The organism is Mesorhizobium sp. P2_C5_2 (assembly GCF_056404535.1).
In genome coordinates this window covers 172387-230057 of record NZ_JBFUDV010000006.1, presented here as the reverse complement: position 1 = coordinate 230057, position 57671 = coordinate 172387, and the positions used below count along the sequence as shown (strand labels likewise).

Annotated in this window: 47 protein-coding genes and 1 tRNA gene (2 of these 48 only partly in view); 28 read left to right on the top strand and 20 right to left on the bottom strand. The window is 62.8% G+C overall.

Annotated elements, in window-relative coordinates:
- The 8 genes from terL to AC1D1B_RS24695 all read left to right on the top strand — a co-directional run.
- Positions 1-1223, top strand: the 3' portion of a protein-coding gene (gene terL, locus AC1D1B_RS24730; RefSeq protein WP_477335231.1) for a phage terminase large subunit. Its footprint begins 679 nt before the window's first position; the window shows 1223 of its 1902 coding nt (coding positions 680-1902); its start codon lies off the left edge, out of view; it ends in the stop codon at positions 1221-1223.
- A 933-nt stretch (positions 1224-2156) separates the two neighbouring features.
- Positions 2157-2438 carry a hypothetical protein gene (locus tag AC1D1B_RS24725; RefSeq protein ID WP_477335229.1) on the top strand — a complete coding sequence of 94 codons (282 nt, stop codon included), beginning with the start codon at positions 2157-2159 and terminating at the stop codon, positions 2436-2438.
- Between the two features lie 435 nt (positions 2439-2873).
- Positions 2874-3257: a hypothetical protein gene (locus AC1D1B_RS24720; protein ID WP_477335227.1), complete on the top strand. Its 384-nt coding sequence runs from the start codon at positions 2874-2876 to the stop codon at positions 3255-3257.
- A 5-nt stretch (positions 3258-3262) separates the two neighbouring features.
- Positions 3263-3646 (top strand): hypothetical protein, encoded by a 384-nt coding sequence (locus tag AC1D1B_RS24715; RefSeq protein WP_477335225.1) that lies wholly within the window; start codon positions 3263-3265, stop codon positions 3644-3646.
- Positions 3647-3764: 118 nt separating this feature from the next.
- Entirely contained in the window at positions 3765-3974 is a 210-nt protein-coding gene (locus tag AC1D1B_RS24710) for a hypothetical protein (RefSeq protein WP_477335224.1), read from the top strand.
- A gap of 753 nt (positions 3975-4727) precedes the next feature.
- Complete coding sequence (locus AC1D1B_RS24705; protein ID WP_477335222.1) at positions 4728-5900, top strand: glycosyltransferase; 1173 nt, start codon at positions 4728-4730, stop codon at positions 5898-5900.
- Positions 5897-6691, top strand: coding sequence for a WecB/TagA/CpsF family glycosyltransferase (locus AC1D1B_RS24700; protein WP_477335220.1), 795 nt, complete (start codon positions 5897-5899; stop codon positions 6689-6691). Before AC1D1B_RS24705 ends, AC1D1B_RS24700 begins: the two co-directional genes overlap by 4 nt.
- Positions 6688-7611 carry a DUF6492 family protein gene (locus tag AC1D1B_RS24695; RefSeq protein ID WP_477335218.1) on the top strand — a complete coding sequence of 308 codons (924 nt, stop codon included), beginning with the start codon at positions 6688-6690 and terminating at the stop codon, positions 7609-7611. Before AC1D1B_RS24700 ends, AC1D1B_RS24695 begins: the two co-directional genes overlap by 4 nt.
- Here AC1D1B_RS24695 and AC1D1B_RS24690 read toward each other — a convergent pair.
- Positions 7608-8903, bottom strand: coding sequence for a lipopolysaccharide biosynthesis protein (locus AC1D1B_RS24690; protein WP_477335416.1), 1296 nt, complete (start codon positions 8901-8903; stop codon positions 7608-7610). The genes AC1D1B_RS24695 and AC1D1B_RS24690 overlap by 4 nt on opposite strands.
- A gap of 200 nt (positions 8904-9103) precedes the next feature.
- Between AC1D1B_RS24690 and AC1D1B_RS24685 the strand changes: the two genes are divergently transcribed.
- The 4 genes from AC1D1B_RS24685 to AC1D1B_RS24670 all read left to right on the top strand — a co-directional run bounded on the left by AC1D1B_RS24685 (position 9104) and on the right by AC1D1B_RS24670 (position 15358).
- Positions 9104-11407, top strand: coding sequence for a GumC family protein (locus AC1D1B_RS24685; protein ID WP_477335216.1), 2304 nt, complete (start codon positions 9104-9106; stop codon positions 11405-11407).
- 227 nt (positions 11408-11634) lie between these two features.
- Entirely contained in the window at positions 11635-12534 is a 900-nt protein-coding gene (folD, locus tag AC1D1B_RS24680) for a bifunctional methylenetetrahydrofolate dehydrogenase/methenyltetrahydrofolate cyclohydrolase FolD (RefSeq protein WP_477335214.1), read from the top strand.
- A gap of 53 nt (positions 12535-12587) precedes the next feature.
- Complete coding sequence (locus tag AC1D1B_RS24675) at positions 12588-13550, top strand: GlxA family transcriptional regulator (protein WP_181058559.1); 963 nt, start codon at positions 12588-12590, stop codon at positions 13548-13550.
- A gap of 143 nt (positions 13551-13693) precedes the next feature.
- Positions 13694-15358 (top strand): vWA domain-containing protein, encoded by a 1665-nt coding sequence (locus tag AC1D1B_RS24670; RefSeq protein WP_477335212.1) that lies wholly within the window; start codon positions 13694-13696, stop codon positions 15356-15358.
- Positions 15359-15424: 66 nt separating this feature from the next.
- Here AC1D1B_RS24670 and edd read toward each other — a convergent pair whose 3' ends face one another.
- The 3 genes from edd to zwf form a co-directional block, all read right to left on the bottom strand.
- On the bottom strand, positions 15425-17248 hold the full coding sequence (edd, locus tag AC1D1B_RS24665; RefSeq protein ID WP_477335210.1) for a phosphogluconate dehydratase: 1824 nt from the start codon (positions 17246-17248) through the stop codon (positions 15425-15427).
- 62 nt (positions 17249-17310) lie between these two features.
- Positions 17311-18027, bottom strand: coding sequence for a 6-phosphogluconolactonase (pgl, locus tag AC1D1B_RS24660; protein ID WP_477335208.1), 717 nt, complete (start codon positions 18025-18027; stop codon positions 17311-17313).
- Positions 18009-19478, bottom strand: a complete 1470-nt coding sequence (zwf, locus tag AC1D1B_RS24655) for a glucose-6-phosphate dehydrogenase (protein WP_477335207.1) — start codon at positions 19476-19478, stop codon at positions 18009-18011. Before zwf ends, pgl begins: the two co-directional genes overlap by 19 nt.
- Positions 19479-19745: 267 nt before the next feature.
- Between zwf and AC1D1B_RS24650 the strand changes: the two genes are divergently transcribed.
- From AC1D1B_RS24650 to AC1D1B_RS24640, 3 genes are all read left to right on the top strand, one after another.
- Complete coding sequence (locus tag AC1D1B_RS24650; RefSeq protein WP_477335414.1) at positions 19746-20492, top strand: SDR family oxidoreductase; 747 nt, start codon at positions 19746-19748, stop codon at positions 20490-20492.
- Positions 20493-20672: 180 nt separating this feature from the next.
- Entirely contained in the window at positions 20673-21968 is a 1296-nt protein-coding gene (locus tag AC1D1B_RS24645) for a Mur ligase family protein (protein ID WP_477335205.1), read from the top strand.
- A gap of 87 nt (positions 21969-22055) precedes the next feature.
- On the top strand, positions 22056-23351 hold the full coding sequence (locus AC1D1B_RS24640; protein ID WP_477335203.1) for a Mur ligase family protein: 1296 nt from the start codon (positions 22056-22058) through the stop codon (positions 23349-23351).
- Positions 23352-23399: 48 nt separating this feature from the next.
- Here the strand turns inward: AC1D1B_RS24640 and AC1D1B_RS24635 are convergent, their stop codons facing one another.
- From AC1D1B_RS24635 to AC1D1B_RS24615, 5 genes are all read right to left on the bottom strand, one after another.
- Positions 23400-24281 (bottom strand): SH3 domain-containing protein, encoded by an 882-nt coding sequence (locus AC1D1B_RS24635; RefSeq protein WP_477335201.1) that lies wholly within the window; start codon positions 24279-24281, stop codon positions 23400-23402.
- Between the two features lie 273 nt (positions 24282-24554).
- Entirely contained in the window at positions 24555-25841 is a 1287-nt protein-coding gene (locus AC1D1B_RS24630; RefSeq protein ID WP_477335199.1) for an NAD(P)/FAD-dependent oxidoreductase, read from the bottom strand.
- Positions 25842-25969: 128 nt separating this feature from the next.
- A complete protein-coding gene (locus AC1D1B_RS24625; protein ID WP_181058551.1) occupies positions 25970-27406 on the bottom strand; it encodes a glutamine synthetase family protein in 1437 nt (478 codons plus the stop codon).
- 102 nt (positions 27407-27508) lie between these two features.
- Complete coding sequence (locus AC1D1B_RS24620) at positions 27509-28327, bottom strand: ATP-grasp fold amidoligase family protein (RefSeq protein ID WP_477335197.1); 819 nt, start codon at positions 28325-28327, stop codon at positions 27509-27511.
- Between the two features lie 152 nt (positions 28328-28479).
- Positions 28480-29304, bottom strand: a complete 825-nt coding sequence (locus AC1D1B_RS24615; protein ID WP_477335195.1) for a hypothetical protein — start codon at positions 29302-29304, stop codon at positions 28480-28482.
- 86 nt (positions 29305-29390) lie between these two features.
- Between AC1D1B_RS24615 and AC1D1B_RS24610 the strand changes: the two genes are divergently transcribed.
- Positions 29391-30104, top strand: coding sequence for an HAD family hydrolase (locus AC1D1B_RS24610; protein ID WP_477335193.1), 714 nt, complete (start codon positions 29391-29393; stop codon positions 30102-30104).
- Between the two features lie 41 nt (positions 30105-30145).
- Here AC1D1B_RS24610 and AC1D1B_RS24605 read toward each other — a convergent pair whose 3' ends face one another.
- The 3 genes from AC1D1B_RS24605 to aceA form a co-directional block, all read right to left on the bottom strand.
- The gene (locus tag AC1D1B_RS24605; protein ID WP_477335191.1) at positions 30146-30607 is read right to left on the bottom strand and encodes a response regulator; all 462 of its coding nucleotides are present in this window, start codon (positions 30605-30607) and stop codon (positions 30146-30148) included.
- A gap of 276 nt (positions 30608-30883) precedes the next feature.
- Positions 30884-31126: an SMc00767 family acetate metabolism repressor gene (locus tag AC1D1B_RS24600; RefSeq protein WP_006202762.1), complete on the bottom strand. Its 243-nt coding sequence runs from the start codon at positions 31124-31126 to the stop codon at positions 30884-30886.
- A gap of 54 nt (positions 31127-31180) precedes the next feature.
- On the bottom strand, positions 31181-32470 hold the full coding sequence (gene aceA, locus AC1D1B_RS24595; protein ID WP_352656048.1) for an isocitrate lyase: 1290 nt from the start codon (positions 32468-32470) through the stop codon (positions 31181-31183).
- A 247-nt stretch (positions 32471-32717) separates the two neighbouring features.
- Here aceA and AC1D1B_RS24590 point away from each other — a divergent pair, with 247 nt between their 5' ends.
- From AC1D1B_RS24590 to AC1D1B_RS24560, 7 genes are all read left to right on the top strand, one after another.
- Positions 32718-34145 (top strand): helix-turn-helix domain-containing protein, encoded by a 1428-nt coding sequence (locus AC1D1B_RS24590; RefSeq protein WP_477335189.1) that lies wholly within the window; start codon positions 32718-32720, stop codon positions 34143-34145.
- Between the two features lie 153 nt (positions 34146-34298).
- Positions 34299-35198, top strand: a complete 900-nt coding sequence (locus tag AC1D1B_RS24585) for a DUF2167 domain-containing protein (protein WP_477335187.1) — start codon at positions 34299-34301, stop codon at positions 35196-35198.
- A gap of 161 nt (positions 35199-35359) precedes the next feature.
- The gene (locus tag AC1D1B_RS24580) at positions 35360-36313 is read left to right on the top strand and encodes a DMT family transporter (RefSeq protein WP_477335185.1); all 954 of its coding nucleotides are present in this window, start codon (positions 35360-35362) and stop codon (positions 36311-36313) included.
- Positions 36314-36691: 378 nt separating this feature from the next.
- Positions 36692-37789: a polyamine ABC transporter substrate-binding protein gene (locus tag AC1D1B_RS24575; RefSeq protein ID WP_181058544.1), complete on the top strand. Its 1098-nt coding sequence runs from the start codon at positions 36692-36694 to the stop codon at positions 37787-37789.
- Between the two features lie 81 nt (positions 37790-37870).
- Positions 37871-39010, top strand: coding sequence for an ABC transporter ATP-binding protein (locus AC1D1B_RS24570; protein WP_477335183.1), 1140 nt, complete (start codon positions 37871-37873; stop codon positions 39008-39010).
- A 9-nt stretch (positions 39011-39019) separates the two neighbouring features.
- Positions 39020-39985 carry an ABC transporter permease subunit gene (locus AC1D1B_RS24565; RefSeq protein ID WP_477335181.1) on the top strand — a complete coding sequence of 322 codons (966 nt, stop codon included), beginning with the start codon at positions 39020-39022 and terminating at the stop codon, positions 39983-39985.
- Entirely contained in the window at positions 39982-40800 is an 819-nt protein-coding gene (locus tag AC1D1B_RS24560; protein ID WP_477335179.1) for an ABC transporter permease, read from the top strand. Before AC1D1B_RS24565 ends, AC1D1B_RS24560 begins: the two co-directional genes overlap by 4 nt.
- A gap of 54 nt (positions 40801-40854) precedes the next feature.
- Here AC1D1B_RS24560 and AC1D1B_RS24555 read toward each other — a convergent pair whose 3' ends face one another.
- On the bottom strand, positions 40855-42708 hold the full coding sequence (locus AC1D1B_RS24555; RefSeq protein WP_477335177.1) for an AsmA family protein: 1854 nt from the start codon (positions 42706-42708) through the stop codon (positions 40855-40857).
- 327 nt (positions 42709-43035) lie between these two features.
- Here AC1D1B_RS24555 and AC1D1B_RS24550 point away from each other — a divergent pair, with 327 nt between their 5' ends.
- Positions 43036-44994 carry an acetoacetate--CoA ligase gene (locus AC1D1B_RS24550; RefSeq protein WP_477335175.1) on the top strand — a complete coding sequence of 653 codons (1959 nt, stop codon included), beginning with the start codon at positions 43036-43038 and terminating at the stop codon, positions 44992-44994.
- Between the two features lie 271 nt (positions 44995-45265).
- On the opposite strand, the gene AC1D1B_RS24545 is transcribed toward AC1D1B_RS24550, so the two are convergent.
- Positions 45266-49255, bottom strand: a complete 3990-nt coding sequence (locus AC1D1B_RS24545) for a PAS domain S-box protein (protein ID WP_477335173.1) — start codon at positions 49253-49255, stop codon at positions 45266-45268.
- A gap of 297 nt (positions 49256-49552) precedes the next feature.
- Between AC1D1B_RS24545 and AC1D1B_RS24540 the strand changes: the two genes are divergently transcribed.
- The 3 genes from AC1D1B_RS24540 (at position 49553) to AC1D1B_RS24530 (ending at position 50864) form a co-directional block, all read left to right on the top strand.
- On the top strand, positions 49553-50011 hold the full coding sequence (locus tag AC1D1B_RS24540) for a phasin (protein WP_477335171.1): 459 nt from the start codon (positions 49553-49555) through the stop codon (positions 50009-50011).
- A 345-nt stretch (positions 50012-50356) separates the two neighbouring features.
- Positions 50357-50433 (top strand) — tRNA-His (locus tag AC1D1B_RS24535).
- Positions 50434-50609: 176 nt separating this feature from the next.
- On the top strand, positions 50610-50864 hold the full coding sequence (locus AC1D1B_RS24530; RefSeq protein ID WP_477335169.1) for a hypothetical protein: 255 nt from the start codon (positions 50610-50612) through the stop codon (positions 50862-50864).
- A 114-nt stretch (positions 50865-50978) separates the two neighbouring features.
- Here the strand turns inward: AC1D1B_RS24530 and AC1D1B_RS24525 are convergent, their stop codons facing one another.
- From AC1D1B_RS24525 to AC1D1B_RS24515, 3 genes are all read right to left on the bottom strand, one after another.
- The gene (locus AC1D1B_RS24525) at positions 50979-52097 is read right to left on the bottom strand and encodes a DmpA family aminopeptidase (protein ID WP_477335167.1); all 1119 of its coding nucleotides are present in this window, start codon (positions 52095-52097) and stop codon (positions 50979-50981) included.
- 8 nt (positions 52098-52105) lie between these two features.
- A complete protein-coding gene (gene xseA / locus AC1D1B_RS24520; protein WP_477335166.1) occupies positions 52106-53716 on the bottom strand; it encodes an exodeoxyribonuclease VII large subunit in 1611 nt (536 codons plus the stop codon).
- A gap of 604 nt (positions 53717-54320) precedes the next feature.
- Complete coding sequence (locus AC1D1B_RS24515) at positions 54321-55277, bottom strand: LysR substrate-binding domain-containing protein (RefSeq protein ID WP_477335164.1); 957 nt, start codon at positions 55275-55277, stop codon at positions 54321-54323.
- Between the two features lie 178 nt (positions 55278-55455).
- Here AC1D1B_RS24515 and AC1D1B_RS24510 point away from each other — a divergent pair, with 178 nt between their 5' ends.
- Entirely contained in the window at positions 55456-55746 is a 291-nt protein-coding gene (locus AC1D1B_RS24510) for a DUF1127 domain-containing protein (RefSeq protein ID WP_477335162.1), read from the top strand.
- A gap of 150 nt (positions 55747-55896) precedes the next feature.
- Here AC1D1B_RS24510 and AC1D1B_RS24505 read toward each other — a convergent pair whose 3' ends face one another.
- The 3 genes from AC1D1B_RS24505 to AC1D1B_RS24495 all read right to left on the bottom strand — a co-directional run.
- Positions 55897-56121, bottom strand: a complete 225-nt coding sequence (locus tag AC1D1B_RS24505; RefSeq protein ID WP_477335160.1) for a type II toxin-antitoxin system HicB family antitoxin — start codon at positions 56119-56121, stop codon at positions 55897-55899.
- A gap of 261 nt (positions 56122-56382) precedes the next feature.
- Complete coding sequence (locus tag AC1D1B_RS24500; RefSeq protein ID WP_477335158.1) at positions 56383-57408, bottom strand: DUF937 domain-containing protein; 1026 nt, start codon at positions 57406-57408, stop codon at positions 56383-56385.
- Positions 57409-57498: 90 nt separating this feature from the next.
- A protein-coding gene (locus tag AC1D1B_RS24495) for a glutamate--cysteine ligase (RefSeq protein WP_477335156.1) crosses the window boundary here: on the bottom strand, positions 57499-57671 show its end. 1201 nt of this gene lie beyond the right edge of the window; only the last 173 of its 1374 coding nucleotides appear in the window; its start codon lies off the right edge, out of view — the gene reads right to left on this strand; its stop codon occupies positions 57499-57501.

Below are 57671 nucleotides of genomic sequence, written 5' to 3'. Positions count from 1 at the left end.
AGTACCTGGGCACCCCGCATGACGGCGACAGCCTGTACCTCTACCTGCTGGGCCTTAGGGACGCCAATGGGTTCCCGGTCTATCAGGCACGCATATGGCCCTGCTACTATCCCAACGAGACGGAGACCAAGGGGTATCGGGGATGGCTGGCTCCCTACGTAGGGGCCCAGATACGCAAGAACGGCCCGGGGATCATCGGGCACAGCACCATGCCCAACCGCTTCACGGACGAGGACCTTGCGTCCCGTAATGCGGCCATGGGCAACAGTGAGTTCCGCTTGCAGTTCATGTTGGACCTCACGGGCACCCTGTTGGACAAGTTCCCGCTCAGGCTCAAGGACCTCATCGTGATGGACCTTGACGACAAGATGGGGCCGGATACCGTCATATGGGGAACCTCACAGCCCCTCCGCGATCTTACCCCGATGGGGCATGACGGCGACTTCTACCACGGCCCGCTGGACGTTGAGCAGCGCACGATGGTCCGCTATCAGGAAGTCATCGGGTTCATCGACGGGTCCGGGCGAGGGAGTGATGAGACCAGCTTCACCATCGTGGCCTACATCAACGGCTGGCTGTTCCTTCTCTTCCAGTTCTCCACCACGGACGGCTACGGGCCGGAGACGCTCAAGGCCATCGCAAAGGCGTGCGTGCGGTTCCGGGTCTCCACGCTTCGGCTGGAGAAGAACTTCGGTGACGGCATGTTCACGTCGCTCTTGCAGCCAGTCGTCATGGCGGAGTGGCGAGCGTTCAACGAGAAGGTGCCAGATAGCCAGCACGGCGGCACCGTCTTGGAGGAGATGCAGTCCAGCAATAAGGCGCAGAAGGAACTACGGGTCCTGAGCGTGCTGGAGCCCGTCACACAGCAGCACCGGCTCGTGGTGAACCGCAAGGTCATCGAGGACGACCGTGCCTCTGTAGCAGCCCCGGAAGGCGACGAGACGGGCAAGCATCGGTATGCCCTGTTCTTTCAGTACACGCGGCTAACCCGGGAGCGTGACAGCCTGGCCCACGACGACCGCGTGGAGAGCCTTGCCGGCGCTTGTGGCTACTTCGCGCCAAAGCTTGGCGTGGACCCGCTAGGAATGGCTGTACGGGCCCGTGAAGACCATTACACCGACGAGCTGGAGCGCCTGCTTGCGGAAGACGACGAGGCCGTGGGGCGGGCCGGATGGCAGCGACCGGACAATCGCGTCAAGGCGGCCCAGATCGCCCAGCGCTAGGAAATGAACAGGCAGGTGCATTAGGTTGCATCTGTCTGTTTTTCCACAACCGGGAGTTACCTAATACCACCCACTATAGAGGGGGCATACAGCCAGCCGTATAGTATTCCATAGAGGGGACCTTACGGCTCCTACCTTATAGAGATAGCCCCCATCTCCTACTCATGAACCTCAAGGAGGAACCTCATGCCCACCCTCATGCTCCTCCTACAAGCTCTCCACTCTGCCGACCATCGTGTCTTCCCTTATGTCTTTACCATTGTGCTCAAAGTGACCCATATGGCCTACCTAGAGCACCCCCACACAGCACGCCACCGTCATGCCCACAACTGGACCCCCACTAGGTCCCCACTTAAGGCCCTTGAGAGAGGGGTGGGGAGGACACCTCGGCTAGGTTAGTACCTCAAGGCCCTCCTCCCCGGATACATAGATGGTCCCTGAGGTACACAAGGGGTCACGTACCCGACATGCCATATACGGGAGGGCGGCAGCGAGGTTTCCCCCCGGTGCCCCGACGAGCCCGGCAATCCGGCACATGTTGCACCCAGGTGTTACACCTCATGCCATCCACCATGCCCAACACCATGCCACGCAAGGGTTCAGCCTTAAGGTCACGTTATGCCTCTGGCCATCACCCGCCCCGAACACCATGGCTACACCATGCTATGCACCACGCACTCCCTTGTGTGATGACATCATTGCCTTGCGTAATGGGTCACTTTGAGCACAGACCCTAGTGAAGGGGGCTTGATGGCATGCGGCATGGTAGCTTGATGCTAGGCCCAATGGGATGGCATGCGGTCCCTAGCCTACTGGGTCACCTTATGCACATAGTGGTGGGAGGGGGCTGGACATAGGCATTATGTGGGTGTAACAGTGTGGCCATGGTGATGCCATCGGGGCACACCACTTGCATCTAGAGGAGCAAGCACCATGCATACCCATCACGCCATGACCGCACTGTTTGGCCCAAGGTCACAGGCAGCACCGCACAACACGCATTACATACAGGCCATGACATTCATCCAATCGCACGGCCACTTTGCGGCTATCACCAAGGATGGCCTGCTGTGCATGTCCCTTGAGTGGGTGGACGAGATGCCTTTCGCCATGCCCGACGCCACGGATTACAAGGTGGAAGTGCCTATGGTGTTTGAGGTGGACGAGGAGGGCTTTGTGTCCAGCCGTGAAGTCCGCTTGTGGCTTGGCTATTGAGGGGAGGGGTAGGACAATGGCTAAGACAGCACGTTTCACCATCATGTATGGCCTTGAGGGCTGCTACATGCCAGACAGTGACTTTGGACACTACGCTGTGACCACGCGCCGTGACTTGGTACAGGCAATGCGTGATGCTCTGGCATTCTATGACTTCCCCAAGGCAGCTATCCATCAAGTCAAATGGCTTAGGGTCTGGGATCATGCCAAGCGCCCATGGCACTTCAAGCCTTCATTTCAGCATCACCCACAAAGGCAACGCCGTCATGTTCTCTGGCCTCACAGAGGAGGAGTATGACGAGCGAGAAGCAGCCGCAGAGGCCTAGCCTTCCCTTGATGGCTGCCATGCGCGTGGTGGCCATCTCGGCAAGCTTAGAGCTTGAGCCTAGCACGGGGGCATACCGTGAGACGTTTAGAGCTAGAGGACTAAACGACATGACACACGTTACAAAGCAGGCCTTGCGGTCTGAGTATTATCGATTGCTTGATGCGCTGGACGTTGGCAGCCCCGGATGGGATACCGTCAACACCAGCCTTCACACCTTCCGCAATGCTGCCATGCGGCTTAGCTCCATTGGCGAGCGTGAGTGCAACGGCGTCATGGGGCCGGATGGTTTTGCCAAGTGGGATGAGGCAGACCAAGCGAAGGCAGACCGCGACAGTGAGGCAGCACAGCGCCGCGCCATTGCGGCCCTTGAGGCCTTGTTCGATGCCGAGACGTTCAAGCGGCTGGCCATTGAGTTTCAAGGTGACCCGCGCGGCCCTAGCATCACGGTAAGCGTGGTGGGTGGCTCACAGCGCATTCTGACAGCGTGGTGAGCGCTATGGCCACCTGCCCGCAAGCTTTCTTCACTGCTTACGTAGAGGCTGCCTTGTGGTCCTCTACGGGCCCGGATGATGCGCCCCTAGATCAAGACCATGATGCCAGCGACATTGCTCCCGAAACGCTGGACCGCATGCTTGCCGATTGCAACGCATTCTGGGCCGCTATGTCTGGCCACATTGCCGACTGTGAGGCCATGCAAGCGAACCTCACGAGCCCGGAGGAACAAGCGGGCCATGACTTTTGGCTGACACGCTGTGGCCATGGCGCTGGCTTTTGGGATGGCGACTGGCCAGAGCCCCACGCCACCACGCTGGACAATGCCGCCAAGGCCTTCGGCAATGTGGACCTCTACGTTGGCGATGATGGCTTGATCTACGCTTGATGCCGAAACCTAGCGGGGGCTCTGTGCCTCCGCGATGGTCCAGCGCATAGGCCACGTATGGCGTTGCTGAAAAGGCACCGTGGCGCACCCGTCCCGACAGCTAGAGGAGTTAGGACACATGGCAACATGGCATCAAATGCGGGCGCATGGCCCGGCAATGGCAACCCTGTATGACCCGCCCGCAAAGGGGCACACGGTGGTGGTGAACCATCCGAATGCCCTTGCGTACAGCCAGCATTACAGCCGCAAGCGGGAGGCCTTGCGCTTCGCTAAGCGGACAGGCGGCACGCTCATTTCGGCCAAGCGGGAGGCAGTCACCAATGGTTGACCTCAAGCGCCTAGCCCCTGAGTTCCGCGCGAAGCATCGCCCGCTAACGTTCATTGACGGCACCAAGCCAGCCCCGCGCGGCCTAGGTGTGGACCGACGCCACATCATCGTGTTAGACGGTCGGGACTTCACCCGCCACCACAAGACGGCAGCCAGAGTGGAGGCAAAGCGCATAGCCTGGGAGACCCTATGCGTTCTAGGGGAGCTGCTAGGCGTGGCTTGCATCGTGGCCAGCATCGTGTTGCTTGCCGCTGGCCTCGCGCCCGGCTGACACCCAAAGCCAGGCATTTAGGGCGGTAGCGAGGCATCACCTCCAGCCGACTATTAGCAAAGATAAATGTGTGCACTGCGATAAGGGGGCTGGCCTAGTGCTGGCCCCTGTGCTATTGGCCCCTAGCTTAACCCTCTAGGTTATCTGGGCCTTCCTCCTCTAGGGGCAGCCACAAGAAACATAGGGGCACAGCAGGGGGTCAGTCCGCAAGGGCTGGCCCCTTCGTCTTTGGGATTAGGCCACAGAGCGGTTCTCGGGGCGGTTGCGAGGTGTAACCGTAGGGTGTAACACGCCGCTAAGACCAAACGCGCAACGCCTTGTAAACCAAGGGGTCCGGGCGGTGCCGATACACCCACCTGTTTACGTTTCGTTAATCACCTTTCGCAGCGGGCCTGCTGATCGGTGCCTTTCATCCGTTGCGCTGCGTGACTTAATCAAGGGTTCACCCAGCTTTGATAGTGGCTGACGCCTGGATAGGTGAGATGCATCTGCTGTTCGCCACATCGATCGTGCCCGACGGCGCACTCGCTTCGGGCTATGAGATCGCCAATGCTGCGATCATCGCCGCCTTGCGGCGCGCCGGCGTGCGCGTAACTGTCATCGGCTTCATCTGGCCGGGCAAGGCGCCAAGCGACCCCGAAAACACCATCGTGCTCGGCGCCGTCGACGTGCGCACGGAAAGCGCCTCGGCGACGCGGAAGCTCGCCTGGCTCGGCAAGGCGGTGCTGTCAGGGCTCACCTTCGCTTCCGTGAAGCTGCGCGCGGTTTCCGACAGCGATGTCGGCGCCGCGATCGAGCGCGCCGGTACCTTCGACGGCTATGTCCTGAATTCCGTGCAGTTCGCCAGCGCCTTCGAAAAACTGTTCGCCGGCCGTCCCTCGATCTTTGTCGCCCATAATGTCGAACATGCTTCGGCAAGGGAGAACGCGGCCGCGGCAAGCAGTCGCTTCCAGCGCCTGCTGTTCGCCCGCGAGGCCAGGCTGCTCAAAATCATGGAGGAGCGGCTCTGCCGCCGGGCCCGCTTTGTCTTCACGCTGGCCGAGGAAGACCGCGCGGCACTCGGCGTTGCCTCCGACGACCGCTCGGCGGTGCTGCCGCTGGTGACCACCGCCATGGCGCCCAAGCCGGTAAAGCCGCGCCGCATCGATTACGACGCGGCGCTGATCGGCACCTGGACCTGGCAGCCGAACCGCATCGGCCTCGACTGGTTCCTGGAAAAGGTCGTGCCGCATCTTCGCCGGAATTTTCGCATCAGGATCGCCGGCAACATGCCGTCCGATATCACCTCTGCGCATCCCGGTGTCGAATTCGTCGGCCGCGTGCCCGACGCCCAGGCATTCGTGCGCGGTGCCGCTGTCATTCCGCTGATCAGCACCGCCGGCAGCGGCGTGCAGCTCAAGACCATCGAAACCTTCGAACTCGGCCTGCCGTCGGTGGCCACCAGCCGGTCGCTGCGCGGCATCGACCATCGCCCGACCAATTGCGTGGTGTCGGACGATCCGGCCGCCTTCGCCGGCGCGCTGGAAGCGGCGGCGGCCGATGTCAGGGATGTCGACGGCAGCGCCTTCCATCGCCGGCAGATCAAGGAACTGGACGCCGCCATCAGGCTCGGTCTGGAAAGGCTCGGGCCGGTCGGGCAGGAGGTGTTTGCATGAACATGCACACCGCCCGCGCCGCCCTAGGACTCGATACGCTGAAGACGATCCTTGGCATTTCGGTCCTCGCCATCCGCTGGGATGACGCGATCGCGCTGCTGGCCCGGCTGATTGCCGAGCGGCGCTTCACCAAGGTCAGTTTTCTCAACGCTCACAATGCCAACATCGCCTATACCGATCCGGTCTTTGCCGAAGCGCTCGACGATTTCCTCATCCTGCCCGACGGCGTCGGCGTCGATCTGGCGGCCAAGCTGCTCTACGGCGCGCCATTCCCGGACAATCTCAACGGCACCGATTTCATTCCGGCCTTTCTGCAGGCATCGGCAAGGCCGCTGACCGTCGGGCTGCTTGGCGCCACCCGCGCCAACGCCGAGGCGGCGTCGATCAAGCTGGCGGCCCTGGCCGTGCAGCACAAATTCGTCGTCATCCATGACGGCTATTTCTCGCCCGCCGAAGAGCCGGCAATCGTCGATCGCATCGAGGCGTTGCGGCCTGACGTGCTGCTTGTCGCCATGGGCGTGCCGCGCCAGGAGTTGTGGATCGCCCGCCATATCGATGCCCGCCACTGCACGCTGCCGGTCGCCGTTGGTGCGCTGCTCGATTTCCTCTCCGGCTCGGTGCCGCGGGCGCCGCTGTGGATGCGCCGGCTGCGGCTGGAATGGCTTTTCCGCCTGTTGATCGAGCCGGGCCGGCTGTGGCGCCGCTATGTCGTCGGCAATCCCTTGTTCCTGTGGCGTGTCGTCAAGCAGAAATTCTCGCATCGGCCAAGGCCTACCGGAGAGCTGCGGTGAACAGCCGCTTCTTGCCTGATACCACCGCCGACACCGGTGTCCTGCCGCAGACGCCGACAGCGGCGGTGGTGACCGCCAGCTATGCGCCGGATTTCGAGCGCTGCCGTCTATTGTGCGAGACCCTCGACCGCCATGTCTCCGGCGTGGCGCATCACTACATTCTGGTTGAACATCGCGACGTGGCGCTGTTTCGCCAGCTGGAAAACAGCCGCCGCACCGTCGTCGACGAACGCGACCTGCTGCCGCGCTGGCTGCGCGTGTTCGACGATCCGGTGAGCCTGTTTCGCCGCCGCATATGGCTCAGTTTCAAGACCCAGCCGCTGCGCGGCTGGCATGTGCAGCAGCTGCGCCGCATCGCCATCGCTGCGCATGCGGGGGAAGACGTGCTGGTCTTCTGCGATTCCGACGTCGCCTTCCTCAAGCCGTTCGATCTCAGCGCCTTCTGGCGCGACGGCAAGGTGCGGCTGTTCCGGCGCGACTGCGTGCTGTCGAGTGACGGCCACGATGAGCATCGCATCTGGTCGCGCAATGCGGCCTCGGCGCTTGGCATCGATCCGTTGGAAATTTCGACCCACGACTACATTTCGACGCTGATCGCCTGGCGTCGGCAGACCGTGACAGCGATGTGCGCCGAGATCGAGAAGGTCCATGGCCGAAGCTGGGTCGAAGTCATCGGTTCGGCACGAAGATTCTCCGAATGCATGATCTACGGCCGCTATGTCGACGAGTTGCTGCAAGGCGCCGGCCATTTCCAAGGCTCGGAAGAATTCTGCCGCGTGCACTGGACCGGCGAGGCGCTCTCGGATGAAGAGTTCCGCAGCTTCGTCGCCGCCATGGCACCGGGGCAGGTGGCGATCGGCATGCAATCCTTCATCGGCACCGATATCAACCGCATCCGCCGTCTGATCAGGCTGGACTAGATTGCCTTGGCCGGTTTGCGCATCGCCGAGTAGGTCAGCAGCGCCGAGGCGAGATAGAGCAGCAGGAAAACGACATTGAGCGACACCACCAGCGTGGGCGTGTCGGCAATCGTGGTCAGCACATAGGTCAACAGCACCGCCTTCAACCCGGCCAGCAGGCCGAGATTGAGCGCGCGGATCGCAGTCTGCCCGCGCGCGAACAAAAGCTCGGCCTGGTATTCGACCAGGTTGCGCAGTCCCGGAACGCCGATTGCCAACGCCACCAGCGGTGCTGCCTCGGCGACATTGCGGCCCAGCGCATTGGGGAAGAAATGCAGGACGATGCCGAGTGCCGCCAGCGCCAGTGTCGACACCAGGAACACGCCAGCTTCAATGCCACTCTTGACTCTTAGTCGCGACAACAGCTCCGGTGCTCGCATCATTCGCTGCACCAGCATCATCGAGAAGGTGCGGATCGGGATTGCAGTCAGGTCGACCAGCCGCATGATGATGGCATAGATGCCGGCCAGATGCGGCCCGCCGATCGCCAGCACGAGCAGCTTGTCGAATTCCGACTGCAGGTAGAACAGCACTTCGGCGCCGGCGACATAGATCGAATCGGCGAGGCGTCTGAGATAGAGCTCGGTGCGCAGCCTGAGCCGCTGGCGCGGATAGTAGAAGCCGAAGGCGAGCAGCAGCGAGGCGGCGTTGGCGCCGATATAGAACAACGACCACACCCAGACGCTGTGTTGCCCCGACAGCATGAACAGCACCGCGCCGAGCGCGCGGAACGCCGTGGTCACGATCGACAGCATGGCGGCGCGGCCGAATTTGCCGAGCCCATTGTTGACGATCAGCACCACCTCGACCGGCCGCCACAAAAGTGCCTCGGCAAAGACGATTGTGGCAAAGACGGCCAGCGGCACGGTGCTGGCGAAGAAGATCAGGTAGACGCCCCAGGAGGCCGCCGCCAGCAACGGCAAGGACACGGCGCCAAGCAGCAGCAAGCCGGCGGTGAAGGTGCCGATCAGATTGGGGCGGATGGTGGCTGTACGGTAGAGCGCCGAGATGAAACCGAAGGCGAGGATGCGCGACAGCATGACGCCGGCCGCCGACGCGGTGGCGAACATGCCGAACTCGGCGATCGACAGCGTGTTGGCGAGTGCGATGAAATAGGCGAGCGAGAACACCAGCCGCCCACCGGCACCACTGATCGCCGAGAGATAGTCGCGGACCAGCCCCCGTCGTTCGGCCACGAAGGTACCGATCCGGGCGAATGTCCGCCTTTGCGGTGTGTCGCTGGCCTGCATCATGTCGAGCAAAGCCATAGGCCGGAAAGTTTAACGCGCGGTTCTGACCCCCCCTTTTTACGCTCTCGACAATGTGCGGCAGAGGGGAGAAACTTCGGCTTCGGGCCAAGGAAATTAACCTTTTGTTTCCCATGCCTGTTTAGCGTGGCTTAACGATTGGCCGACCGCCGCTCCCAAGCCGCCAAGGGTAAAGTTCCGAGACAATGGTCGACAGGGAAAACCGTGAAGACTGGAGGCGCGAGCGCTCCCTCCTGGCGCTCGGCAGAGCTGTGCGCGGCGACGAAGCGGCGGATGCGTCGCCGGTCTCCATCGGCGACCGGGCCGATCCGTCATGGCGCGAGGACGCCGCCACGCGTCACCGGATCGCGCGCTCGCAACGCGAGGCGCAGTCGAATCCCGAGCCAACGTCACCGTCCGAGTCGCCGCGGTTCCAGGCCGCCAGCACATGGTCTGCGGCAGGCGCGCCTGAGGAGCGTGTTCAACGTCAGGATCCTACCCGTGGTTTCAATGGCTCCCGCGCCGCCTACGAGCCCCGCTATGCCGGCGATACCCAGCGGCCGGACCGCGACGATGACGACGATCAGCAATGGAAGCCGCTGATCGATCCACTACAGGTCGTCCGCGGCATCACCCGGTCCAAGCTGTTGATCGTCTCGACGACGATACTGGGGACGGTGCTAGGCGTCGCCATCGCCCTTTCGACGCCGAAGAAATACGAGGCCACCACCCAGGTGGTCATCGAGCCAGGTGACCTGAAGCTTTCCGACACCGATCTCACCCAACCGGTCGGGCAGCCCGACGCGGCGCTGGCCGTTGTCGAAACCCGCATCAAGATGGTGACGTCCGGCAAAGTCCTCGACAAGGTCGTTGAAGCTCTCAAGCTTACCGACGATCCGGAGTTCAACGGGCAGGGGTCCGGCGGTCTCGGCGTCATGTCGCTGATCCGCTCGATACTGTCGCGCCAGGATGGGCCGGCCGGCGAAGATAACATTCGCCAGGCGCTTGCCGTTCGCAATCTGGCCGAGAGCCTGTCGGTCGAGCGCAGTGGGAAGACCTTCGTCGTTTCCATCGGCGCTACCACGCAGAGTCCAAAGCTGTCAGCGGAGATAGCCAACACAACGAGGGACATTTTCCAGCAGGAAGCGGCCCAGTATCAGTCCGAAATGGCCGGACGCGCGACGGGCCAGCTGACGGACAAGCTCAGTAATCTGCAAAAAGATGTCGAGGCAGCCGAGCGCAAGGTCGAGGATTTCAGGGCCACGCATGATCTCGTCGACGCGCAGGGCCATCTGATCAGCGACGACCAGATGCTGAAGCTCAACGAGCAGCTCTCCGTCGCCCGTGCCCGCACGCTGGAACTCAACGCCCGGGCGGCGTCGGCGCGTTCGCTGGACGTCAATTCGGTTATCAACGGCACTCTGCCCGAAGAGATCAACTCCAACACAATGAGCGAACTGCGCGCGCAATATGCGGCGTTGAAGCAGGAGGCCGACCGCGCTGCAGTGCGGCTGGGGCCGCGTCATCCCGAATACCAGGCGCTCAATGCCCAGCTCGACGGCTCGCGCGAGCGCATCGCAGGCGAATTGCGCCGCATCGCCTCATCGCTGCAGGTCGACCTCAAGCGCGCGGTCCAACTCGAGCAGGGTCTCGCTTCCCGTCTGGCCCAGGCAAAGGTCCAGAGCGGCGACGTCAACAGCGACCTCGTCAGCTTGCGCGAATATGAGCGCGATGCCACCGCCAAGCGTTCTGTCTACGAACAGTATCTTCTGCGCGCCAAGCAGACCGGCGAACAGGAACACATCAACAGCACGAACATCAACGTGATGACCGTGGCTCGCCCGCCACTCGAAGCCAACGGGCCGTCGCGGGCTGTTATCGCGCTTGCCGGCCTTCTGCTCGGCCTTGCTTCCGGCATCGGTCTCGGCGCGATGCGCGGCGCCTTTGCAAGCCTGCGCGACGCCGCCAATTCACGTTCGCGTGGCCGGGTGGAGGAACTCCGGCCATCGATCGAGGACAGGGCCTATCGGGCAGTGCCACCGATAACACCTGCAACGCCTCCTGTGTCTCCGGTGGGGGTTGCTCCCACCCGGAAGCCAGGTCTGTTCGACGGCATGCTGTCGGTGGTGCGCAATGCCATGCCAGGCGGCGAGACGTCGCAAGAAAAACCCACGAGCATGGGCCGCACCCAACCAGCTGCGCCCGCTATCGCCGAGCGCACAGGGCCGGTGCAGGAGCCCGTGGGCTATCGTCAGCCGGACTCCCGGCAAGAGGGTCCGGACGCCTATCCCTATGGGCAGCTGCCTGGCTACGCACAGCCCGCTGACTACGCCTACTCGCAGGCCCAGCCGATGCCGGCAGCACCCGAGCAGTGGTCTTCTCCGCAGCCGGCCGAGGCGGCGCCGGACGACCAGCAGGCGCAAATCGACGATATCCGCGCCGGTCTGCGCGAATTTCGCGAGGCAGTCCGCGAGCTCACCGAAAACCGTTCGCGCCGCCGCTATTTCTGAGCCCGCCAGCACGGAATAAAAGCTGCCGGTTTCGAGTTTACGGCATCTGACGGCGCTTTGACGGGATTGCTTGGGCCAAATTTCGTGAAAATGCCGCGCAGCATGGCGCTCAAAAAGCGCTGCCGTCGGGCTTGACCCGAATGGGCGGAACGTTTGGAACAACGACATGCACGAAACAACGTCCAGGGCGCGCCGCGCCTTGGCTGGAATGATGTCGAGGATGGTTCATGGCCGAAGTGATTGACGGAAAGATCGTCGCCGGAGATGTGGTTCAGAAGGTCAAGGCTTTGACCGAGGACCTGGTTGCCAAGGGCAAGGCCAAGCCCGGCCTGGCGGTGGTCATCGTCGGCGAGGACCCGGCAAGCCAGGTCTATGTCGCTTCAAAGTCGCGCACCGCCAAGGAATGCGGCTTTCATTCGCTCCAGCACACGCTGCCGGCCGACACGTCCGAAGAGGCGCTGCTCAAGATCATTGGCGAGCTCAATGCCGATCCGGCCGTAAACGGTATCCTGGTGCAGCTGCCGCTTCCCGCCCATATCGATGCCGGCAAGATCATTCAGGCCATTGCGCCGCAAAAGGATGTCGACGGCTTCCATTTCATCAATGTCGGCAAGCTCGGCACCGGCGAACTCGAAACCGCCTTCGTGCCCTGCACCCCTGCGGGCTCCATGCTTCTGATCGAACGCGTACGCGGCAAGGACCTTTCCGGCCTCAATGCGGTGGTAGTCGGCCGCTCCAACATTGTCGGCAAGCCGATGGCCAATCTGCTGCTTGCCGCCAACTGCACCGTCACCATCGCCCACAGCCGCACCAGGGACCTGCCGGCGTTGGCCCGCACCGCCGACATTCTGGTGGCGGCCGTCGGCCGGCCCGAAATGGTCAAGGGCGACTGGGTCAAGCCGGGCGCCACCGTGATCGATGTCGGGATCAACCGCATCGCCGCACCCGAGAAGGGCGAGGGCAAAACCCGCCTCGTCGGCGATGTCGCCTATGCGGAGGCGGCGAAGGCCGCCGGCGCCATCACCCCCGTGCCCGGCGGTGTCGGACCGATGACCATTGCCATGCTGATGGCCAATACGTTAGCCTCAGCCTACCTTGCGGCCGGCTTGAAGCGGCCTTCCTTCTGACCCAGAAAGCAGCTTCTTTGCCGAACCCCAGTATTCCCTTTGAACGGCCGGTCATGGATGATCCCGTTCAAGGCGGCCGGCAATTCGCGTTCCTGCTGGTCGACAAGTTTTCGATGTTTTCGCTGGCCGCGGCGATCGACACTTTCCGCTCGGCCAACCGCCTGCTCGGCCGCGATTTCTATGGCTGGACGACGGTTTCGGCCGACGGCGACTCCGTCATGGCCTCCAACGGCCTGCCGCTCAAGATCGACTACGCGGTCGCCGACCTGCCGCCGGTCGACATCCTGTTCGTCTCGGTCGGACTGACCACCGAATTCCCCGGCAAGAGCAAGGTGCTGGCGGCGCTGCGCAGCTGGGGCCGGCGCGGCAACGCGCTCGGCGCGCTCTCGGTCGGCTCGTATCTCCTGGCCGAAGCCGGCCAGCTCGAAGGCTATCGCTGCACCATCCATTGGGAAAACCGCGCCGGCTTCGTCGAGCGCTTTCCCGACATCAACTGCACCGGCAACGTCTTCGAGATCGACCGCAAACGCTATACCTGCGCCGGCGGCACCACCTCCATCGACCTGATGCTGGAGATCGTGCGCGGCGATTTCGGCTCGAACCTCGCCAATGGCGTCGCCAACCAGTTCCAGCATGAGCGCATCCGCTCCGCCGGTGACCGCCAGCGCGTCGGGCCGGAGCGCGACCTGACCGGCAAATCGGAAAAGCTCAGGCGCATCGTCGAACTGATGGCCGACCATCTCGACGAGCCCTTGTCGGCGGTGCAGCTCGCCAAGTCGGCGGGCCTGTCGGTGCGCCAGGTCGAGCGCCTGTTCCTGCGCCATCTGAGCGTCACGCCCGGCCGCTATTACATGCGGCTCAGGCTCGAGCGAGCGCGCGAATTGCTGCGTCAGACCAACATGCCGATCCTCGATGTGGCCATCGCCACCGGCTTCACCTCGCACTCCTATTTCGCGCAGAGCTACCGGCTGCAGTTCGGCCGTCCGCCTTCCGAAGAGCGGCGCACCACCTACTGATGCGGTGCTGAGCCTCGGAACAGGCCTCGGCCAGCGCCGGTCCTGTTACACTGCAACCGTTAGTGACCGCTCTAGGCTTGTGTCCGAACGCGCTGTCAAATAGCTTCCGGCGCGGACCAGAGGGCGGCCTCAAGGAGATTTCCATGGCGGGACTTTTGCGGAGCGTCGCTGCGGCGCTGCTCCTTTTGTCGATGACTACGCTCGGCTTTGCCGCGAACAAGGTCATCATCATTCTTGACGCCTCAGGCTCGATGTGGGCCCAGATCGACGGCAAGCCGAAGCTCGAAATCGCGCGCGAATCGCTCAGGACCGTGCTGCAGTCGGTCCCGGCCGACGACGAGATCGGCTTCATGGCCTATGGCCACCGCGAAAAGGGCAGCTGCGAGGACATTGAGCTGATCGTGCCGCCGCAAGCCGGTTCGGCAAGCGCCATTTCGGCCGCTGCCGACAGCCTGAAGTTCCTCGGCAAGACGCCGCTGACCGCTGCCGTCAAGCAGGCAGCTGAAGCCTTGAAATACACCGAAGACAAGGCGACCGTCGTTCTCATCACCGACGGGCTTGAAACCTGCGGTGGTGATCCGTGCGCGCTGGGCAAGGAGCTGGAAGCGTCGGGCGTCGACTTCACCGCCGACGTCGTCGGCTTCGGGCTGACCGCTGACGAGGGCAAGCAGATCGCCTGTCTCGCCGACAACACCGGCGGCAAATACATCCAGGCCTCGGACGAGAAAGCGCTGCAGGAAGCGCTGGTCGAAACCGTCGCGGCACCCGCGCCTGCGCCCGAACCGGCGCCTGCTCCCGTGCCAGCCCCGGCGCCCGAGCCGGCCAAGCCCGAATTCAATCTGCTGCCGACCTTGGTGCTTGCCGAAGGCGGCGATCCGGTCACCGACGGCAATGCCTGGGAAATCTACAAGGCAAAGTCCGACGGCACGCGTGGCGACAACGTCACCACCGAATACGGCGCCTACAAGGGCAATCTGGAAGCGGGCGACTACATCATCGTCGCACGCGACGGCGAGGCAAAGACCGAACAGAAGCTCAAGATCGAGGCAGGCCAGGTCTACAAGCCGCTGTTCACCTTGAATGCCGGCACGCTCATCATTCATCCGCGACCAAGCGCGGGGGCGGATGTCGTCGATGGCGCGGCTGTCGTGATCGACTACCCGGGTGCCGAAAACCCTGCGACCTACTATGGCACCACCAAGATCGTGTTGCCGGCCGGCGACGAGAAAGTGACGGTCACGATCGGCCAGGGCGTGGCTAGCGAGACAATTCCGCTCGCAGCCGGCAAGACGGTCGAAAAGGACATCATCGTCGGCGTCGGCCATGTCGTCGCCAACGCCTACTATGTCGCCGGCGGCGACAAGGCCGACGGTTCGGGCATCGGCTTCAAGGTGGTCAAGGCGAAAAAGAAGATCGACGGAACCAGGGAAGAGGTGACCTACTCCTATGGCCCCGACAGCAAGTTCGATCTGCCGGCTAATGACTATGTGTTGATCGCGACGGTCGACCTCGCCGTCGTCGAACAGCCGTTCACCGTCAAGGTCGGCGAATTCCAGGATGTGAAGGTCGCCATGAATGCCGGTGTGCTGGCAATCACCGCGCCCGGCGCTTCGAAGATCGAGATTTTCGAGGCGAAGAAAGACATCAACGGCAATCGCAGGTCGCTTGGCTACGCCTACGACCAGAAGTATCAGGCGGCGATAGCGGCCGGCGACTATGCGGTCGTCTCGGAGAAGTCGGACAACAGCTCGAAGGAAGGCACCGTGACGGTCAAGGCCGGCGAGCGAGCCGAGCTCACGGTGCAATAGGATCGTATGGACGAACGCAAAAAGGGCGGCCGCGAGCCGCCCTTTTTTATGCAGAAGGCAATCCGGTCAGGCCGTGCCGAAAGCACTGGCGCCATGGTCGGCGCGGCCGACCAACTGGCGGAAACCGGCGAACAGCTCGCGGCCGAAGCCGAACTCGTTACCGATGAGGTCGGCGTCCGCCGTGCGGCGCAGTGCAAGCTCAGGCCCCGGCACCAGCACTTCCAGCGTGCCGGCGTCGGCGTCGAGGCGGATAATGTCGCCGTCATGAATCCTGGCGATAGGCCCTTCCTCGACCGCTTCCGGCGTCACATGGATCGCCGCCGGCACCTTGCCGGAAGCACCCGACATGCGCCCATCCGTCACCAGCGCGACGCGTTGGCCGCGGTCCTGCAGGATGCCGAGCACGGTGGTCAGCTTGTGCAGTTCCGGCATGCCATTAGCCTTCGGCCCCTGGAAGCGGATGACGGCGATGAAGTCACCGGTGAGCGTGCCGGCTTTGAAGGCCTCATTCAGACCCTGCTGGCTGTCGAACACCTTGGCCGGCGCCTCGATGACGCGGCGTTCCGGCTTTACGGCAGAGGTCTTGATGACGGCATGGCCGAGATTGCCCGCCAGCACCTTCAGGCCGCCGGTCGGCTGGAAGGCCTTGGCGAAGGGCGCCAGCACCTTCTCGTCGCCGCTCTGGAGCGGCGAGGCTTCGCGCACCACGCCGCCGTCTTCGCCGAGCCTGGCCTCGACTGCATAGGGCCGGAGGCCTTCGCCCCACACCGTCTGCACATCCTCATGCAGGATGCCTTCGTCGAGCAGTTCGCGGATCAGGAAGCCGAGCCCGCCGGCGGCATGGAAATGGTTCACGTCGGCGAGCCCGTTCGGATAGACACGGGCCAGCAGCGGCACCGCTTCCGACAGGTCGGAAATGTCCTGCCAGGTCAGCATGATGCCGGCCGCCGCGGCCATGGCGATGAGATGGATGGTGTGGTTGGTCGAGCCACCGGTGGCGTGCAGGCCGACGATGCCGTTGACGAAAGAGCGTTCATCGATCATGCGGCCGACCGGCGTGTAGGCATTGCCGAGCGCGGTGATCGCCAGCGCGCGCTTTGTCGCTTCTCTGGTCAACGCGTCGCGCAGCGGCGTGCCCGGATTGACGAAGGAGGCGCCGGGCGTATGCAGGCCCATGATCTCCATCAGCATCTGGTTGGAGTTGGCGGTGCCGTAGAAGGTGCAGGTGCCCGGCCCGTGGTAGGATTTGGACTCGGCTTCGAGCAGTTCGGCGCGACCTGCCTTGCCCTCGGCATAGAGCTGGCGAACCCTGGCCTTCTCGTCATTGGGCAGGCCCGTCGTCATCGGTCCGGCTGGCACGAACACCGCCGGCAGATGGCCGAAGGTGAGGGCCGCGATCACCAGCCCCGGCACGATCTTGTCGCAGACGCCGAGATAGACGGCGGCGTCGAACATGTTGTGCGACAGGCCGATCGCGGCAGCCATGGCGATCACGTCGCGTGAGAACAGCGACAGCTCCATGCCGGGCTGTCCCTGGGTCACGCCATCGCACATGGCCGGCACGCCGCCGGCCACTTGCGCGATCCCACCAACTTCCTTCGCGGCTTCCTTGATCAGCGCCGGGAACGTCTCGAAGGGCTGATGCGCCGACAGCATGTCGTTGTAGGACGTGATGATGCCGAGGTTCGGGACCTTGTCGGCGCCGAGCGCCAGCTTTTCAGTCGGGCTGCAGACGGCAAATCCATGCGCGAGGTTGCCGCAGGACAGCACCGAACGGTTGGCGGTGTGGTTAGAGGCCTCGGCGATGCGGCCGAGATAGCGCTCGCGGCCGGCTTTCGAGCGCTGGCGGATGCGTTCCGTGATGGCTTCGATGTCGCGTCTGGCTGTCATGGTCGGTCCTTTCGAGCCCCGGAAAAACGTCCTCCACCGTCTGCCGGGACTGCTTCGTGAAATCAGGGTGCCCAGAACACCTCTACAGGTTTGGGTGCTGCTTCGAGCACTTTGCGAATGGGCTTCTTCGTACCCGGTCCCATCGCATCCTCGAAGGCGGTGCGTTTGTCCTCGCCTTCGATATGCAGCGCGATGAAGCCGGCGGCGATGATACGTGCCATCGACAGCGTCAGCCGCGGCTCACCGCCGCTCGGTGCATGCACCGGCAGCACGATCCTCTGCGAGGCGGGATCGAGCAAGGCGGGGAGATTGTCGGCGTCAGGAAAGAACGAAGCGGTGTGGCCGTCGCCGCCCATGCCGAGCACGACGGCGTCGAGCGGCCAGGGCAATGCCTTGAGTGCCGTGTCGTCGGACGCCGCGGCAGTCTCGATGCTTGCGGCCTCGTGATACATCGGCACGAAGCGCGCGGCGGCCGCCGCGTTCTGGAGCAGGTTGGCGGCAACCAATCCGGCATTCGAGCGCGGCGAGGAGGCCGGCACGAACCGTTCGTCGACCAGCGTGACCGTCACCTTGTTCCAGGCGATCGGAATGGCCGACAGTGCTGCAAAGAACTTCGCCGGCGTGGTGCCGCCGGAAACAGCAAGGAGAGCTTTGCCACGCTCGTCGATGGCTTTGGTCAGGCGTGCAGCGACATTGCCGGCAAGAGCTGCCGCCAGGTCCTGGCGCCCGGCAAAGCCGTTCCAGCTGTAGGCGGGCTCGCTCAATTGCTCTCGTGCCATGTCCGCCCGTCGCGTTCGATCAGCGCAATCGAGGCCGAGGGGCCCCATGTGCCGGCCGTATAGCCTTGCGCCTCCTGCCTGGCACTTTCCCAGGCGTTCTGGATCGGATCGATCCACTTCCATGCCGCCTCGACTTCGTCGCGGCGCATGAACAGCGTCTGGTTGCCACGGATGACATCCATGATCAGCCGCTCATAGGCATCGGGCGCGCGACCGTCGAAAGATGTTGCAAAGCTCATGTCGAGCGGGATCTGGCGCAGCCGCATGCCGCCCGGGCCCGGATCCTTGATCATGATGAACTGCTTGACGCCTTCGTCGGGCTGCAGCCGGATGACCAACTGGTTGGCGAAGATCGGTCCGGCGCTGTCGCCGAAGATCGAATGCGGAATCGGCTTGAACTCGATGACGATTTCAGAGACCCGGGTCGCCAGGCGCTTGCCGGTTCGGAGGTAAAACGGCACGCCGGCCCAGCGCCAGTTGCCGATCTCGGCCTTGATGGCGACGAAAGTCTCGGTGTTGCTGTCCTTGCCGAGCTCCTCGACATAGCCTTTCACGGCGCCGCCGGCCGAGGCGCCGGCGCGATACTGGCCGCGCACCGTGTGCTTGGGCGCTTCATTGCCGTTGATGCGCTTCAGCGCGCGCAGCACCTTGAGCTTCTCGTCGCGCACGGCGTCCGCATCCATTGACGACGGCGCCTCCATGGCGACCAGGCACAGAAGCTGCAGCATGTGGTTCTGCACCATGTCGCGCAGCGCGCCGGCCTTGTCGTAATAGGTGACGCGGTCTTCCAGGCCGACGGTCTCGGCGACCGTGATCTGCACATGGTCGACATGCGCCGAGTTCCACAGCGGCTCGTAAAGCGCATTGGCAAAGCGCAGCGCCATCAGGTTCTGCACCGTTTCCTTGCCAAGATAGTGGTCGATGCGGAAGATCTGGCTTTCGTTGAAATCGTCGCCGACCAGGTCGTTGAGCTTGCGCGCCGAATCGAGATCGCGGCCGATCGGCTTCTCCAGCACGATGCGCGAATTCGGCGTGATCAGATTGTGCTCTTTCAGTTTGTGCGAGATATCGCCGAACAGCGCCGGCGCCACCGCCAGGTAGAAGGCGCGGATGCGGTCGCTGTCGCCGATCGCCTTTTTTAGCTTGTCGAAGCCGGCACCCGTTGTCGCATCGGCCGATACGTAGGACAGGCGGGCAAGGAACGTCTTCAGTTCCTTGGCGTCGATATCGGCCGGCTTGACGTGGTCGGAAATCGCCTGCTTGGCGAAAGCCTGGAATTCCTCGTCGCTCATCTTCGAGCGCGACGTGCCGATGATGCGGGTCGGCTCTGAAAACTGATGGTCGCGCTGGCGATGGTAGAGCGAGGGTAGAAGCTTTCGCTCCGAGAGGTCGCCGGTGCCGCCGAAAATGATGAAGTCGAAAGGATCGACGGGGATGATCTGGCTGGTCATGGTCTGTCCGCTTTGACGCCGCACACTGTGACGCGGCTGGGTATAATCTAATCGATTTAAATTTGCCAGTGCCATGGTGTCACATCAAGGACCAATCACTCCATATTGATTCGGTCCAAATGTGCCTTGACACTGGCTGCCACCCGGAGGCTTTTCGTCAAGCTATGGTCCCAGGGAGCTTTCGCGCCTGCAACATAGAGCGGGAATGTGACGAAAGCTAAGGGGGAAATGCGCTTGCGAGGTGATCTTGGAATGAGCGGGAAAAGCATGCGTCTGGAAAACAAGGTCGCCGTCATCACCGGTGCTGCGGCGGGCTTCGGCGAAGGCATGGCCAGGCGCTTTGCCGAAGAGGGTGCAAAGGTCGTCGTCGCCGACCTCAACGCCAAAGGTGCGGAACGCGTTGCCAGCGAGATCGGCGACGCCGCGATCTGGACCCAGACCGACGTTTCGCAGCGTTCCGAATTCGACGAGATGGTCTATGCCGCAAAAAGCGCCTTCGGCCGCATCGACATCATGGTCAACAATGCCGGCTATACCCATCGCAATGGCGACATGCTCGACGTCGACGAGGCGACCTTTGACCTGATCACCGCGGTCAACATGAAGGCAATCTATCACGCCGCACTTGCCGTGGTGCCGATCATGGAGCGGCAGGGCGGCGGCGTCATCCTGACCACGGCTTCGACCGCGGGTCTGCGGCCGCGACCGGGCCTCACCTGGTACAATGCCTCGAAGGGCTGGGCGATCACCGCCACTAAGTCGATGGCGGTCGAGCTCGCGCCCAAGAACATCCGCGTCAACTGCCTTTGCCCGGTCGCCGGCGAAACCGGCATGCTGGAGAAGTTCATGGGCGCCGATACGCCCGAGATCCGCGAGAAGTTCCGCGCCTCGATCCCGCTCGGCCGCCTGTCGACGCCGCTCGATATCGCCAACGCCGCGCTCTGGCTTGCTTCGGACGAAGCCGCCTTCATCACCGGCGTGGCGCTGGAGGTCGACGGCGGACGCTGCATCTGAGTGATCCTGGAAGTACCTCTCTGTTCGCAATGCATGGCAGACAGAGCAATTTCAGCAAAAGTTCGCATCGCTTCGCCGGCTGCCCGAGAAACGAGCAGTTGACGTCGCCACGAAAGGCCCCAGTTTGACTTCACGATCCACTGAAAGGCATAACGGATCGGCGATTGGTGTTGATGGGAGATGAAGATCAAGCAGCCGAAGACTCGCAACGATCTGGGCTGGCGGCTGCGGCTTTACCTGGCCCGACATGCGCGGGCGCGAAGCAAGGCGACGTTCATCGGCATTACCGGAAGTTCCGGCAAGACGACGACGGGGAGCCTGCTTGGACATATTCTGGCGGGCCACGGTTCGGTCCATACGCAGGTTCTGGCCAATACGATGAAGCTGTTGGTCAGCACGCTATCGAGGCGAATGAGGAAGGGCGGCCAAACCGACTACGTCGTCTTCGAGGCTGCCGCGTTCGGCCCGGATACAATCAGGCCGATGGCCGAATTGCTTCGGCCCGACGTGGCTGTTGTCACAATGGTCCGGCTGGAACATTTCGCCGCTTTCAGGACCCTGGATAACATCGCTCGTGAAAAGAGTGCACTGGTCGAGGCGCTGGAGCCGGGTGGCCTCGCTGTGCTCAATGCCGATGATCCGCATGTGCTGGGGATGGCCTCGGCGAGCAATTGCCGTTCCGTCACATTCGGCACATCCGAGCGGGCGGACTATCGCGTCAGCGATATCGCGGCCGCCTATCCTACGACATTGCGATTTTCGCTCCACTGGCGCGGCGGCATACTGAACATCGTGACCCCGTTCCCGGGCGAGCATTTCTGGCTGCCGACGGTCGCGGCGGCGGCAACGGCTCTTGAACTGGGAGTGCCTGCGCAGACCATAATCGACAGGATTGCGACGTTTCAGCCTGTGGCAAATCGCGGCCAGGTGCTCGTCCCACCCGAGGGCCCCCACTTCTTCGTGGACGCTGCAAAGGCGCCTTGGCATTCGTTGCCCCTTGCCTTCGACATGATAGCCAGATCGACGTTCGCACGGAAGCGGATCGTTCTTGGCCAGTTGTCGGATTTTACCGGCTCGAACAGCAAGTATGCCCATGCTTACCGCAGCGCGCGCGAGATCGCAGATCAGGTAATCTACGCCGGTGATCATGCCCATCGCTCCAAGGCCAACCAGGCCGATCGCGACAGCGGCCGCTTCATCGAACTGCGCACGCCAAAGGAAGTATCGGACTACATCGCGCGGACCGCGGAGCCGGATGAACTGATCCTGATCAAGAGCTCCCCCAACCTTCACCTCGAGCGTGTCGCGCTTGCCTGGACCCACGACGTCCGGTGCTGGGTTTCGGTGTGCGGTAAAACCGAGGGATGCGAGCAATGCGGTCTCTATGAAGTGCCGTTTGAGCAACACCGCGAGTTTGTCGCGCAGAGAAAAATGAAGCGCCGCAAGCACAGACTGCTGCGGCTCCTCGGTCGCTAAAGTTTTTGGGCCCAAGCACGCCAGCGCCCCGTTTGACTCGGGAACTTGGCGCGACGCATATTAGGCTGGGCTAAGAACTGGCGGGTTGTGAAACTGGAATTCCCGAAAAATCGCAAGGACTTGGGGTGGGCGCTGCGACGGCTGCAGGCGCGCTGGGTGCGAGCGCGTAACGAGGCGACGTTCATCGGCATTACCGGCAGCTCCGGCAAGTCCACATCCACCAGCCTGCTTGCACACATACTGAGCGCCCAAGGCAAGGTGCATCTACAGGCCCAGGCCAACACAATGCCTGCGCTCATTCGAACGCTCTACAAGCGGCTGAGGAGGACTGGCAAAGTCGACTACGTCGTTTTCGAAGCCGGCGCTTCCGACTTCGGCACGATCAGCGCCATGGCGCAGATGCTGAAGCCGAGCGTGGCGGTGGTTACGATGGTCCGGCTGGAGCACGTCGGCAACTTCAGGACTCTGGAAGCTGTGGCGGGAGAGAAGCGAGCGCTGGTCGAGGCAGTCCAACCCGATGGACTTGCGGTTCTCAATTGCGATGACCCACTGGTGCTCGGTATGGCATCTGGCGCGAAGTGCCGGATTGCGACCTTTGGCCAATCCGAAAAGGCAGACTACAGCGTGAGTGACGTGTATGCCGCGTATCCGGAATTGCTGCGGTTCACCCTCCGTTGGCGCGGTGGCAGCCTGAATATTCAAGCGCCTTTTCCCGGCGAGCAATTCTGGCTGCCGACTGCAGCGGCTGTGGCCACCGCCTTGGAACTTGGCGTCCCGCCTGAGGAAGTCATAGCGAGAACGGCATCGTTTGAACCGCTACCCAACCGCTCTACGGTGCAAGAGGTACCAGCAGGTCCGCAATTCCTGGTCGATACGGCTAAAGCGCCCTGGCATTCACTCAACATTGCCCTGGAGATGATTGCAAAGGCCAAGGCCGCTCGTAAGCGCATTGTGCTTGGGCAGATATCCGACTACGCCGGCTCGTCGAGGAAATACGGCACCGCCTACAACATCGCGCGCGAAATCGCCAATGAGGTCATCTACACCGGCGACAATGCGCATCGCTCGCGCGCCAGCCAGGCCGACCGCGACAGCGGCCGTTTCATTGAGCTTCGCAGTGCCAAGGAAGTTTCGGATCATATCAAACGGACGGCAGTCCCTGGAGAACTAATTCTGCTGAAAAGTTCGTCCAACCTTCATCTGGAAAGGATCGCGCTCGCCTGGACGCACGACGTCAAATGCTGGATCCCGGTATGCGGCAAGTCGGAAAGCTGCCAAATGTGCGGCCTGTATGAGGTGCCGTTCGAGGAGCACTCGGATTTCCTGGCGAAGCGCAAACTTGCTCGCAGAAGACACCGTTTCAGATGGCTGCTCGGCGGCTGACCAGAATTTGACGGCTTCGTCTTGGGCCGCCTCGACGACGACGTTGTCTCAAGCACCGGTCTTGATGTAGCTCTTGTAAATCCAGCCGCGCTTGCCGTTGTAGACGATCTGGCACCATTTCTTGCAGCTCACCACCTGCACCGATGACTTGGCGGGCACGGTTCCCATGGCGGCGGCATTCTTCTTCGGGCCGGTGCGCATAGTCACCGTCCTGAGGATGCGTCCGGTGCCGGCAGCAGCTGCCGCCGTCTGTGGCTTGGTCGTGGCCTGTGTATCGTCCGTTGCGGCGGAAGATTGCGCGTCCGGCAGTTGCGGCTTTGGCGTCGGGATGGCGGCGGTTTCCGCGCCGTCGGTATGACCGTCCTTCGCAGCGGCGTCTGGTGCAGCAACCTTGGACAGCTGCGTCGTGGCATCGCTCTGTGCCGACGGCTCCTCGTAAGCTGCCGCATCGGCCGGTTTGGCGGCTGCCTGCTCAGCCGCAGCCTGATCGGGCGGCGTGACTTCAGCGTCGCTGTTCGATTGCGGCGCAGTCCAGCGCGGATCGTTTGCCGCCAGCGCCGGTATCGCGGCCGCCCCGGCAGCCACCGTCGGCGAAACCGCATCGCCCTTGCGTGCGGCTTGCGGCGCCGCTGCCGCGGCAACTGTTGCCGCAGGGGTGACCGGGGCGATCTTGGTCGTCTTGACCGGGATGGTTGGAACGCTCTGCTGCGAAAGAGGCTGTGTGCTGGCGCTCGCTTGCCGGTCGTTGGCCGGCAACGCCAGCCAAAGCGCGATACCCGCTACGCCAAGCAGCGCTGCGGTGCCGATCGCGGCAATCACCAGATGCGAATTCGTGCGCACCCCCTGCCAGAAGGAGGGCCGCATGTCATAACCGAATTGCATGGCAAAGCGCCGACGTTCCGGCGCGCCGAAACTGAAGGGCTCATTCACTCTTGCCACCTCCAAAAGATGGGCCGGTGTTCTTTCGATCGGCGCCGGTAGTCCGGCATCCGATCGGCATCGGTCCCAACAAAAAGCGGGCAAGCCCGCAGAAATCCCCGTTCAATCGCCCAGAACCGGCATCCTTTGCCTTTGATTGTGGCATCAGTGCGCCCTTGGGAGGAATTCTGCGCTCTTGTTAAGGATTCCGCAACGTCTCGCTGCGGCAACCAACATCTCAATAGAATCAGCCCGGTATCAGCCGGACCGATAGAGATACGTTCCCTATATTCGGTCCCTCAGGGCAAACCAGTTGAGTGCCAGGAACAACAATGGCGTTCTGAAGCGTCGGCCGCCGGGGAAGGCCGGGATTTTCAGGTCCTCGATCAGCTTCAGCCGGTCGCGGTTGCCGGCGACGGTCTCGGCATAGAGCTTGCCGAAGAAGTTCGACAGCATGACGCCATGGCCGGAATAGCCGCCGGCCGAGATCACATTGGGCATCACCTCGCGCACAAACGGCTTTCTCGGCACGGTGATGCCGACATAGCCGCCCCAGCCATGGGTGATCTCGACGTCCCGGAGGTCCGGATAAAGTTCCGCTATCTGGCGGCGGATATGGATATGAATGTCCTTCGGATCGTTGACGCCATAGACCTCGCGCCCGCCGAACAGCAGCCTTCCGTCCCTGGATTTGCGGAAATAGCGCACGACGAAACGCGAATCGTCGACCGCCTCGCCGCCCGGCAGCACTTTCGAATTGACGCCCAGCGGCACCGTCGCGCCGATGAAGGAGCCGATCGGCATGATGTGCGCGGCACTCACCGGCTCGAGCGTGCCGCCATAGGCGTTGACGCCGATCAGGCATTTCTGCGCGATGATGGTACCTCTCGGTGTGGTCACCCTGACCCCGCCGCCGCTGGACGTGATGCCGGTCGACGGCGATTGCTCGAACAGATTGGCGCCGGCGGCGGCCGCCACCTTTGCCATGCCGATCACCAGCTTCATCGGATGGATGTGCCCGGTGCCGGTGTCGCGGGTGCCGCCGAAGTAGCGTGTGGAGCCGAGCCGCTGGGCCGTTTCCCTGGCATCCATGAAGGCGATGTGCGGATAGTTGAAGCGGCCCGCCATGATCTCGGCATGCGCCTTGTAGTCATCGACATAGCGCTGCTTGTGCGCCACCGACAATTGACCGGGCATATAGTCGATGTCGATCTGGTTGACGGCGGCGAATTCCAGCAGATGCGCTTTCGCCTCTTCGGCAAGGTCGAACAGCGCCTTGGCGCGGGAAAGCCCGTATTCGGCCTCCATCTCCTCGGCCCAGGCGCGCTGGCCGGTGCCAAGCTGGCCGCCATTGCGCCCGGAGGCGCCGTCGCCGAAGCGATAGGCTTCTATCAGAACGACGTTCGTCCCCGCCTTGGCAAGGTGCGTCGCAGCCGACAGCCCGGTAAAGCCGCCGCCGATGACGACGACGTCGCATGTCCTGTCGCCATCAAGGGCGGGGTATTCCGGGCGTGGTCCGGCCGTGTCTTCGTACCAGGAACGGCCGGGGGAAATTGGGGATTGGTAAGACATGGGAACGCCAGTCAATGGTGGATAGTGAACGGTGAATGGCTGCGAGACGCGCGTCGTCTGCGCTCATCCATCCAATATGAAGCTACTCACCCATTCACCGTTCACCATTGACGCGACGAGGCCGCCGCTCACACGTTGAGCAACAAATACTCCCGCTCCCACGGGCTGATCACTTCCATGAAGGTCTCGAACTCCGCCCGCTTGATCGCCGCGTAAGTCGCGGCGAAGGACTTGCCCAGAAGGGCGCACAATTCCTCGTCGCCTTCGAACAGGTCGACGGCCTCGAGCAGCCCGCGTGGCAGGTCGATCTCGTCTGCGTTGGCGGTGGTGAGCACCGGAGGCTCGGCCTTGATCTTGTTGGTCATGCCGATCAGCCCGCAAGCAAGCGACGCCGCCAGCGCCAGATAGGGATTGGCGTCGGAAGACGGGATGCGGTTTTCGACACGCCGCGCCGCCGGGTCCGAACGCGGCACGCGGAACGCCGTGGTGCGGTTGTCATAGCCCCATTTGTTGTTGACCGGCGCCGAGGCCGACTGCGTCAGCCGGCGGTAGGAATTGACGTAGGGCGCAAACATCACCAGCGCATTCGGCACATGCTTCTGCATGCCGCCGATGAAATGGAAGAAGTCGTCGGTTTCCGAGCCGTCCTGCGCCGAAAAGATGTTCTGGCCGGTCTTCTTGTCGATGATCGACTGGTGGATATGCATGGCAGAACCCGGCTGGCCCTGGATCGGCTTGGCCATGAAGGTGGCATAGATTTCGTGCTTGAGCGCTGCCTCGCGGATGGTGCGCTTGAACATGAACACCTGGTCGGCGAGCTCGATCGGATCGCCGTGGCGCAAATTGATCTCGAGCTGGCCGGCACCCTCCTCGTGGATCAGCGTGTCGATCTCCAGGCCTTGGCTTTCGGAGAAATGATAGATGTCGTCGATCAGCTCGTCGAACTCGTTGACGCCGGCGATCGAATAGCCGGCGCCGCCGCCGATCGCCCGCCCCGAACGCCCGACAGGCGGGGTCAGCGGATAATCCGGATCGGGGTTCTTGCGCACCAGGTAGAATTCGATCTCAGGCGCCACCACCGGCTTCAGCCCACGCTTGTCATAGGCAGCCAGCACGCGCTTCAGCACATTGCGCGGCGTAAACTCGACCGAGCGGCCGTCCTGGTGGACGAGGTCGCAGATGACAGCTGCCGTCGGGTCTTCTTCCCACGGTACCACCGTCAGGGTCGACAGATCCGGCATCAGCTTCAGATCGCCATCATCCTCCGGATAGTGGAAACCGTTGCCATCCTCGGGATAGCCGCCCGAAATCGTCGTCATGAACACCGCCGAAGGCAGCGCCAGCGAGGTGTTGGAGGTGAATTTCTTCGACGGCATCATCTTGCCGCGCGCAACACCCGCCTGGTCGGGTGTGATGCATTCTATGTCTTCGATGCCGCGCCATTCCAGCCAGGCGCTGACTTCCTTCCAGTTCTTCACGCCGCGTTGATTTTTCACGAAGGCAGGCGTGCGGACGCGTCCTCCGCGGTTCGACGGACGGACTTCCTTTTTCGCAGGCGGCATCATTCACCAGATTGGGTTGCGGATTTCGGAGTATAGCCGTTGCGGGTGATGGAAGGGAAGGGGAGCCCGTCCGATAGCTTGTGGCGGCAACGGGACGGACTTCGGCTAGACGGGTTTTCCGGGCAGCGCGTTCGCATCCAGCCATCGACGTAAAGCGCCGGCATAGAGCCTGCGCCATCCGGTCTGCGGTGCGGTCAGAAACCAGGATTGGCGCAAATCCCAACTGTCGCTGCACAAATCTCTGAGCCTGGTGTTGATGATGCCTTTGCCGGACAGCGGATAGACCGAGAATTCCGAAAAGAAGATGACGCCGTTGAGGTCGTAGAAGTCGCAGCGCATGTGATCGAACGGCGCCGTCAGTTTCTCCGCGATTTCACGCATGCGCGGGAAGGATGCGGGCAGGTCAATCTTCACCCATTGGGGGCCGCTTCCTGGCGGCGGCGGCGCATAGTTACCGTCACGGTCGAAATGGCATTTTTGTTCGTTGCCGAGCTCGTCGCGACGTGCCGCGTAGACATAGGCCGTCATCCCGCTGGAGACGTGGAACTTGTATTCCAGGCGGATCGGCTCACCGTTCTCGATCAGCATCTCCTCCACAAGGATGCGCCTGGTGGCGTCTCTGTAGCCCCATTCGCCGAATTTCCTGCCGTAGCGACAGCGCATCCAGCGAGCTGTACGCCGGCGCAGCCTGGCTCTGTCCACAACGCCATTGCGGATCATCGTGTTCCAGCGGCAGCCGTGGTTGGCCTTCACCACGACATTGCCGGCAAGCAACGTCGCCGGAATCTTTGTTGCGTTGTCCCCCGACCACAGGACCTCGGCAGTCTTGAGTTCGGGGCAGGTGGACAAAGCGTAGGTTTTCGAGGCGAGCTTGTCGCAAGCCGTCGTGAAAAACGGATTGTGGTCGAAAAGCTTTCGCCACAAGAACTTGTCCGCATAGGAAGCCGGTCTCGCCGGATCCGGCAGCACACCGCTATGGTCGAATGTGCGTTTGCAAATCATGGGATGGCGAACCACGCACCATGCCCGCGCCAGGGCGAGGATCACTCGATCGCTCGTTCTAAGAGTCGGCACGATCAGCCCAGCTGCCGGGTCGGAGATGAACCGCCTCGTCGGGCGACGAACACGTCTCTCGTCATGTTCCGCGAGATGCTTGTGCGACCAGTGACCTCCAGCCGCGGGTCAAGTGTGCGTTCCGCATTTTCAGCCCAAAGCCTGCCTAGCGAAACAGGCTCCCACAAAACGATCTGCACAGTCTCGGGCGCGGTATCGGCGATACGAGACACGACAGCTGCCTTGGGCGAAACCATGCTCGCGACATAGACAACCTGAGCGTCGCTGTAATCATAATCGCACCCGTCGCAAAACTCGGCCCGCATGCGCGTATAGCCGAGCTTGGCCGCGAGCCTGTTTGCCGTTTCGACGGCTTGGGGAACGATGTCGAGGCCGATGATCTCAGGGACCTCTGTCTGGTCGTGAATACGGAACATGGTGAACGGTCGGCCGCCGCAGCCGACCATGACAGCGCGGCGGCAATTATCGAAATCGACATGATCGAAGACTTCGTCGAGGCGGTTATAGGCATCCTTTGATGACAGCACGCCTATGCTTGTTTTCCCCGCCGCGATCCGTCCGAACGATGCCGGACCATCCAGATCCTGATCCAGCATCTGCCTGATCTCGGCGGTGTCCTGCGCCTGCACCATCTTGCCGAATGCGGCGGTGAGCGCCGGCCGGTGCAAGAAGAGTTCCGGGTGGGCGTCAAGCAACGCTTCGCCGGCTTCGTGCCCCATTGCGATACCGAGATCTCGGATGGCATTGATGAGCTCGGTCGGATTATGACCTTGCAAGGACGCCAGAATCCGCTCCAGCCTATCCTTCCAGATGCTCGGTTCCGTCATATTGCCCACCCACAACCCTTGCCTTAGCTAGCAGTGCCCGGCGACAACGTCTACATCACGACATTCACGCAAACGGGCAGTCGACCATGCAGCCTCGCAAACATCTGACCACTATCGGCTTCGACGCCGACGACACGCTGTGGCAGAACGAACAGTTCTTCCGCCTGACCGAGAAGCGCTTTGCGGCACTGCTCGCCGATCATGGCGAAGCCGAGCATATTTCGGCGCGGCTGCTCGAAGCCGAAAAGCGCAACCTTGCCGTCTATGGCTTCGGCATCAAGGGATTTACCTTGTCGATGATCGAGACGGCGATCGAGGTGACCGAGGGCCATGTGCCGGCCTCGACCATCGCCGAAATCCTGGCCGCCGGACGCGACATGCTCGGCCATCCGGTCGAGCCGCTGCCGCATGCGCGCGAGACCGTGGAACGGCTCGCCGGCGCCTATCATCTGGTGCTGATCACCAAGGGCGATCTGTTCGACCAGGAACGCAAGCTGGCGGCCTCCGGTCTCGGTGATCTGTTCGATGCCGTCGAGATCGTCAGTGACAAGAGCGCCGCCACCTATGCCAGGATCTTTGGCCGCCACGGCAGCCCGCAGGACAGCATGATGGTTGGCAATTCGCTGAAGTCCGACGTAGTGCCGGCCATCGAGGCCGGCAGCTGGGGCGTCCACGTGCCGCACGAACTGACTTGGGTGCTGGAGCACGTCGAGCCGCCGGTCGCAGCTCCCCGCTTCCGCTCGATTGCCGATCTTGGTGAACTGCCGGCTTTGATCGAAAGCATCGACAAGGCAGGTTGACCGCCCCGCACGCGTTTCGGGCGGGTTGGGCCGGAGTTCGGTCAGCCGCGACCGAGGCCGATCAGCCGGTCGATCACCGGCTGCAGTCTTTCGGTGGTGATCGGCTTGGTCACCACCACATCGATGACGCTGGATAGGCCGAGGCTTTCGGGCGTGCCGGTCTTGGTTGAGAGCAGGATCACCGAGGGCAGCGATCGCCCCGATGCCCGACGCAAAGCATCGATGGCCGACATCAGCGCATCGCAGTCCTTGTTGTCGGCGCCGCCGTCGAGAACGACCGCGCCTGGAATGAGGGTTCGCAATGCCTTGGTTGCCATCTCTGGCGACTCGGAAATCGGCTTCAGCCCGGACTTCTCAACGATCTTCGACACCACCACCCGGTTGATCGGCGATTTACCGACCACCAGCACTTGGGAGAAATCCGTTGATATCTCGGAGTTCGCGTCCCTGCTTTTCGAATTCAGATGTTTGGGGGTGTCGGTATCGCGATTCACAGGGCACATGGGCGGGGCGGATACTCGGCGCTGCTTCAATGCAGGGTTGAAATACGAGACACAATTGGCGCGAGATCGCGCGCCATGTCAAGCTGAAATGGCGGCCCAGGGAAATATAGTCGGAAATATTAAACTTCAAAACAAAGGTCTGTTTTCGAACTGTAGTTAAGTGCGTGCGCAGAAGCGAAAGTCACCCGCGCTGAAAACGCGCGGGTGACGTCGAAATCAGCCAGTGCACGGCCCGGCTCGAAGGTTCCGCAAGCACAAAGCTGCCGTAAGGGAAGATCATCCGTGGCTCTGCTGCGTGACGATCACCGGGATCAGCAGGTCGCCCCAATTGCCGTCGCCGCCATGATGCCGGGCCGAGCGCACCAGTTCCACTGAGACGCCCGCCTCGACTGCCTTCATCACCGATTGATTGAGCCTGTGCAGGTCGTTGGCCAGCATGCGGATGGTCGCCTGCTGGTCGACGCTCATCGTGGTGGACTGCTCTTCTGCACGTTCCTTGACGCGGCTTATCGATGCCATTTTTCTTCTCCTATGTCCCTTGCCCTGTTGGGCGTTTCCTCTGGTTGTTTTCTGTTATTCCGCTGCCGGCTTGAACTGCGCGTGCTCGGTCGATTCATGCATGGCGGTTGTCGAGGACTGGCCGCCGCTGATTGCCATCGACACAGCGTCGAAATAGCCGGTGCCGACCTCGCGCTGGTGCTTGGTCGCGGTGTAGCCGTGGACTTCGGCCGCGAACTCGGCTTCCTGCAACTCGGAATAGGCCGCCATCTGCCGCGCCTTGTAGCCGCGCGCCAACTCGAACATGCCGAAGTTGAGCTGGTGGAAACCGGCCAGCGTGATGAACTGGAACTTGTAGCCCATGGCGCCGAGTTCGCGCTGGAACTTGGCGATCGTGGCGTCGTCGAGATTTTTCTTCCAGTTGAACGACGGCGAGCAATTATAGGCGAGCAGCTTGCCGGGGTGATGCCTGCGCACGCCCTCGGCGAACTTCTTGGCCTGCGCCAGATCGGGCTTCGAGGTCTCGCACCAGATCAGGTCGGCGTGCGGTGCGTAGGCAACGGCGCGCGCGATGCACGGCTCGATGCCGTTTCTGACCTGGTAGAAACCTTCCACCGTGCGGCCGGCATCATAGTCGACGAAGGGCTGGTCGCGCTCGTCGATGTCGGAGGTCAAAAGCTTTGCCGCTTCGGCGTCGGTGCGCGCCACCACCAGCGTCGGCGTGCCCATCACGTCGGCCGCCAGGCGCGCCGCATTGAGGTTGCGGATATGCGCCGCGGTCGGGATCAGCACCTTGCCGCCGAGATGGCCGCACTTCTTCTCCGAAGCCAGCTGGTCCTCATAGTGAACGCCGGCCGCGCCCGCCTCGATGAACGCCTTCATGATCTCGAAGGCGTTGAGCGGTCCGCCGAAACCGGCTTCCGCATCGGCGACGATCGGCGCGAACCAGGTATCGACCGACAGGCCGTTGCCTTCCGAGGTCTCGATCTGGTCGGCGCGCTGAAGCGTGCGGTTAATCCGCTTGACCAGTTCCGGCGCCGCATTGGCGGGGTAAAGCGATTGGTCCGGATACATGGCCGACGCGGTGTTGGCGTCCGCGGCGACCTGCCAGCCCGAGAGATAGATCGCCTTCAGCCCGGCGCGCACCTGCTGCATCGCCTGGTTGCCGGACATGGCGCCGAGTGCGTTGACGAAGTCTTCCTCATGGATGAGCTTCCACAGCCGGTTGGCGCCCATTTCGGCAAGGCTCTGGCGGATCTGGACCGAGCCGCGCAGTCGCTTCACATCGTCCGGCGAGTAGGGCCGTTCGATGCCGTCGAAGCGGCCTTCGGGCGCGGATGGGACGAGGTTGTAAAAATCAGTCATTGGTCACTCCAGATCAATAGATGCTTGTGCCTTGCAACGCCGCGCCATCGGAAATTTGCGTCGTCGGTGTGTGACATCATTTACATTGCGCCGCAAAGAGAGCGAGAAAAACCTTCGTTTCCGGTCATAAATAAGAGAAAACCTGTGTTGTATTTGACTGGCAAGCGCTGTAAATTTGTCATGATTGTAAAAACCGGATGCGCTCTAGCCGCGCACAAGTCATGTAAATTCTTGTCAAGGACAGCCGATGGCCGACCAGAAGATCTTCGCCGGGCCGCGCATCCGCCGTATCCGCATCGCCAAGAGCCTGACCCAGACGGCGATGGCCGAGGGGCTCGGCATTTCGCCGTCCTATCTCAATTTGATCGAGCGCAACCAGCGGCCGCTGACGGTGCAACTGATCCTGAAACTGGCCTCGGTCTACAAGGTCGACCCGCACGAATTGCAGGGCGAGGCGAGGGGATCGATCTCGGCCTTGAAGGAAGTGTTCGGCGATCCGCTGCTTGCCGGTGAATTGCCTGGCGACCAGGAGCTGATCGAGCTCGCGGAGGCGGCGCCCAACGCGTCGGCCGCGATGATAAAGCTATTTCGCGCCTATCGCGAGCAGGCCGAGCGGCTGTCCGACCTCAACGAGCTTCTGGCGCGTGAGGGCCGAGCCACGGCACTTTCTGGCGCACGGCTGCCGATCGACGAGGTGCACGAAATTTTCGAGCACCGGCCGAACCATTTTGCAGCACTCGAGGAAGAGGCCGAGGCCTTCACCTCGGTGCTCGACCCAGGCGATGATCTGTTCGGCGCGCTGAAAGCGTGGCTGAAGCGCGAATACGGCATCGTCGTCAAGGTGCTGCCGGTCGCCACCATGCCGAACTGGCGCCGCCGCTATGACCGCCATTCGCAGCGTCTGTTCCTGTCGGAGCGGCTGTCGCCCTTCGACCAGTTGCGCGAAGTCGCCATGGAGGCCTGCCTTATCCGCATGACGGTCGCTGTCGCCGGCGAAATCCAGGCGTTGAAGCTCGGCACAGATGAAGCCCGCCGGCTCGCTCGCTTCGAACTCGGCCGCTACGCCGCCCATGCGTTGATGATGCCCTACCAGGCCTTCCACGCAGCCGCAGTTCGGGCACGCTACGACATCGATGTGCTGCGTTCGCGTTTCGGTGTCTCTTTCGAACAGGCGGCAAACCGCCTGACCATGCTGCAGCGTCCCGGCTTGTCCGGCGTGCCGTTCTTCATGCTCGAGGTCGACAACGCCGGCAACCGCTTCCGCAAGGCGGGCGGCCAGGGCTTTCCGCAGAACCGTTTTGGCGGCGGCTGTCCGAAGCTGCCTGTCCATGCCGCCTTCGCACTGCCTGGCCAGATCCTGGTCGAGGCGGTCGAAATGCCTGACGGCGCCGAATTCCTCTGCATCGCCCGCACGCTCGAGGGGCCGCAGGGCTCGTTCTCCGAGCGTCCGCGCCGTACCGCGCTGCTGTTGGGCTGCGATATCGGTTTTCGCGACGAGATCGTCTATGGCGCCGGGCTGTCGGCAAAGGCCGGACAGGGCGCCGCCACGCCGGTCGGTCCGGCCTGCCGGTTATGCGAGCGCATCGGCTGCCTTGCGCGCGCCGAGCCGCCGGTGACCCGTCCGCTCGGCCTCGACGAGATGGTGACGGGTCTGAGCGCCTTCGATTTCCAGTAGCGTTCCAGGTCTCACCGGCCCGCAAGGTCGGTGCTCCTTAATTTCGCTGATCAATAGAGTGCGGCCCGAACCATCGCCGAACCAAATATTGATTAAGCATCGGCGCTGCGGTATTCGAAGGGCAAGCTGCGTGTCAGCCGGGGGGATTCAAGGATGAACAGGAAAGCTTTGTGGCTTGGCGTGGCGCTTGCCCTTTCGGCAGGGCCTGCTCTGGCGGAAAAATCCTCTGAATTCTTCAAGGGCTATCAACAGTATAGTGACGACGGCAAGGCATTCCTGGACAAGATCGACCCGAAGACCGGCGCGGTCGACCTTCCCGAAGGCATTCATCTCGACCTCAAGGACAAGTTCTATTTTCTGGACAAGAAGGACGCGACGTCCGTCCTGACCGAGGCTTGGGGCAACCCGCCTAATACCGCGTCCGAGGCCCTCGGCATGATCTTTCCGGTCAAGTATGAACCCATCGCCGGCAACGGTTGGGGCATCGAGCTGCGCTGGGAAAAGATCGGCCATGTCGATGACGCCGACGCCGCGTCCATCGACTACACCGAACTGCTGAGCAACATGCAGGCGGACACATTGTCGGCCAATGATCAGCGGGTGAAGGACGGCTTTCCCCCGATCAAGCTGATCGGCTGGGCTTCGCCGCCGGTCTATGATTTCGTCCACAAGCGGCTGCATTGGGCGAAGGAACTGCAATTCGGAGACGACACTGTCCACACACTCAATTACGACGTCCGGTTCCTCGGCCGGGAAGGCGTCTTCGTAATGAGCTACATCGCCACGGTGGAACAATTGCCGGAGATCAAGCAGAGCCTGGATGAAGTGCTGGGCGTGGCGGACTTCAGCACCGGCAAGAAATACACCGATTTCCTGCCCGGCACCGACACGGTCGCCGCTGTCGGCATTGGCGGCCTCATCGCCGGAAAACTGGCGGCAAAGGCTGGGCTCATTGCGGTGGCGCTCATCGCCCTGAAGAAGTTCGGCATTCTGCTGCTGGTTCCGCTGGCCGGTCTCTGGCGCTTCATCCGCGGCAACAAGACCACGTCATAGACTTCCCGGTCGTTCGCATGCCGCCGGCTGGCAGGCGGTGCGCCAAAGGGAATGCCTGGCTGGATCACGTCCGACTGTTGCCTTTGCGCTAGGCGAATGCGGCACGTTTCTGTCGTCCTTTGTGCATCATGCCGTCCCGAGATAGCCGACAGTCGCACCCCATGATCGATACGACATCATCGCCGATCGCCGTTCCGCAGATCGTCTCGCCGCGCGAGGAGCGCGTCGGCTTCCTGCTGGTGTTCCTGTCGGCGCTGATGTGGAGTTTTGGCGGCACCATTGCCCGTTTCATCGACACCGCTGACAGCTGGACGGTGGTGTTCTGGCGCTCGGTGTGGGCGGCTGCGTTCCTGATCTGCTTCATGGCCTGGCGCGACGGCTGGCGCGGCATGCTATGGTTGTTTCGCGATATGGGCCTGCCCGGCCTTGCCGTGGCCGTGTGCTTCGCCACCGCCTCGACGTGCTTCGTTGTCGCGCTCGCCTACACCACCGTCGCCAACATCCTGTTGATGCAGGCCGGCGTTCCGCTGCTGGCGGCATTGCTGGCCTGGATGCTGTTTCGCGAACGCGTCGCCGTCGCGACCTGGGTGGCGATTGCCGCCGTCATCGCCGGCGTCGCCATCATGGTGTCGGAATCGCTCGACGGCGCCGTATCGCCTATCGGCGACGGCCTGGCGCTGCTGATCGCCGTCATGTTCTCGGTTGCCACCGTCATCACCCGGCGCTTCGCCCATGTCCGCATGACGCCGGCGACCTGCCTAGGCACGATGCTGGCAGCGGCGTTCGCCGCATCGCAAGCCACGCAGTTCGCCGTTTCCAGCCACGACATGGCTTTCCTGTTTGCCTTCGGCGTCGTCAATCTCGGTCTTGGCCTTGCCTTCTTCGCCACCGGCGCCCGGCTGGTCCCGGCGGCCATCGCGGCACTGCTCGGCACCTTCGAGCCGATCCTCGGCCCGATCTGGGTCTGGCTCGTCCATGCCGAGGTGCCCTCGGTTCGCACCATCATCGGCGGCGCGGTGGTGGTTGCCGCGCTGCTTGTCCATATCGGGCTCGAATTCAAGCGCCAGGCGCGGCCGGCGCGGCCCGGCGTCACCGGCCTGCCTTCCCCCAATTGACCTGCCTTTGCCCTAATTGACGGAGCCGCGCGCCCCAAAGCGCGAGGTGGGCCATTGACAACGTTGCTGCCGCGCGGGCAGGCTGGAGCCACGGCAACAACAAGACAGGCTTATCTTGCCAAGTGTCCCCGCCGGTCGGACCAAGACCGGATCACAGCGTCGTATCCCTGCCCGCGCCACGGCGAAAGCCTCTGACGGCGTCGGCGTACCCGCCAGGCGGGCACACAGAGCCATCATCCGTCGCTCGTCGAACCGCCCGCATGGCGCCGGCAGTTGGCGCTTGTGGCTGCCTGGAAAGCTCAATACTCTGAAGCAAATGCCCAATCGCGCTGGGACAGCGACGAATTGGCGAAGGAACACTCATCAAAGGAGAACAGCATGATCCGCAAAGCGCTCTGGCTTTCGGCAACCTCGGCATTTCTGACGCTTTTTACCGTCGGTGGCCATGCCGAGGACCGCGTCGTCAATGTCTTCAACTGGTCGGATTATATCGACAGCTCGATCATCGAGGACTTCACCAAGGAAACCGGCATCAAGGTGGTCTACGACACCTTCGATTCCAACGAGATCCTCGAGACCAAGCTGCTTGCCGGCGGCAGCGGCTATGACGTCGTCGTGCCCAGCGGCAACTTCCTGGCGCGCCAGATCCAGGCCGGTGTGTTCCAGAAGCTCGACAAGTCGAAGCTGCCGAACATCTCCAACATGTGGGACACGGTTCTGGAGCGGACCGCCAAATACGATCCGGGCAATGAATATTCGGTCAACTACATGTGGGGCACCGTCGGCATCGGCTACAACCTCAAGAAAGTGCAGGCAGCACTCGGCACCGACAAGATCGACAGCTGGGATGTGTTCTTCAATCCCGACAGCCTGGCCAAGTTGAAGGACTGCGGCGTCTATGTGCTGGACTCGCCGGCCGACATCATCCCGGCGGCACTGAAATATCTCGGCCTCGACCCCAACAGCACCTCGCCCGACGACATCGCCAAGGCCGAGGAAACCTTGCTGAAGGTGCGGCCATATATCCGCAAATTCCATTCGTCCGAATACATCAACGCGCTCGCCAATGGCGATATCTGCCTGGCGGTCGGCTGGTCGGGTGACGTCTTCCAGGCGCGCAACCGCGCCGTGGAGGCCAAGCAAGGGGTCGAGATCGGCTATTCCGTACCCAAGGAAGGCGCGCAGATGTGGTTCGACCAGATGGCGATCCCCGCCGATGCGCCGCATGTCGCCGAGGCACTCGAATTCCTCAACTACATGATGAAGCCGGAAGTGATCGCCAAGTCGTCCAACTATGTGCTGTACGCCAACGGCAACAAGGCTTCGCAGCAGTTCGTCGACAAGGCGCTGCTGGATGATCCGGCGGTCTATCCGGACGCCGAGACCTTGAAAAAACTCTATACGGTCCAGCCCTACGATCCCAAGACGCAGCGTCTGATCACGCGCAGCTGGACCAAGATCGTCACTGGCCAGTAAGCAATGCGACATGGCCCCGGCAGTCACCTGCCGGGGCCATTCTTCTGGGGCAAGAAGCAAAAAAACACGACGGAGTGGGACATGAAATCGCTTGGCAGCATCCGCAGGGATTTCGCGCCATGGAACGACCCGAACGCCAAGCCGTACATTCAATTCGAGAACGTCACCAAGAAGTTCGGTGACTTCACCGCCGTCAACAATCTGTCGCTGACCATTTTCGAACGCGAGTTCTTCGCCCTGCTTGGCGCGTCGGGCTGCGGAAAGTCGACGCTGCTGCGGATGCTTGCCGGCTTCGAGGAGCCAACCGCCGGCCGCATCCTTCTCGACGGTCAGGATCTGCGCGGCATTCCGCCCTATCGCCGCCCGGTCAACATGATGTTCCAGTCCTATGCGCTGTTCCCGCATATGAGCGTGGAAAAGAACATTGCCTTCGGCCTCAAGCAGGAAGGCATGCCGGCGCCGGATATCGAAAAGCGTGTCGCCGAGATGCTGAAGCTGGTCAAGCTTGAGCAGTTCGCCAAGCGCAAGCCGCACCAACTGTCCGGCGGCCAGCGCCAGCGCGTCGCGCTCGCCCGCTCGGTTGCCAAGCGGCCGAAAGTGTTGCTGCTCGACGAGCCGCTCGGCGCGCTCGACAAGAAGCTGCGCGAGGAAACGCAGTTCGAGCTGATGGACCTGCAGCAAAATCTCGGCCTGACTTTTGTTGTCGTCACCCACGACCAGGAAGAGGCGATGACCATGGCCGACCGCATCGCCATCATCGACAAGGGCGAGGTCATGCAAGTGGCGACGCCGGCGGAAGTCTATGAAGCCCCGACGTCACGCTTCGTCGCCCACTTCGTCGGCAATGTGAATATGTTCGAAGGCAAGGTCGCCGAGCGCGCGGCAAACACCACGCGCATCACCGGCGCGACAGGCGCCCAGATCGTCGTCGAAAACAGCACAAATACAGCGGCGGGTTCCGACATCGTCTTCGCCATCAGGCCGGAGAAGATCAAGGTGTCGTCGAAGAAGCCGACGGACGCCGTCAATGCGCTTGAGGGCGAAGTCTACGACGTCGCCTATCTCGGCGACATGACCGTCTACCACATCAGGCTGGATGACGGGCAGATCATCAGGGCAAGCGCGCTCAACGCGGCGCGCGTCACCGAGGATCCGTTGACCTGGAACGACCGCGCCTGGGTCTCCTTCCGGCCGGACGCCGGCGTCGTGCTGACAAGGTAGGGGGCGGCCATGTCCAACATCGCCATCACCGACGCTGGTCCATCGACCGCGGCCAAACCATGGCTGACGCGGCTCGGCGCCGGCTTCGTCAGCCGTCTCGTCATCATCGTTCCCTATCTCTGGCTGCTGTTCTTCTTCTTCATCCCGTTCATCATCGTCTTCAAGATTTCGCTGTCGCAGTCGGCGATCGCCATGCCGCCCTACACGCCGGTGCTCGACTTCACGGACGGCATTTCCGGCTTCTTCGCCGGCTTCCGCGAACTCAGCTTCGACAATTATGTCTGGCTGACGCAGGACGCGCTTTACTTCAAAGCCTATGTGACCAGCGTCATCATCGCGGCAGTTTCGACGATCCTGACCTTGCTCGTCGGCTTCCCCATCGCCTACGGCATGGCGCGCGCGCCGGCGACGATCCGCCCGACCTTGCTGATGTTGGTAATCCTGCCGTTCTGGACCTCGTTCCTGATCCGCGTCTACGCCTGGATCGGCATCCTCAAGCCCGAGGGGCTGCTCAACCAGCTGCTGCTGTCGCTGCACATCATCAATCAGCCGCTGATCATCCTCAACACCTACACGGCGATCTTCATAGGCATCGTCTATTCCTACCTGCCATTCATGGTGCTGCCGCTCTATTCCTCGCTGGAAAAGATGGACTACTCGCTGATCGAGGCGGCCAAGGATCTCGGCTGTCCACCAACCGCCGCCTTCTGGAAGATCACCTTCCCGCTGTCGCTGCCCGGCGTCATCGCCGGCTGTTTGCTGGTGTTCATCCCGGCCGTCGGCGAGTTCGTCATTCCCGACCTGCTCGGCGGCTCGCAGACGCTGATGATCGGCAAGACCTTGTGGAATGAATTCTTCGCCAATCGTGACTGGCCGGTGTCGTCGGCCGTCGCTGTCATCCTGCTGCTGCTCTTGATCGTGCCGATCATGCTGTTCCAGCAGGCTCAGGCACGCGCCCAGGAGCAGGACAAATGAACCCCACCTGGAGTCGCTTCAACGTCACCTCGGTCGTGCTGGGCTTTGCCTTCCTCTATCTGCCGATCGTGCTGCTTATCGTCTTCTCTTTCAACGAATCGAAGCTGGTCACCGTCTGGGGCGGCTTCTCGACCAAATGGTATGTCTCGCTGTTCCACAATCAGGGCCTGATGGACGCCACCTGGGTGACCGCGCGTGTCGGTGTCATTTCGGCGACGGTAGCGACCGTACTCGGCACGCTCGCGGCACTGACCTTGACCCGCTACACCCGCTTCCGCGGGCGCATCCTGTTTTCAGGCATGGTGTTTGCGCCGCTGGTCATGCCTGAAGTCATCACCGGGCTGTCGCTGCTTTTGCTCTTCGTCGCCGTCGGTCTCGACCGCGGCTTCCTCACCGTCACGCTTGCCCACATCACGCTGACCATGTGCTTCGTGGCCGTCGTCGTGCAGTCGCGCCTGGTCTCGTTCGACCGGTCGCTGGAAGAGGCCGCGTTGGATCTCGGCGCAACGCCGGTGAAGACGTTCTTCCAGATCACGCTACCGGTCATCATGCCGGCGATCGTGTCCGGCTGGATGCTGGCCTTTACACTCTCGCTCGACGATCTGGTGATCGCGTCCTTCACCTCAGGCCCCGGCGCCACCACGCTGCCGATGAAGATCTACAGCCAGGTTCGTCTCGGCGTGACGCCGGAGATCAATGCTGCCTGCACCATCCTGATCGCCGTGGTTGCCGTCGGCGTCATCATTGCCTCGGTCGCCAACAAGCGGCGTGAGGTGCAGCGTCAGCTCGACGAACAGGCCGCGCAGCGCGGCTGATGGGGCAAAGCAGCTTCGGCAAACACGGCCACCTTTCGGCCGCGCAGGGGCTGTCTATTCGCCCGAAATGCCGCGGCTGATCGGCGAGATGAACGGCGTGCTCCAGTTGCCGCCGACGAAGAATGACGACTGGTTGGGGCCTTGCTGACCATTGGTGGGCGCTGCCGCCGGGTCGGCCTGGATAACACCGCCCGATAGCGCCAGCCCGCGTCCGCCGTATGACGCGATGCCGGACAGCCAGATCTTGTATTTCGCAGAATTGGCCTCGGCCTTGTCCAGCCTTGCCACGCCCTTCGAGATGGTGGCCTTGAGCTCGGCGCCGTCGATCGGCAGCGTTCCGTCCGAGACATCGTCAAGGGCAAAGAAGCCGCCCTGTTCGGTGTGCTTCAGAAACGCCGGCAAATTGAGCCCGCTCAGCGCGCCCGGCCCGAACGTCGCCGAGACCGAGCCGTCGGCGTTCTCGAAGATCGAGTCCCAGGATTTCCCCGGCCCTTTGAGGATAACCGAGACCGTGCCTGTGCTGGCCGGCACCAGTCGCGTCATGCCGGCAGCCGTGCCGAAAGCCGCGCCGTCAATGTCGGAGGCGAGCAGCCGGATCTCGACTTGCGAACCCTCCGGCTTGCGGTCGAAACGCAGGCTGCTCTGGACGTTACCGCCAAAGGCCGACGCATCGGAGATATCGAAGACGGCAAGCCCGTTCTTCACCTGCGCCGTGGCTGCGACGTCGGCAAGCTGGACCGCGCCGGCCGAGGCATGCGCCGCCGATAGCCTCAGATCGAGGTTGACGCGGTCGGCAAAGCTGGTGTCGACTTCGCCGGGGCCGGTTTCACCGGTGGGCGCCAGCGGCGTGAAGGCCGAGAACAGCGACCTGAGATCGAGCGTATCGAAGGCGAGCGTGCCGGAAATCACCGGCAAGGCGTCGCCGAACGAGAAATCGAGCGCCCCCATTCCCGGATTGTTGTCCAGCGCCACTGCGGTGTTTTCGAATTTGACGCGGCCGGCCGTCGCCGTGATCTTGCTCGAAATCGAGACGGAACCGATCGCCGTACCGGGGGCAATACCGGCCTGCGACCATTCCAGCACCCGCCGCAGCGATGGCGCGGCGAATTTTGCCTGACCGTCGAAATAGGCATTCTGCGACATGCCGGCCGTGCCGTCGAACGAGAAGCTGGCGGGGGCTGCCTTGAACGAAAACGTGATGGGTGCGGCACCGCCGGCAAACAGCACCAGCGGATTGGGCGAGGCGGCATCGACGGTGACGCTTTCGCCACGCCAGATGCCGGTCGCCGACAAGGTCGCGTTGCTGTTCATGGCCGCCCAGCTCGCTTGGCCGGACAGGCTGGTCAGCAATTCGACGTCCTTGCCGCCGATGGAGGCGACCATGCGGCCGTCCCTGAATTCCACGGTGCCGAACGGATCGGCCGGCAGCTTGCTCAGATCGGGCTTGGTCGGATCGGCACCGACCACGCCGCGCGCCGTGTCGATCGAGCGTGTGATGCGTCCTCCCGTCGGTATGGCGGGCAGGAACATGCCGTTTGCGGTGCGCTGAACCCGGATTGTCGGCCGCACCAGCCGCGCCGTCGAAAACACCACATCGCCCTGTAGCGCCGCCATGGCCGACAGGTCGACCTCGACCCGCTCGGCTTCGATCACAGGCGGCGCGTCGGTCTCGGTCCACTGCGACAGCGTGACGTCGCTCAATATGGCGCGGAACTTCGGCCACACCTCGATGCGCGGCGAACCGTCAATGGTGACCCTGAAACCGCTCCACGCGCTCATCTCCCAGGCGATGCGGTCGCGCACGATCCGGGTCGAGGCAATCAGCGGCAGAGCGGCGACGACCAGCGCGATGACGAGCACGGCAACGCCGATCGCCCATACTCCGCGCCGGATCAAAGGTGATGGCATATCGCCCCGTATGCTTTCATTCCGACAAAAATCGCCCGACGGGTGTAACCCAGCGCTGACGCATTTCAAGTCTTTATGGCCCGGCGATGGCAATTGCGCACACCTGGCCGCATTCGGTCGAACAAAATCTTGCTCTGCTGCATGGCGATAGGCATAAGCGATGCAGCTTCAGCCTGCTACGAGGCGCGGCGTTTTTGGGACAGCGGCGCCTGTAAAGCTGGGGCTAAAGCATGTCGCCCGGAAGTGTGCAGCGGTTCCGGGACAACGACATGCATAAAAACAAGCATATCAGTCTTGCGACGCGACCGGCTTCAAGGAGGATCGATCATGGCTGCCGAAGCACCGCTCTGGACCCCGACGCAAGACCAGATTGACGCAGCACCCTTGACCGCCTTCATGAAGGCTGCGGAGACGAAAGCTGGGGCCGCATTGGCCTCTTACGCCGAACTGCACCGCTGGTCGGTTGAGGATCGCGAGGGCTTCTGGAGCCTGCTGTGGGACTTTTGCGGCATTGTCGGTGACAAGGGCGAGCGCCTGCTGGCCGACGGCGACAACATGCCCGGCGCTGCCTTCTTCCCCGATGCGATGCTGAATTTCGCCGAGAACCTGCTGAAAAAGACCGGTTCCGGTGCGGCAATCGTCTTTCGCGGCGAGGACAAGATCGAGCGGCGGCTGTCGTGGACCGAACTGCACCAGCTGACCTCGCGCTTTCAGCAGCTTTTCTTGTCGCTCAAGGTGAAGAAGGGCGACCGCATCGCGGCGATGATGCCCAACATGCCGGAAACCGTCGCTGCCATGCTGGCGGCTGCCTCGATCGGCGCGGTCTGGTCGTCGTGCTCTCCTGATTTCGGCGAACAGGGCGTGCTCGACCGTTTCGGCCAGATCGAACCGGTCGTCTTCATCGCGCCGGACGGCTACTGGTACAATGGCAAGGCAATCGAGGTCGCCGACAAGATCGCTACGGTTGCAGCGAAGCTCGAAACCGTCGGCAAGGTCCTGATCGTCGACTATCTCGGTACGTCGCGTGATATCGCCGCGATTATCGACAAGGCGGTGGCGCTGGAAGAGGCGTTGTCACCCTTTGCCGCCAAAGCCCTCACATTCGAGCAGCTACCATTTTCGCATCCGCTCTACATCCTGTTTTCGTCCGGAACCACCGGCATTCCCAAATGCATCGTGCATTCGGCCGGCGGAACGCTGATCCAGCATGTCAAGGAACACCGATTGCATGCCGGGCTGGTCGACGGCGACCGCTTCTTCTATTTTACCACCTGCGGCTGGATGATGTGGAACTGGCTGGTTTCGGGCCTGGCTTCGGGCGCGACACTGCTGCTCTATGACGGCTCGCCCTTCTACCCCGACGGCAATGTGCTGTTCAGCTTCGCCGATGCCGAGAAGATGACCTTCTTCGGCACCTCGGCCAAGTTCATCGATTCCGTGCGCAAGGCCGGCCTCAAGCCAATCCGCAGCCATGATCTGTCCACCGTGCGCAGCATCTCCTCGACTGGCTCACCGCTGTCGCCGGAGGACTTTCGCTTCGTCTATGACGGCATCAAGAGCGACGTGCACCTGGCCTCGGTCTCCGGCGGGACCGACATCGTTTCCTGCTTCGTGCTCGGCGTGCCGACGCAAGCTGTCTGGACCGGCGAGATCCAGGGACCCGGCCTCGGCCTTGCCGTCGATGTCTGGGATGATGACGGCAAGCCGATCGGCGGTGAGAAGGGCGAACTGGTCTGCACAAAAGCGTTTCCGTCGATGCCGATCGGTTTCTGGAACGACCCCGAGGGCAAGAAATACCAGGCCGCCTATTTCGAGCGCTTCGACAATGTCTGGTGCCATGGCGATTTCGCCGAATGGACGGCGCATGGCGGCATGATCATCCACGGCCGCTCCGACGCGACGCTCAATCCGGGCGGCGTGCGCATCGGCACGGCGGAGATCTACAACCAGGTCGAACAGATGCCGGAAATCCTGGAAGCACTGTGCATCGGCCAGGATTTCGACAATGACGTGCGCGTCGTGCTGTTTGTGCGGCTTGCCGCAGGGGTGACGCTGGACGAGGATTTGGAAAAGCGCATCCGGGCGAAGATCCGCACCGGCGCCAGCCCGCGTCACGTGCCGGCAAAGATCGTTGCCGTCACCGACATTCCGCGCACCAAATCAGGCAAGATCACCGAGCTTGCGGTGCGCGACGTCGTGCATGGCCGCGCCGTCAAGAACAAGGAGGCGCTCGCCAACCCCGAGGCGCTGGAGCTGTTCAGGAACCTGCCGCAACTGGCTGAGTGACGCCGCCGGCATGGTTAACGAGATATGTTGGTCGAATTTACCTAGATTTCACGAGTGGTACACATTCGTAAATTTTTTGAGCAGCCGGTAAGGACTTGTTAAGGCCCGGCGTCGATAGTCGCACGTAACTTGAGGGAGAAATCCCGTTCCTCGTCCCCTGAGGATCAGATTCGCTCAAGCCCCGTTGTGACAGCAAAATTCCACTAAGGCGTCCTGTTGGACGCCTTTTCTTTGTGCCGGTTCAGGATGGTCTGTTCCGAAAGGCCAGGCCCTATTCGGCCAGCACCCGCGTCGACGGGAAGGCGACTTCGACCAGCGTCCCTTCGCCCGGGGTCGAGGTGATGGTGAAGCGGGCGCGGTTGGCTTCCACCATCGCCTTGGTCAGCGGCAGGCCGAGACCGGTGCCGTCGCCGCGTCCGCGCTTCAGCGCGTTGATCTGCTTGAACGGCTTCAGCGCCTGCTCGATCTCGGCATGGCTCATGCCGATGCCGGTGTCGCGCACCCGCATGACGACGTCGCCGGAGGTTTCATAGGCGGTCGACACGATCACCTGGCCGCCGGCCTGCGTGTAGCGGATGGCGTTGGACAGGATGTTGAGCGCGATCTGGCGCACGCTTCTGAGGTCGGCGACCACTTCCGGCAGCCGCGAGGCGAAGCTGGAGCGAATGATGACGCGCTCGCGATTGGCCTGCGGCTGCATCATCGCCACGGTCTCGCCCAGCGTGTCGTTGAGCGACACCGCCTCGTAGTCCATTTCCTGCTGGCCGGCCTCGATCTTGGAGATGTCGAGCAGGTCGTTGACGAGATCGAGCACGTGGTTGCCCGAGCGGTTGATGTCGCGCAGATAGTCGCGGTAGCGGTCATTGGCCACCGGCCCGAACTTCTCGTCCACCATCAGCTCGGAAAAGCCGATAATGGCGTTGAGCGGCGTGCGGATCTCGTGGCTGATGCGGGCGAGGAAATCGGTCTTGTGCGAGGAGGCGCGTTCGGCCACAGCGCGCGCTTGGGTCAAATCCTCCTCGGCCCGCTTCCACTGCGTGATGTCACGCACCACGGCACAGAAACCGCTGTCGTTGGGCAGCCGGCCGATGGTCATGAACAGCGGGATGAAACGCCCTTGCGCCTCACGCCCGATCACCTCACGACCATCGTTCATCACGCTCGCCACGCCGGGCTCGGACAGGCCGTTGAGATAGTCGCGCGCCGCGCGCTGGCTTTCGATGGCAAACAGCGAGGCGAACGGCTTGCCGGTCACCTCGTCGCTGTCGAAGCCGAACAGCGCCTCGGCCGGGCGGCTGATCGAGCGGATATCGCCGTCGCGGCCGATCAGCACCACGCCATCGGTCGCGGTGTCGATGATGGTGCGCATTTCGGCAATGCGCGATTTGAGTTCGGAAACGTCGGGCTGCGTCTGTTCTTCAGCCGCGACATGCGCAACCATCGGAGCCTCGTCGTCGCCGGTGCGCCGCACCACCAGCATCAGCGCCTTGCCGGCGCGCCACGGCACCGAACGCAAGATGGCTTCGATCGGAAATTCCTGCCCGTCACGCGCCTTCAGCCGCAGCGCGTGGTCGCTTTCGTCGGCCGTCTCGGAATAAGGATCGGCAAACAAGGCGTCGAGGCCGCCGGCATCGCTCAAATCGTCGAGCGTGTCATATCCGGTCAGGCCGAGGAATTCCTCATTGGCGTAGTGAAGCTCGTCGCCGGAATGGATGAGCAGCGGCACCGGCAGCTTGCCGAGAATCGACGTGTCAGGGGCCTTGTGTTCGTCTCCGGCTGAAAACGCCGAAGGCATGAACCCTTCAAGTTTGAGCGGCGGCACTTTCAGGCGCGGCGGCTCTGCCGGCGCTGTGTCCGCATCGCCGGCCTTGCCCTGATCCTTCACGGCTGAACCGGTCGCCTGGTCGGCCGGCGCCCAATCTTCATTGTCCTCGGCATCGCGGAAATCAGCCGCAGTCATGCTGTCGTCTTCGCCGGCATCGGCCGGCGCCTCGGCAACAGCCGGCTGTGGCTCTACGACCTCGACGATTTCCTGCGCTTTCGTCTCATCCGGTTCGGAAGCTGGCGCCGGTTCGCTGTTGGAAGACGTCGCTTCGGTACTTTCGCCGGTGACGGAGCCCGGTTCCGGATCGGCGTAATCGAGCAGCGAGCGCGAGACTGTCGGCGCCTTTGCCTCGCTTGCTTCGCCGTCCGCAACGGCGTCGCCCGGCTGCTCGCCGTCGAGCCGCGCCAGGTCCTTTTCGTCCTCGGCATCGCTTTCCGGCGGTTCGGCCTCAACCGTTTCGCTTTCGGGTGCGGTTGCCGATGGTTCAGCTGCGGCAGTCGGGGGGACTTCGTCCGGGCTCGAGGCCCTGGCGGGTTGCTGGGCTGGCGCGGCCGTTTCAGCCTGGTCCGCTGCGGTGTGATCCGGCTTGGGCTGATCTCCCTTGGCCTGGTCCGGCGTTACCTGATCCGGCTTGGCCGATTCGGCCTGCCTGGTGGTCTCCGGCTGTTCCGGTGGGGGATTGTCCTTTTTCAGCCGCTCGCCGATCTCGCGGAAAGCGCTGCGCTCCAGCGTCGACAGGCCTTTATCGTTGGCGGGCTGCCGATGCTCGGCGAGCCGGATGACCTTGTCGGCGAAACGCCGTTCCTGCTTCGGCACGATGGTCAGCGCCGGCACTTCGCCCTCGAACGGATCGGTCGCCTTGGGGGCTTCCATCACGGTCTCTTCCGGGGCCGGCTCGGCTGCCGCCGGTGGCGCGCCATTGGGGATCAGCGCCGTGCCGATCGCCTCCGGATCGACCACCGCATCGCTGGCGCGGGCGACGCCAAAACCACGAAACCCTTCGAAGGCGCGGCTGCGGCCATAGACGGGCAGTGCGGCCAGATCGACCGGTATCTTCAGGTCGGTACCGGCCACCGGCCACAGCACCGAGCGGCCCGACCAGGTGTCGCGCCGTTCGAGCAGGCCGGCGATCTCGCCGGATGCATCAAGGCCGAAAATTGTCGCAACATCCTTGAAGCGGCGGCCGATCACATCGGCGGCGGGCTTGCCGACAATATCGGCAAATTCCGGCGACAGCGCGCTGAACTTGCCCTCGGCGTCGGTGCGCCAGACGAAACGCAGAGGCGGCGCCGAGCGGTCAATCTCACGTTTGGCGGGGGGCGCAGCCGGTAGGGCCACATTGGAGGGCAGGGCGGGCGAGGCGGCAGCAGCGCTGTCCGGCTGCGCATTCTCGGCCGAGACAACCGATTCCGGCTCGACTTGTGCTGGACTGTCCGGCTCGCTCGCCTGCGGTTCCTCGCCGGCATGAAAGTACCAATGATCATGTTGCGCCGGCGTGCTGTCGTTCGCTGCCTGCTCGCGGCCGGTCGTCTGCTCGCGATCGCCTGCCTTTGCATCGGTTGGCGGAGAAGCATCATCGTCCGTCGCAGCCGGTATTGTCTCGGCGACGTCAGGTGCGGCCGTGAGCGGTGCGCCCTGATCGCTGACCGCGACGGATTGGTCAGCCACCGCATCGACCGCTGCCGTGTTCTCCGCAGCGGCTTGTGTCGGGCCAACGTCCTCCTGCGCTGCAGCCGGTTCGGCGTCCAGCGCACCGACAGGATTTTCCTCTCCGAGTTGATCCTCGTCGATGACCACCAGCAGATGCCTGGTATCGGTCAGGCGGGCAAAGCCCGCCGGATAGGAGGTCGCGCTGCCGGGGACCAGCCGCTTGACGATGCGGTCGTCCTGGCTCGCCACATCGGCGACAAGCGCCGCCAGCGTCTCTGGCCGGATGGCGAGCGCGGCAAAACCATCCGAAGCCGCCTCGACAGTGCCGGCGGCGTCGACAAAGGCGATGAAGTGGCCGTCTTCGTTAAAGCCGCTGATGGCGCGGGTTGCAATGTCGGCAGCGCTGCGCGAGCCGGTCTGCGCTGCCGGCACCGCCAGCATGATGGCGCTTTCGCCGTCCGGCATCGTCACCGCACTGGCCAGGAAGCCGACGGCGCGGCTGGTCATGCCGGTAGCCAGCCGCACCGTGATGGCGCGGTCGCTGCCGATCTGCGGAAAGCCGGCGGTCGCCATGATCTGCCGTCTGGCGATCAGCGGCAACTGTGCCGAGGCGCCGATGATGGCCTCGATATCGGGATAGCCGAACACCGCCGCGCCCGGGCCGTTGGCCCAGATCACCTGTTCGAGGTCAGCCGACAGAATCGCAATCGCGTCGCCGGCAGCAAAGCGCTGGCGGACCGCGTCGAGCACGGCGACATCGAGGAAAGAGTAGTTCTCGGAAGGCATGCGCTTGGCGGACCCTTTCGGTGAAACCTCTTGGCGAACCTACAAGGCGGGCAATTTGCAGTTAACGCTTTGTTAATAAAAGCCCGCGCGGCGAAGGTCCACAAGCCATGGCGGGAAGCGGGGGGAATCTCTGGCCTCTTGGTTAACGGCCCTGGGCAATGCCCGGGTAACGTACGGGAAGAAATTTATGGTGCACTGCAACAAAGATATTGCATCGCACAAAAAAACCGCTATATTGCCATCATACATGAACGAGACGGCTTTTTGTCAAAGCCGCTACCCCCGAAAGGATGGAAAATGACCAAGGCCAAGACCGCTGAGACCATCGAAAACGTTGAATTCCCGAGCTTCGACGCTTCCAAGGCAACCGACCAGATCCGCGCTTTCGCCGAAAAGGGTGTTGAGCAGTCGAAGGAAGCCTACTCCAAGCTGAAGGCCGGCGCCGAAGAGACCCAGAAAGTTCTGGAATCGACCTTCGAGACCGCCAAGACCGTTTCCAGCGACCTGTCGCTCAAGACCATCGCCGCTCTGCGCGCCAATGCCGAAGCCGGCTTCTCGCACCTCGAAGCCCTGATCGGCGCCAAGTCGCTGTCGGAAGTTGTCGAGCTGCAGACCGCCTTCCTGCGCAAGCGCGTCGAGACGACCGTCGAGCAGGCCAAGGACTTCCAGGCTGTTGCTTCCAAGGCTGCCGAAGACGTCTCCAAGCCGGTCAAGACCGCTTTCGAGAAGGCGCTGAAGGACATCAAGGCCGCCTAATAATTGCGCACAACTCTACGATGCATCAAAACGTCGCATTTCGTCAGACAAATAGATGTGCGATAGAGTTGTCCAGTGAATACCCGGCGAGTGGAACCTCCTCCCTCTGCTCTCCGGGGTGACCAGCCAGCACCTCCTCCCGCTGGCTCGTAACAGGAAAAGGCCGGCACCTCCTCCCGCCGGCCTTTTCTTTTGCCCAGAAAACCGGCGCCTGTTGGCAGAACCGGCTTTGCCTTATCAAAGGCCTTGAATTAGTCTCTGATAGACCGTATTGGACGCATCGCCGAACGACAGAGCGGATCTCGGAGAATGAATTTTTCACCACGATCTGGCTCAGGCGAACGTGCCGTTGTAGCTCAGATGGTTAGAGCGCCGGATTGTGGATCCGGAGGTCGCTGGTTCGATCCCAGCCAACGGTACCACTCTATCAAACAATCAGAACGTGCTCCTTGAACCCTTCCCTTCCTTCGGCTCTTCGGACCTCGTACAAGATCGACTTGCCGGGCGAAGCCGACTCGGTTCGAATGCGAGCATGCATCCTTTGCCGGGTGCGGACGTTTACGATTGCCAACCGGCATAGCCGCCAGGGAAAAGCAGTATGAGTGAACATGCGATCGAGTTCTTGCGCGGGTGGATTGGTGAAAAGGTCCATTGCCAGCACTCGCCGGTAAAGATCGAAAAGCAGGCCGAGACCCTCGCCAAGGAATGTGCCGCCAAGGCGGCCGAGGTCGGCATCCCGCTGGAGGATATCCAGGAAGAAGTCGGCGACATCCAGGAACTGATCGCCTCGCGGCTCGAAGAGGCGGCCGAGGCCGACCAGGGCAACGAGAATCCGGGCAAGCCTGCCGAATAAATGTCAGGCCCGGCCGCCAGAGCCGGGCGCTGCCTCTTTGTTTACGCAATTCCCAAGGGAAAGAGCTGCGCACTTTCTCCGGGAAAACCGCTTTACACTTTTCCTGGAATTGCTCTACCCAAATCGATCCTTCAGCCAGGCCTTCGGCAGCGCCGGCACGAAATTGCCGTCGCGCCCGCTCATATCCTCATTGGCGACCATCGCATTGAGGATTGCCTCTTCCACGCTTTGCACCACCGCATCGAAGAACGGGTCGATATCGACGTCCGGGATGAAGTCGGCGTTTGCCGTCCGGCCGGGCGGCGCAAGTGCTGCTTGCGGATTGGCGGTGGTGAAGGCCAGGAAAATGTCGCCCGAACTGTGGTAGCCGAAGCCGCCGGTCATGGCGATGCCAAGCGGCACCCGCCGCGCCAGCCGCTTCATCTGATGCGGCAGGAAGGGCGCGTCGGTGGCGACGACGGCGATGATCGAACCCTTCTCAGCATGCGGTGTGCCTTCGCGGATTGCCGGCTCCACCAGATCGGACCCGACGCACGCGCCGCGCAAAGTGAAATTGCGCCGCTTGCCGAAATTCGCCTGCACGAACACGCCGACTGTATGGCTGATGCCCTGCCATTCGACGATGCGCGACGCCGTACCGGAGCCGGCTTTGAAGCCGAAGGCGATCATGCCGGTGCCGCCGCCGACGCTACCTTCCTCGATCGCTCCGCCAGCAGCTCCGTCGAGCGCGGCTTCGACATGCTCGAAGCCGACATGATGACCGTTGATGTCGTTGAGGAAGCCGTCATAGGTTTCCGCCGCCACCGGCAGCCCCCAGCCGCTGTCGAGTGCGGCCGGCAGCACGCGTTGCATCCAGCGCAGCGTGCCGTCGCGGGTGACGCCGCAGGAATGCGTGTTGGTGAGGGTCGCAGGCAGGTTGAAGGCGCCCACCTCCTCGATAATGTGCGAGCCCGTCAGTTCGCCATTGCCGTTCTGGCTGAACACGCCGGCAAACACCGGCGTGGCGAGCTCCGCCAACGGTCGCGGCAGGATGGCGGTGACGCCGGTGCGCACCGGCCCTGTGCCGACTTTGAGCGGACCATCGCCTGAGATCAGCGTCGCGTAGCCGACGCTCACGCCGGGCACATCGGTGATGGCATTGAAGCGGCCCGGCGTGCCATCGAAGGCAACGCCGAACGCACGGGCGCGCGGCTTGCCGGCCGGCGTTTGAAGATGCGGGTCGTGTCCGGTCATACCGTCCTCTAAAAAAGCGAGCCCTGATTGCCCGGTTCTTTTGGTTTGCTGCCGGCTGGCTTGGCAGGCGCAGGTTTACTAGCAGGCGGCGCGGCCGCTGGTTTGGCGACCGCCTCCGGCTGCCCCATACCGCCGGTCGCAACCGCATTCGTGGTGCCATCGGCGAACTCGATTTGCAGCGCCGCTCCCGGCGCTACATCCGCCGCCAGCTTGATCACCGCGCCTTCGGCGTCCTTCACCAGCGCGAAGCCGCGCGCCAGCACCGCCTTGTGCGACAGCGTTGCGAGCAAGCGGTCGGCCTGGGTCAATTGCCCCCGCAGCCGGTCCAGCCGCCGCGACACCGCCTGATCTTGGCGGCGCGTCAGTGCAGCCAGCGCATCCGCCTGCAGTTTCTGCCGCCTGACGATCGGCGCCGGCGACAACCGTTTTCCGCTGCGCGAAAACCGGGTGCGCCGTTCGCGCACGATGCCGAAAAAGGCCGCTTGCGCCCGCGCCAGATCGCGGCCGGTCAGCGTCCGGGCCTCGTTGATGCGTCGCGACAGCGTGGCCGGTGTCAGCCGCTGGCCCTGCAGCTTGGTCCGCTTGCGCTCGATGCTGACCGACAGCGCCCGGCCAAGCCGGCTGGTTGCCTCGTCCAGCCGTCGGCGCGGCAGCGCCAGCAACTGGTCGGGCGAGGGGAGCGCGCGGGCGGCTGCACGGGAGGCCTGCCGCTTGCGTTCGAAATTGCGCAAAACCGCCGCCTTGAGCCGTGCGCCGAGACTGGCAAGTGTTGCCTCGAGGTCCGCTTTCACCGGCACGGCGATCTCGGCGGCACCCGTCGGCGTCGGCGCCCGCATGTCGGCGACGAGATCGATCAAGGTCCAGTCGGTCTCGTGGCCGACAGCCGAAATCACCGGGATGCGCGAGGCGGCAACCGCGCGCGCCAGGCCTTCATCGTTGAACCCCCAGAGATCCTCCAGGCTGCCGCCGCCGCGCGCTACGATCAGAAGGTCGGGCTGCGCAATCGCGCTATCCCAGGCCAGGGCGTTGAAGCCGTTGACGGCGGCTGTCACTTCCGCGCCTGCCGTCTCGCCTTGGACTCTTACCGGCCAGACCAGCACATGCAGCGGAAAGCGGTCCTTGATGCGGTGGATGATGTCGCGGATCACCGATCCGGTCGGCGAGGTTACGACGCCGATGGTGCGCGGCATGAAGGGCAGTCGCCGCTTGCGGTCGGCGTCGAACAGCCCTTCGGCCTGCAGCCTCCGCTTGCGCTCTTCCAGAAGCGCCATCAGCGCGCCGGCGCCGGCGGGCTCGAGATTGTCGATGACGATCTGGTAGTTGGACTTGCCGGGATAGGTGGTGAGCTTACCGGTGGCGATCACCTCCATCCCCTCTTCGGGACGGAATTTCAGCCGGCTCATCGTGCCTTTCCAGACCACGGCATCGAGCCGCGCGCGGTCGTCCTTCAGCGTGAAATAGGCATGGCCGGAAGAATGCGGCCCGCGATAGCCGGAGATTTCGCCGCGCACCCGCACATGGCCGAAGACGTCCTCGACCGTGCGCTTCAGCGCGCCGGAAATCTCGCTCACCGTGTATTCGGTGGCGTTGGTGCGTGATTCGGATTCTGCGTCGCTCATTGGCCGATTGAGCGGCTGTTGTCGCCCCGCGTCAAGATTCCATAACTTGATCTTAAGCCCGCCTTGATTGACTTTGCCGCCAAGGAGGACGCATGAGCGCCCGCGCAAACCGCAGCCCGTTGACATTCCAGGTTACCCTGACTGGTCTCGCTCAGCGGCCAGCCTGCCATTCTCAGCGTCACGCCGCTCGCGCCAAGTTCGGATCGGGTCACCCAGGCGCCCGGCAGTGAATATCTCTAGGTTCCCTTGGAGCTTATCAACGAGGCGGTCATCGGCAGGATCGCCGAAAAATATCTGCTGGCAGGCGCGCATTTCCTGCGGCTGTCGCAGTCTGTAGGTTCAGCCGCCATTCCGCTCGTCGATTCACGCGGCGTCATCCTCGGCTATATCGGCGGGGACCAGGAATGGCCCGGCCTGACGCTGGTGCGTAAGGCCGGCCCGGCTCTGGCTCCGAAGCGCAGAAGGCGCTGCTGGTTGCCATGGGCTGCCGGCAGCTGCAGGGCTATCTCCTGTCGCCGCCGCTGGAGCCGACGCAATTGCTGGCGCTGCCCGGCCTGTCGTCGACAAACGCAACGACAGAGGCGGCCGCGTCGGCCTGATCCCCCTACCAGCCCGGCAGGATCTGGTTCGGCTTGCTCCGCTTCATCTTGGCGAAGGCGAGTGCCGCAAAATCGAAGCTTCCCGTCTCTTCGCCGAGCGGCACGGAAATGTTGTCGAGGCTTTCCGAAATATGCCGCGCCAGCGCATCGACGATTTCGGGCCGCGAGGTCTGGCCGCGCATGATGCCGATGCGGCAATCGGGCAGGGCGCCAAAGCCGTCGGCTTCGCCCAGCACCCGCATGCCGGGCCTGAGCGCACATTCAGGCAGCACCGAAATCGCCAGGCCCGACAGCACTGCGGCGGTGATGACGGTGGCCGAGAAGCTGGTGAACAGGATGCGATAGTCACGGCTTTGCCGGTCGAGCACATCGACGGCGGCGCGCCGCCAGATGCAATTCGGCCGGCCGAAGGCCATCGGCAGCACTTCCTGTTCGTGCGTGGCATGGTTGGCCGAGGTGACCCACAGAAGCGGCTCGCGCCGCACCACTTCCGACTGGCCGCGCGTGTCGTTATGCGTCACCAGCGCCAGATCGAGGTTGCCGCGCTTGATATGCTCGACCAGCCCCGGCGTCGGCTCGCAGATGACGGTCAACTCGACGCGCGGGTTGGAGCGCGTGAAGCGCGCCATGATCTCGGGCAGGAAGCGGTCGGCGTAGTCGTCGGGCGTGCCGATACGGATGGTGCCTTCGAGCCGCCGGTCGTCGAAGGCGGCCAGCGTCTCGCGGTTGAGATAGAGCAGGCGGCGCGCGTAGGAGAGCAGCTTGTCGCCTTCCTCGGTCAGTCTGTTGGTGCGGCCGTCCTTTTCGAACAGCGGCTTGCCGATCCGCTCCTCCAGCCGGCGCATCTGCATCGACACCGCCGACTGGGTGCGAAGCACCTGCTCGGCCGCGCGGGTGAAGCTGCCGGTATCTGCAATCGAGATGAAGGTCTGCAACTGGTCGAGATCGAGTGGCGCTTTCATCGGGTCCAATCCATCACTAGCGTTGATGCTAAAGATTAGAAACATTCGTTGGATTAATCAATCGGCGCGTGGCAAATTCCGATTGTCCACATGAATGCATGTGAATCGACACCGGAACGGTGCCTCTCCCAGGCTCCGTTTGCTCGGCTTCGTCCGCTCGACTCCGAAGGAGACTGACATGACCACGATCGATTTCGCCACCGAGACCTCGCGCATCACCTCGCGTCCGGCCGTCGCGACGCGCGTGGCCAACACCCTTCTCAACGCCTTCCAGGCCTGGAAAAATCGCCGCGCCTTCTATCGCCTCGGCGAGATGTCGGACGCCGAGCTTGCCGATATCGGCCTGACGCGCGCCGACCTCCATGTCGCCATCGATGTACCGTTCGGCGCCGACCCGACCGTGAAGCTGCGTGCGATCGCGAGTGATCGTGCCGATACAATCGAAAATCTCGCCCGCCAGGTAGCGTGATATCGGGCGCACTATTTCGGTTGCCGTGAACCTTTTTCAGGCTCGCCGCGACCAAGGAGTATAGCAGGCTCCCCACTCCCTGCCGGATCCCCGCCGGCCAGCCTGCACACTGGCCCGGTCCTCCCAGGGCCGGGCTTTTCTTTTAGGAGATCAGGCGAAAGCCAGCTTTCGCGATGGCCTCGGTATCGACCTGCCAAGGTCAGTCGCGGCTTCTATCCAGGACGCTATGGCATCCTGAACGTTCGCGATCGCTTCTTCAGGAGTGTCGCCGTCACTCATGCAGCCCGGCAAATCAGGTACAAACGCAGAAAATCCGCCGCCGTCTTCTGCAGCAAGCGGCGCGATGACGACCGGGTATTCAAGTCTGTCCGTCATGTCTCTTCGCCTCGTCGATGAATGCCACGAGTTTCCGAATATATACGGGTTTGATTGGGCGTTTGAAAGGCACGGTCAGAATGTCGGTCATTGCCGGATGATAAACCTTGTAGTGCGATCCACCTGATCTCGGCGGAACACATTGAACCCCCGCCTCATCACACGCGACTTTCACATCCGCTATTGACCAGTCGCCGCGAGGATTGCGGCGCATCTGCTCCAGTCTTTTGCCCATAGGACGTCGATCCGAGTGCCGCCAAACTACCGCCGGTCCATGTCCCGCTTGAACTGGTCGAAGATCGTTTCCACGCCCTTCTGATAGTCGTCGCGCTGCTGGGCGCCGGTCTCGAACATCTTGCCGAAAATGTCGTCGAACGGGTTCCGTGGCCTGCCGCTCGGATTGGCCTGCGGTTGCGGCGCCTGGCGTTGCTGTGGCGCCTGACGCTGCTGGGGCTGCGGCGCCGACTGTCCACCGGGCAGACCGAAGCCGCCGCCACCGCCTTGCCGCATCATCTCCTCGAAAATCTTGCCCAGCGGGTTGTCGCCATAGGGGCTCTGCGTCTGTTGCGGCTGTTGCGCCCGTCCCTGCGGCTGCTGTACCGCGCCACCACCGAACATGTCCCGCAGCACCTTGCCCAGCGGATTGTCGCCATAGGGGTTGGGCGCTTGTTGCGGCTGGCTTTGCGGCTGTTGCGCGCCGCCGCCAAACATGTCCTGCAGCACCTTGCCCAGCGGGTTCTCGCCATAAGGATTGGGTGCCGGCTGCGGCGCCGGCTGTGCGCCGCCGCCGGCCTGCCGCATCATCTGTTCGATGATCTCGCCGAGCGGATTGCCGCCGCCACCGAAGCCGCCGGCGGCCTGCATCTGATTTGTCGTTTGCTTGAACAGTCCGCCCATCACCATCGAGGCGATGGCCGGCAGCATCTGCTGCAGGATCTGCTGGCTGACGCCGGTCGCCTGCGCGGCCTGGCTGGCCACGGCGCGCGACAGCTCCTTCGAGCCGAACAGATGACCCAGAATGCCGTTGCCCTCATTGAGGCCTTGCGGCGAGAAGGCTCGGGTTGCGTCCTCGAAATATTTGGCGTGCTGGCCGCTTGCCATCGCCGTCATGAAGGCGCCGAGCCCGTAGGGGTCCGCAGTGTTGCGCTGCAGCCCTTGCGAGAAAGCCGGCAACAATGCGGCGACCGCGGCTTGCGTCTGCTGCATCGAAAGCCCGTATTGCTGGGCAAGCGCCTGCATTCCGTTGCCGTTCTGCGCCTGCGCCAATATGTCGAACAAGGTAGGCATCGGTTTCTCCTCCGGGAAATCCTCGAGGGAGAGCCTAGTTCGTTTCGATGTCCTATTGAAGCGGCTTTTGCCGCTGCTCAAGGCGCGCAGTTAATACGCATATTCCATGAACACCGGCTCGATCGAGCCGCCCCAGCGTGTGTGATAGGCCGACAGCATTTCCTCGGCACTGGTGGTGCCGCGCGCCACCACTTCATCCAGCGTGTTGAGGAAAGAAGTTTCGTCATAGCCGTCGCGGTTCTTCTTGCCGCGGTTCTTCAGGC

Coding starts and splice junctions, on each gene's coding strand:
- zwf (WP_477335207.1), bottom strand. CDS start 19,478: ATGACCAGCCAGATCATCCCCGTCGATCCTTTCGACTTCATCATTTTC.
- AC1D1B_RS24540 (WP_477335171.1), top strand. CDS start 49,553: ATGACCAAGGCCAAGACCGCTGAGACCATCGAAAACGTTGAATTCCCG.
- AC1D1B_RS24600 (WP_006202762.1), bottom strand. CDS start 31,126: ATGGCATCGATAAGCCGCGTCAAGGAACGTGCAGAAGAGCAGTCCACC.
- AC1D1B_RS24590 (WP_477335189.1), top strand. CDS start 32,718: ATGGCCGACCAGAAGATCTTCGCCGGGCCGCGCATCCGCCGTATCCGC.
- AC1D1B_RS24580 (WP_477335185.1), top strand. CDS start 35,360: ATGATCGATACGACATCATCGCCGATCGCCGTTCCGCAGATCGTCTCG.
- AC1D1B_RS24715 (WP_477335225.1), top strand. CDS start 3,263: ATGGCCACCTGCCCGCAAGCTTTCTTCACTGCTTACGTAGAGGCTGCC.
- AC1D1B_RS24700 (WP_477335220.1), top strand. CDS start 5,897: ATGAACATGCACACCGCCCGCGCCGCCCTAGGACTCGATACGCTGAAG.
- AC1D1B_RS24710 (WP_477335224.1), top strand. CDS start 3,765: ATGGCAACATGGCATCAAATGCGGGCGCATGGCCCGGCAATGGCAACC.
- AC1D1B_RS24690 (WP_477335416.1), bottom strand. CDS start 8,903: ATGATGCAGGCCAGCGACACACCGCAAAGGCGGACATTCGCCCGGATC.
- AC1D1B_RS24615 (WP_477335195.1), bottom strand. CDS start 29,304: ATGACGGAACCGAGCATCTGGAAGGATAGGCTGGAGCGGATTCTGGCG.
- AC1D1B_RS24500 (WP_477335158.1), bottom strand. CDS start 57,408: ATGCCTACCTTGTTCGACATATTGGCGCAGGCGCAGAACGGCAACGGA.
- AC1D1B_RS24505 (WP_477335160.1), bottom strand. CDS start 56,121: ATGACGGACAGACTTGAATACCCGGTCGTCATCGCGCCGCTTGCTGCA.
- AC1D1B_RS24605 (WP_477335191.1), bottom strand. CDS start 30,607: ATGTGCCCTGTGAATCGCGATACCGACACCCCCAAACATCTGAATTCG.
- AC1D1B_RS24720 (WP_477335227.1), top strand. CDS start 2,874: ATGACACACGTTACAAAGCAGGCCTTGCGGTCTGAGTATTATCGATTG.
- aceA (WP_352656048.1), bottom strand. CDS start 32,470: ATGACTGATTTTTACAACCTCGTCCCATCCGCGCCCGAAGGCCGCTTC.
- AC1D1B_RS24625 (WP_181058551.1), bottom strand. CDS start 27,406: ATGATGCCGCCTGCGAAAAAGGAAGTCCGTCCGTCGAACCGCGGAGGA.
- AC1D1B_RS24555 (WP_477335177.1), bottom strand. CDS start 42,708: ATGCCATCACCTTTGATCCGGCGCGGAGTATGGGCGATCGGCGTTGCC.
- AC1D1B_RS24550 (WP_477335175.1), top strand. CDS start 43,036: ATGGCTGCCGAAGCACCGCTCTGGACCCCGACGCAAGACCAGATTGAC.
- AC1D1B_RS24670 (WP_477335212.1), top strand. CDS start 13,694: ATGGCGGGACTTTTGCGGAGCGTCGCTGCGGCGCTGCTCCTTTTGTCG.
- AC1D1B_RS24565 (WP_477335181.1), top strand. CDS start 39,020: ATGTCCAACATCGCCATCACCGACGCTGGTCCATCGACCGCGGCCAAA.
- xseA (WP_477335166.1), bottom strand. CDS start 53,716: ATGAGCGACGCAGAATCCGAATCACGCACCAACGCCACCGAATACACG.
- AC1D1B_RS24585 (WP_477335187.1), top strand. CDS start 34,299: ATGAACAGGAAAGCTTTGTGGCTTGGCGTGGCGCTTGCCCTTTCGGCA.
- AC1D1B_RS24510 (WP_477335162.1), top strand. CDS start 55,456: ATGACCACGATCGATTTCGCCACCGAGACCTCGCGCATCACCTCGCGT.
- pgl (WP_477335208.1), bottom strand. CDS start 18,027: ATGGCACGAGAGCAATTGAGCGAGCCCGCCTACAGCTGGAACGGCTTT.
- AC1D1B_RS24725 (WP_477335229.1), top strand. CDS start 2,157: ATGCATACCCATCACGCCATGACCGCACTGTTTGGCCCAAGGTCACAG.
- AC1D1B_RS24575 (WP_181058544.1), top strand. CDS start 36,692: ATGATCCGCAAAGCGCTCTGGCTTTCGGCAACCTCGGCATTTCTGACG.
- AC1D1B_RS24570 (WP_477335183.1), top strand. CDS start 37,871: ATGAAATCGCTTGGCAGCATCCGCAGGGATTTCGCGCCATGGAACGAC.
- AC1D1B_RS24675 (WP_181058559.1), top strand. CDS start 12,588: ATGGATGATCCCGTTCAAGGCGGCCGGCAATTCGCGTTCCTGCTGGTC.
- AC1D1B_RS24610 (WP_477335193.1), top strand. CDS start 29,391: ATGCAGCCTCGCAAACATCTGACCACTATCGGCTTCGACGCCGACGAC.
- folD (WP_477335214.1), top strand. CDS start 11,635: ATGGCCGAAGTGATTGACGGAAAGATCGTCGCCGGAGATGTGGTTCAG.
- AC1D1B_RS24515 (WP_477335164.1), bottom strand. CDS start 55,277: ATGAAAGCGCCACTCGATCTCGACCAGTTGCAGACCTTCATCTCGATT.
- AC1D1B_RS24650 (WP_477335414.1), top strand. CDS start 19,746: ATGCGTCTGGAAAACAAGGTCGCCGTCATCACCGGTGCTGCGGCGGGC.
- AC1D1B_RS24560 (WP_477335179.1), top strand. CDS start 39,982: ATGAACCCCACCTGGAGTCGCTTCAACGTCACCTCGGTCGTGCTGGGC.
- AC1D1B_RS24545 (WP_477335173.1), bottom strand. CDS start 49,255: ATGCCTTCCGAGAACTACTCTTTCCTCGATGTCGCCGTGCTCGACGCG.
- edd (WP_477335210.1), bottom strand. CDS start 17,248: ATGACAGCCAGACGCGACATCGAAGCCATCACGGAACGCATCCGCCAG.
- AC1D1B_RS24705 (WP_477335222.1), top strand. CDS start 4,728: ATGCATCTGCTGTTCGCCACATCGATCGTGCCCGACGGCGCACTCGCT.
- AC1D1B_RS24685 (WP_477335216.1), top strand. CDS start 9,104: ATGGTCGACAGGGAAAACCGTGAAGACTGGAGGCGCGAGCGCTCCCTC.
- AC1D1B_RS24645 (WP_477335205.1), top strand. CDS start 20,673: ATGAAGATCAAGCAGCCGAAGACTCGCAACGATCTGGGCTGGCGGCTG.
- AC1D1B_RS24630 (WP_477335199.1), bottom strand. CDS start 25,841: ATGTCTTACCAATCCCCAATTTCCCCCGGCCGTTCCTGGTACGAAGAC.
- AC1D1B_RS24530 (WP_477335169.1), top strand. CDS start 50,610: ATGAGTGAACATGCGATCGAGTTCTTGCGCGGGTGGATTGGTGAAAAG.
- AC1D1B_RS24525 (WP_477335167.1), bottom strand. CDS start 52,097: ATGACCGGACACGACCCGCATCTTCAAACGCCGGCCGGCAAGCCGCGC.